General features: G+C 47.6%; 52 protein-coding genes and 2 rRNA genes (1 of these 54 cut by a window edge). 45 read left to right on the plus strand and 9 right to left on the minus strand.

The window, feature by feature from the left end:
• Positions 1-373: 373 nt before the first annotated feature.
• From NYE45_RS03080 to NYE45_RS03090, 3 genes are all read left to right on the plus strand, one after another.
• A 23S ribosomal RNA gene (locus NYE45_RS03080) occupies positions 374-3,300 on the plus strand.
• A 184-nt stretch (positions 3,301-3,484) separates the two neighbouring features.
• Positions 3,485-3,601: ribosomal RNA gene (rrf, locus tag NYE45_RS03085) — 5S ribosomal RNA — on the plus strand.
• A 243-nt stretch (positions 3,602-3,844) separates the two neighbouring features.
• Positions 3,845-4,198: a FlxA-like family protein gene (locus NYE45_RS03090; protein WP_340015530.1), complete on the plus strand. Its 354-nt coding sequence runs from the start codon at positions 3,845-3,847 to the stop codon at positions 4,196-4,198.
• 135 nt (positions 4,199-4,333) lie between these two features.
• Here the strand turns inward: NYE45_RS03090 and NYE45_RS03095 are convergent, their stop codons facing one another.
• Positions 4,334-5,689, minus strand: coding sequence for an MATE family efflux transporter (locus tag NYE45_RS03095; RefSeq protein ID WP_340015531.1), 1,356 nt, complete (start codon positions 5,687-5,689; stop codon positions 4,334-4,336).
• A gap of 162 nt (positions 5,690-5,851) precedes the next feature.
• Between NYE45_RS03095 and NYE45_RS03100 the strand changes: the two genes are divergently transcribed.
• The 11 genes from NYE45_RS03100 to NYE45_RS03150 all read left to right on the plus strand — a co-directional run bounded on the left by NYE45_RS03100 (position 5,852) and on the right by NYE45_RS03150 (position 15,234).
• On the plus strand, positions 5,852-6,586 hold the full coding sequence (locus NYE45_RS03100) for a class I SAM-dependent methyltransferase (RefSeq protein ID WP_340015532.1): 735 nt from the start codon (positions 5,852-5,854) through the stop codon (positions 6,584-6,586).
• Between the two features lie 177 nt (positions 6,587-6,763).
• The gene (locus NYE45_RS03105; RefSeq protein ID WP_340015533.1) at positions 6,764-7,342 is read left to right on the plus strand and encodes an RNA polymerase sigma factor; all 579 of its coding nucleotides are present in this window, start codon (positions 6,764-6,766) and stop codon (positions 7,340-7,342) included.
• Positions 7,339-8,610, plus strand: a complete 1,272-nt coding sequence (locus NYE45_RS03110; protein ID WP_340015534.1) for a hypothetical protein — start codon at positions 7,339-7,341, stop codon at positions 8,608-8,610. The genes NYE45_RS03105 and NYE45_RS03110 overlap by 4 nt, the downstream gene beginning before the upstream one ends.
• A gap of 59 nt (positions 8,611-8,669) precedes the next feature.
• Positions 8,670-9,128, plus strand: coding sequence for a DUF523 domain-containing protein (locus tag NYE45_RS03115; RefSeq protein ID WP_340015535.1), 459 nt, complete (start codon positions 8,670-8,672; stop codon positions 9,126-9,128).
• A 99-nt stretch (positions 9,129-9,227) separates the two neighbouring features.
• On the plus strand, positions 9,228-9,872 hold the full coding sequence (locus NYE45_RS03120; RefSeq protein WP_340015536.1) for a dimethylsulfonioproprionate lyase family protein: 645 nt from the start codon (positions 9,228-9,230) through the stop codon (positions 9,870-9,872).
• A gap of 241 nt (positions 9,873-10,113) precedes the next feature.
• Positions 10,114-10,791 (plus strand): NAD(P)H-dependent oxidoreductase, encoded by a 678-nt coding sequence (locus NYE45_RS03125; protein WP_339168382.1) that lies wholly within the window; start codon positions 10,114-10,116, stop codon positions 10,789-10,791.
• 180 nt (positions 10,792-10,971) lie between these two features.
• Positions 10,972-11,394, plus strand: a complete 423-nt coding sequence (locus tag NYE45_RS03130) for a MarR family transcriptional regulator (protein WP_340015537.1) — start codon at positions 10,972-10,974, stop codon at positions 11,392-11,394.
• A gap of 166 nt (positions 11,395-11,560) precedes the next feature.
• Positions 11,561-12,142: an NAD(P)H-dependent oxidoreductase gene (locus NYE45_RS03135; RefSeq protein ID WP_340015538.1), complete on the plus strand. Its 582-nt coding sequence runs from the start codon at positions 11,561-11,563 to the stop codon at positions 12,140-12,142.
• Positions 12,143-12,254: 112 nt separating this feature from the next.
• Positions 12,255-12,566, plus strand: coding sequence for a helix-turn-helix transcriptional regulator (locus tag NYE45_RS03140; protein WP_062837657.1), 312 nt, complete (start codon positions 12,255-12,257; stop codon positions 12,564-12,566).
• Between the two features lie 156 nt (positions 12,567-12,722).
• Positions 12,723-13,757, plus strand: coding sequence for an LLM class flavin-dependent oxidoreductase (locus NYE45_RS03145; RefSeq protein WP_076334273.1), 1,035 nt, complete (start codon positions 12,723-12,725; stop codon positions 13,755-13,757).
• Between the two features lie 316 nt (positions 13,758-14,073).
• A complete protein-coding gene (locus NYE45_RS03150) occupies positions 14,074-15,234 on the plus strand; it encodes an AI-2E family transporter (RefSeq protein WP_062837656.1) in 1,161 nt (386 codons plus the stop codon).
• Between the two features lie 154 nt (positions 15,235-15,388).
• On the opposite strand, the gene NYE45_RS03155 is transcribed toward NYE45_RS03150, so the two are convergent.
• The gene (locus tag NYE45_RS03155) at positions 15,389-15,760 is read right to left on the minus strand and encodes a metalloregulator ArsR/SmtB family transcription factor (protein WP_036614212.1); all 372 of its coding nucleotides are present in this window, start codon (positions 15,758-15,760) and stop codon (positions 15,389-15,391) included.
• A 309-nt stretch (positions 15,761-16,069) separates the two neighbouring features.
• Here NYE45_RS03155 and NYE45_RS03160 point away from each other — a divergent pair, with 309 nt between their 5' ends.
• The 7 genes from NYE45_RS03160 to NYE45_RS03190 all read left to right on the plus strand — a co-directional run bounded on the left by NYE45_RS03160 (position 16,070) and on the right by NYE45_RS03190 (position 24,243).
• The gene (locus NYE45_RS03160) at positions 16,070-18,418 is read left to right on the plus strand and encodes a heavy metal translocating P-type ATPase (protein WP_340015540.1); all 2,349 of its coding nucleotides are present in this window, start codon (positions 16,070-16,072) and stop codon (positions 18,416-18,418) included.
• 103 nt (positions 18,419-18,521) lie between these two features.
• Positions 18,522-18,878: an SdpI family protein gene (locus NYE45_RS03165; protein ID WP_062837654.1), complete on the plus strand. Its 357-nt coding sequence runs from the start codon at positions 18,522-18,524 to the stop codon at positions 18,876-18,878.
• 191 nt (positions 18,879-19,069) lie between these two features.
• Positions 19,070-19,522 carry a MerR family transcriptional regulator gene (locus tag NYE45_RS03170; protein WP_289391064.1) on the plus strand — a complete coding sequence of 151 codons (453 nt, stop codon included), beginning with the start codon at positions 19,070-19,072 and terminating at the stop codon, positions 19,520-19,522.
• Positions 19,523-19,752: 230 nt separating this feature from the next.
• Positions 19,753-20,973 (plus strand): MFS transporter, encoded by a 1,221-nt coding sequence (locus NYE45_RS03175; RefSeq protein ID WP_036614180.1) that lies wholly within the window; start codon positions 19,753-19,755, stop codon positions 20,971-20,973.
• 18 nt (positions 20,974-20,991) lie between these two features.
• Positions 20,992-21,414 carry a universal stress protein gene (locus NYE45_RS03180; protein WP_340015541.1) on the plus strand — a complete coding sequence of 141 codons (423 nt, stop codon included), beginning with the start codon at positions 20,992-20,994 and terminating at the stop codon, positions 21,412-21,414.
• 223 nt (positions 21,415-21,637) lie between these two features.
• Positions 21,638-23,062: an aldehyde dehydrogenase family protein gene (locus tag NYE45_RS03185; RefSeq protein ID WP_340015542.1), complete on the plus strand. Its 1,425-nt coding sequence runs from the start codon at positions 21,638-21,640 to the stop codon at positions 23,060-23,062.
• Positions 23,063-23,430: 368 nt separating this feature from the next.
• Positions 23,431-24,243: a TipAS antibiotic-recognition domain-containing protein gene (locus tag NYE45_RS03190; RefSeq protein WP_340015544.1), complete on the plus strand. Its 813-nt coding sequence runs from the start codon at positions 23,431-23,433 to the stop codon at positions 24,241-24,243.
• A gap of 110 nt (positions 24,244-24,353) precedes the next feature.
• On the opposite strand, the gene NYE45_RS03195 is transcribed toward NYE45_RS03190, so the two are convergent.
• The gene (locus NYE45_RS03195) at positions 24,354-24,833 is read right to left on the minus strand and encodes a GAF domain-containing protein (protein ID WP_062837648.1); all 480 of its coding nucleotides are present in this window, start codon (positions 24,831-24,833) and stop codon (positions 24,354-24,356) included.
• Positions 24,834-25,018: 185 nt separating this feature from the next.
• Here NYE45_RS03195 and NYE45_RS03200 point away from each other — a divergent pair, with 185 nt between their 5' ends.
• The 3 genes from NYE45_RS03200 to NYE45_RS03210 all read left to right on the plus strand — a co-directional run bounded on the left by NYE45_RS03200 (position 25,019) and on the right by NYE45_RS03210 (position 27,627).
• Positions 25,019-25,315 carry a hypothetical protein gene (locus NYE45_RS03200; RefSeq protein ID WP_036614170.1) on the plus strand — a complete coding sequence of 99 codons (297 nt, stop codon included), beginning with the start codon at positions 25,019-25,021 and terminating at the stop codon, positions 25,313-25,315.
• Between the two features lie 198 nt (positions 25,316-25,513).
• Positions 25,514-26,086, plus strand: coding sequence for a GNAT family protein (locus NYE45_RS03205; RefSeq protein ID WP_076334264.1), 573 nt, complete (start codon positions 25,514-25,516; stop codon positions 26,084-26,086).
• A gap of 35 nt (positions 26,087-26,121) precedes the next feature.
• Positions 26,122-27,627: an MDR family MFS transporter gene (locus tag NYE45_RS03210; protein WP_340017295.1), complete on the plus strand. Its 1,506-nt coding sequence runs from the start codon at positions 26,122-26,124 to the stop codon at positions 27,625-27,627.
• Between the two features lie 82 nt (positions 27,628-27,709).
• Here the strand turns inward: NYE45_RS03210 and NYE45_RS03215 are convergent, their stop codons facing one another.
• Positions 27,710-28,171, minus strand: coding sequence for a MarR family transcriptional regulator (locus NYE45_RS03215; protein ID WP_076334262.1), 462 nt, complete (start codon positions 28,169-28,171; stop codon positions 27,710-27,712).
• A 348-nt stretch (positions 28,172-28,519) separates the two neighbouring features.
• On the opposite strand from NYE45_RS03215, the gene NYE45_RS03220 reads away from it, so the two are divergent.
• From NYE45_RS03220 to NYE45_RS03250, 7 genes are all read left to right on the plus strand, one after another.
• On the plus strand, positions 28,520-29,851 hold the full coding sequence (locus tag NYE45_RS03220) for an MFS transporter (protein WP_340015545.1): 1,332 nt from the start codon (positions 28,520-28,522) through the stop codon (positions 29,849-29,851).
• Between the two features lie 207 nt (positions 29,852-30,058).
• Complete coding sequence (locus NYE45_RS03225; RefSeq protein WP_340015546.1) at positions 30,059-31,408, plus strand: hypothetical protein; 1,350 nt, start codon at positions 30,059-30,061, stop codon at positions 31,406-31,408.
• 49 nt (positions 31,409-31,457) lie between these two features.
• On the plus strand, positions 31,458-32,888 hold the full coding sequence (locus tag NYE45_RS03230; RefSeq protein ID WP_340015547.1) for a hypothetical protein: 1,431 nt from the start codon (positions 31,458-31,460) through the stop codon (positions 32,886-32,888).
• Between the two features lie 201 nt (positions 32,889-33,089).
• Complete coding sequence (locus NYE45_RS03235; RefSeq protein ID WP_340015548.1) at positions 33,090-33,296, plus strand: type II toxin-antitoxin system death-on-curing family toxin; 207 nt, start codon at positions 33,090-33,092, stop codon at positions 33,294-33,296.
• 159 nt (positions 33,297-33,455) lie between these two features.
• Positions 33,456-34,187 (plus strand): ABC transporter ATP-binding protein, encoded by a 732-nt coding sequence (locus NYE45_RS03240; protein ID WP_340015549.1) that lies wholly within the window; start codon positions 33,456-33,458, stop codon positions 34,185-34,187.
• A 21-nt stretch (positions 34,188-34,208) separates the two neighbouring features.
• Positions 34,209-35,456 (plus strand): ABC transporter permease, encoded by a 1,248-nt coding sequence (locus NYE45_RS03245; RefSeq protein WP_340015550.1) that lies wholly within the window; start codon positions 34,209-34,211, stop codon positions 35,454-35,456.
• A 113-nt stretch (positions 35,457-35,569) separates the two neighbouring features.
• Positions 35,570-35,944 (plus strand): hypothetical protein, encoded by a 375-nt coding sequence (locus NYE45_RS03250; protein WP_340015551.1) that lies wholly within the window; start codon positions 35,570-35,572, stop codon positions 35,942-35,944.
• A 147-nt stretch (positions 35,945-36,091) separates the two neighbouring features.
• Here NYE45_RS03250 and NYE45_RS03255 read toward each other — a convergent pair whose 3' ends face one another.
• The gene (locus NYE45_RS03255) at positions 36,092-37,360 is read right to left on the minus strand and encodes an NAD(P)/FAD-dependent oxidoreductase (protein WP_340015552.1); all 1,269 of its coding nucleotides are present in this window, start codon (positions 37,358-37,360) and stop codon (positions 36,092-36,094) included.
• Between the two features lie 195 nt (positions 37,361-37,555).
• Between NYE45_RS03255 and NYE45_RS03260 the strand changes: the two genes are divergently transcribed.
• The 3 genes from NYE45_RS03260 to nadE all read left to right on the plus strand — a co-directional run bounded on the left by NYE45_RS03260 (position 37,556) and on the right by nadE (position 40,854).
• Positions 37,556-39,250, plus strand: a complete 1,695-nt coding sequence (locus NYE45_RS03260; protein WP_340015554.1) for an ATP-binding protein — start codon at positions 37,556-37,558, stop codon at positions 39,248-39,250.
• Between the two features lie 221 nt (positions 39,251-39,471).
• Positions 39,472-39,906 carry a BrxA/BrxB family bacilliredoxin gene (locus tag NYE45_RS03265; protein ID WP_062837635.1) on the plus strand — a complete coding sequence of 145 codons (435 nt, stop codon included), beginning with the start codon at positions 39,472-39,474 and terminating at the stop codon, positions 39,904-39,906.
• Between the two features lie 138 nt (positions 39,907-40,044).
• On the plus strand, positions 40,045-40,854 hold the full coding sequence (gene nadE, locus NYE45_RS03270; protein WP_062837634.1) for an ammonia-dependent NAD(+) synthetase: 810 nt from the start codon (positions 40,045-40,047) through the stop codon (positions 40,852-40,854).
• A gap of 122 nt (positions 40,855-40,976) precedes the next feature.
• On the opposite strand, the gene NYE45_RS03275 is transcribed toward nadE, so the two are convergent.
• On the minus strand, positions 40,977-41,792 hold the full coding sequence (locus NYE45_RS03275) for an alpha/beta fold hydrolase (protein WP_340015555.1): 816 nt from the start codon (positions 41,790-41,792) through the stop codon (positions 40,977-40,979).
• A 185-nt stretch (positions 41,793-41,977) separates the two neighbouring features.
• Here NYE45_RS03275 and acpS point away from each other — a divergent pair, with 185 nt between their 5' ends.
• Both acpS and mutY read left to right on the plus strand, forming a co-directional pair.
• Positions 41,978-42,376, plus strand: coding sequence for a holo-ACP synthase (gene acpS / locus NYE45_RS03280; protein ID WP_340015556.1), 399 nt, complete (start codon positions 41,978-41,980; stop codon positions 42,374-42,376).
• A gap of 29 nt (positions 42,377-42,405) precedes the next feature.
• On the plus strand, positions 42,406-43,770 hold the full coding sequence (mutY, locus tag NYE45_RS03285; RefSeq protein WP_340015557.1) for an A/G-specific adenine glycosylase: 1,365 nt from the start codon (positions 42,406-42,408) through the stop codon (positions 43,768-43,770).
• Between the two features lie 260 nt (positions 43,771-44,030).
• On the opposite strand, the gene NYE45_RS03290 is transcribed toward mutY, so the two are convergent.
• A complete protein-coding gene (locus tag NYE45_RS03290) occupies positions 44,031-44,642 on the minus strand; it encodes a superoxide dismutase (protein ID WP_036614138.1) in 612 nt (203 codons plus the stop codon).
• A 417-nt stretch (positions 44,643-45,059) separates the two neighbouring features.
• Between NYE45_RS03290 and NYE45_RS03295 the strand changes: the two genes are divergently transcribed.
• From NYE45_RS03295 to NYE45_RS03335, 9 genes are all read left to right on the plus strand, one after another.
• The gene (locus tag NYE45_RS03295; protein ID WP_017690782.1) at positions 45,060-45,485 is read left to right on the plus strand and encodes a GNAT family N-acetyltransferase; all 426 of its coding nucleotides are present in this window, start codon (positions 45,060-45,062) and stop codon (positions 45,483-45,485) included.
• A gap of 293 nt (positions 45,486-45,778) precedes the next feature.
• Entirely contained in the window at positions 45,779-46,384 is a 606-nt protein-coding gene (gene lepB, locus NYE45_RS03300) for a signal peptidase I (protein WP_340015558.1), read from the plus strand.
• Positions 46,385-46,554: 170 nt separating this feature from the next.
• Complete coding sequence (gene queG / locus NYE45_RS03305) at positions 46,555-48,441, plus strand: tRNA epoxyqueuosine(34) reductase QueG (protein WP_340015561.1); 1,887 nt, start codon at positions 46,555-46,557, stop codon at positions 48,439-48,441.
• 15 nt (positions 48,442-48,456) lie between these two features.
• Positions 48,457-49,488, plus strand: a complete 1,032-nt coding sequence (locus NYE45_RS03310) for an HD domain-containing phosphohydrolase (protein ID WP_076333863.1) — start codon at positions 48,457-48,459, stop codon at positions 49,486-49,488.
• A gap of 165 nt (positions 49,489-49,653) precedes the next feature.
• Complete coding sequence (locus NYE45_RS03315) at positions 49,654-49,917, plus strand: YneF family protein (RefSeq protein WP_062837628.1); 264 nt, start codon at positions 49,654-49,656, stop codon at positions 49,915-49,917.
• A 57-nt stretch (positions 49,918-49,974) separates the two neighbouring features.
• Positions 49,975-50,568, plus strand: coding sequence for a GTP cyclohydrolase I FolE (gene folE / locus NYE45_RS03320; RefSeq protein ID WP_062837627.1), 594 nt, complete (start codon positions 49,975-49,977; stop codon positions 50,566-50,568).
• 191 nt (positions 50,569-50,759) lie between these two features.
• Positions 50,760-51,614: a lipoate--protein ligase family protein gene (locus NYE45_RS03325; protein WP_340015562.1), complete on the plus strand. Its 855-nt coding sequence runs from the start codon at positions 50,760-50,762 to the stop codon at positions 51,612-51,614.
• 70 nt (positions 51,615-51,684) lie between these two features.
• Positions 51,685-51,909 carry a hypothetical protein gene (locus tag NYE45_RS03330; protein WP_340015563.1) on the plus strand — a complete coding sequence of 75 codons (225 nt, stop codon included), beginning with the start codon at positions 51,685-51,687 and terminating at the stop codon, positions 51,907-51,909.
• Between the two features lie 206 nt (positions 51,910-52,115).
• The gene (locus NYE45_RS03335; RefSeq protein ID WP_340015565.1) at positions 52,116-55,733 is read left to right on the plus strand and encodes an S-layer homology domain-containing protein; all 3,618 of its coding nucleotides are present in this window, start codon (positions 52,116-52,118) and stop codon (positions 55,731-55,733) included.
• An 88-nt stretch (positions 55,734-55,821) separates the two neighbouring features.
• On the opposite strand, the gene NYE45_RS03340 is transcribed toward NYE45_RS03335, so the two are convergent.
• Positions 55,822-57,102 (minus strand): Fe-Mn family superoxide dismutase, encoded by a 1,281-nt coding sequence (locus tag NYE45_RS03340; protein WP_340015566.1) that lies wholly within the window; start codon positions 57,100-57,102, stop codon positions 55,822-55,824.
• Positions 57,103-57,305: 203 nt separating this feature from the next.
• Positions 57,306-57,671, minus strand: partial view of an alpha/beta hydrolase gene (locus NYE45_RS03345; RefSeq protein WP_062837624.1) — the 3' end only. Its footprint extends 660 nt past the window's final position; 366 of the gene's 1,026 nt are visible here — the last part of the coding sequence; its start codon lies off the right edge, out of view — the gene reads right to left on this strand; it ends in the stop codon at positions 57,306-57,308.

The raw sequence follows: 57,671 nt of genomic DNA on the forward strand, positions 1-57,671 counted from the left end.
CATTTTGGTCCACCACTTCGGTGTGGATGAAATGAAGAGCACAACACTCACTCGTTGCTCAGTTTTGAGAGCTCAAACTCTCAAACTTCTCGTTAGTTCGACCGACACATTCGTGAACGGCCCGAACGAAACGATTTGTTCTTTGAAAACTAGATATCGAAACGAAACAAACGCGAATTAGAACATTCCTTTAAGGGATGAATGCTTGTTCGGTTCAAGTAACCGATCAACAATCATCCTAGCTGAACTTGTGTTAAACAAGTCAAGTGTATAAAGGTAGTTAAATTGCTTTTGTGATGGTATTGGATGGGAGCGACTTTTGGCTTTGCGCAAGCAAACCAAGGGAAGCGAGCAGTCAAAACCGGAACAAAATGGTTAAGCTACTAAGAGCACACGGAGGATGCCTAGGCGCTAGGAGCCGATGAAGGACGTGGCGAACAACGAAACTGCCTCGGGGAGCTGTAAGCAAGCTTTGATCCGGGGGTGTCCGAATGGGGAAACCCAGCTGGGGTAATTTCCAGTTACACCTAACTGAATACATAGGTTAGTGTGAGGCATACCAGGGGAACTGAAACATCTAAGTACCCTGAGGAAGAGAAAACAATAGTGATTCCGTCAGTAGCGGCGAGCGAACGCGGAGAAGCCCAAACCAGAGAGCTTGCTCTTTGGGGTTGTGGGACGTCTCACATGGAGTTACAAAGGAACCGGTTAAGCGAAGAGGTCTGGAAAGGCCCGCCAAAGAAGGTAAAAGCCCTGTAGTTGAAAGTCTGTTCCCTCCGAGACGGATCCCGAGTAGTGCGGGGCACGTGAAACCCCGTATGAATCCGGCAGGACCATCTGCCAAGGCTAAATACTTCCTAGCGACCGATAGTGAAGCAGTACCGTGAGGGAAAGGTGAAAAGCACCCCGGAAGGGGAGTGAAATAGAACCTGAAACCGTGTGCTTACAAAAAGTCAGAGCCCGTTTTAGGGGTGATGGCGTGCCTTTTGTAGAATGAACCGGCGAGTTACGTTCCCGTGCAAGGTTAAGGTGAAGAGCCGGAGCCGCAGCGAAAGCGAGTCTGAATAGGGCGACATAGTACGTGGACGTAGACCCGAAACCGGGTGATCTACCCCTGTCCAGGGTGAAGGTGCGGTAACACGCACTGGAGGCCCGAACCCACGCATGTTGAAAAATGCGGGGATGAGGTGGGGGTAGCGGAGAAATTCCAATCGAACTCGGAGATAGCTGGTTCTCCCCGAAATAGCTTTAGGGCTAGCCTCGGAAAACAGAGTCGTGGAGGTAGAGCACTGATTGGGTGCGGGGCCCGCAAGGGTTACCAAGCTCAGTCAAACTCCGAATGCCATAGACTTACTTCCGGGAGTCAGACAGTGAGTGCTAAGATCCATTGTCAAAAGGGAAACAGCCCAGACCATCAGCTAAGGTCCCCAAGTGTGTGTTAAGTGGGAAAGGATGTGGAGTTGCACAGACAACCAGGATGTTGGCTTAGAAGCAGCCACCATTGAAAGAGTGCGTAATAGCTCACTGGTCGAGTGACTCTGCGCCGAAAATGTAACGGGGCTAAACACACCACCGAAGCTATGGCTTGATGCTTTGCATCAGGGGTAGGGGAGCGTTGTATAAGGGTTGAAGGTGTACCGTAAGGAGCGCTGGACATTATACAAGTGAGAATGCCGGTATGAGTAACGAAAAGATCAGTGAGAATCTGATCCGCCGAAAGCCTAAGGGTTCCTGAGGAAGGCTCGTCCGCTCAGGGTAAGTCGGGACCTAAGGCGAGGCCGAAAGGCGTAGTCGAAGGACAACAGGTCGAAATTCCTGTACCACCGTAAGCCGTTATGAGCAATGGGGGGACGCAGTAGGGTAGTGACGCAGACTGATGGATGTCTGTCCAAGCAGTAAGGCTGATGTGTAGGCAAATCCGCACATCATTAAGGCTGAGCTGTGATGGGGAGTGAAAATTACAGTAGCGAAGGTCATGATCTCACACTGCCAAGAAAAGCCTCTAGCCAGGTGATGGTGCCCGTACCGCAAACCGACACAGGTAGGCGAGAAGAGTATTCTAAGGCGCGCGGAAGAACTCTCGTTAAGGAACTCGGCAAAATGACCCCGTAACTTCGGGAGAAGGGGTGCCCCGGTAGTGTGAATAGCACGAGGGGGCCGCAGTGAAAAGGCCCAAGCGACTGTTTAGCAAAAACACAGGTCTGTGCGAAGCCGTAAGGCGAAGTATACGGGCTGACGCCTGCCCGGTGCTGGAAGGTTAAGGGGAGTGGTTAGGAGCAATCCGAAGCTGTGAACCGAAGCCCCAGTAAACGGCGGCCGTAACTATAACGGTCCTAAGGTAGCGAAATTCCTTGTCAGGTAAATTCTGACCCGCACGAATGGCGTAACGACTTGGGCGCTGTCTCAACGAGAGATCCGGTGAAATTTTAATACCTGTGAAGATGCAGGTTACCCGCGACAAGACGGAAAGACCCCATGGAGCTTTACTGCAGCTTGATATTGAATTTGGGTACGATCTGTACAGGATAGGTGGGAGCCTTTGAAGTGGGAGCGCAAGCTTCCATGGAGGCAACGTTGGGATACCACCCTGATCGTATCTAGGTTCTAACCTGGTACCGTAATCCGGTGCGGGGACAGTGTCAGGTGGGCAGTTTGACTGGGGCGGTCGCCTCCTAAAGAGTAACGGAGGCGCCCAAAGGTTCCCTCAGAATGGTTGGAAATCATTCGAAGAGTGCAAAGGCATAAGGGAGCTTGACTGCGAGACCTACAAGTCGAGCAGGGACGAAAGTCGGGCTTAGTGATCCGGTGGTACCGCATGGAAGGGCCATCGCTCAACGGATAAAAGCTACCCTGGGGATAACAGGCTTATCTCCCCCAAGAGTCCACATCGACGGGGAGGTTTGGCACCTCGATGTCGGCTCATCGCATCCTGGGGCTGAAGTAGGTCCCAAGGGTTGGGCTGTTCGCCCATTAAAGCGGTACGCGAGCTGGGTTCAGAACGTCGTGAGACAGTTCGGTCCCTATCTGTCGTGGGCGTAGGAAATTTGAGAGGAGCTGTCCTTAGTACGAGAGGACCGGGATGGACGTACCGCTGGTGTACCAGTTGTTCCGCCAGGAGCACCGCTGGGTAGCTATGTACGGACGGGATAAACGCTGAAAGCATCTAAGCGTGAAGCCCCCCTCAAGATGAGATTTCCCAGTATGTAAGACCCCTTGAAGACGACGAGGTAGATAGGCTGGGGGTGGAAGTGCAGCAATGCATGGAGCTGACCAGTACTAATCGGTCGAGGGCTTATCCAATTAGCAAGTTGTAAATCGCGTGTTTCGTTTCGAATCTAGTTTTCAGAGAACAACACTCTGAAATGAAAATTGGTACATCACACAACGTGTGTATGATTTTCAGTTCCATATACGCTGAACCATTCATCCACACAGCCGTGTCGGACCGAATGGAACGCGAACGCATTTGTTACACAAATGCTCGTTTGGTGGCGATGGCGGAGGGGTTCCACACGTACCCATCCCGAACACGACCGTTAAGCCCTCTAGCGCCGATGGTACTTGGACCGCAGGGTCCTGGGAGAGTAGGACGCCGCCAAGCAATATAAAGGCACACTTGATGATATCGAGTGTGCCTTTTTGTATTATTCATTGCTAACTTTATTGATCGACGGGATCAAAATGTTCACTTATTTGATAAGATTATGGGTTATTACAGGTCTTATGTATTTTCATATGTTCATCTTTCGTTTCTTAGCTCGTTCAGCAACCTTTCAGTTGAATTTAACTTACAACTCAGTGGATTAGGGTATAGTGAAGCCAAGTAAAGAGGAGGAGAACCATAATGAATATATCTTCTGCAACCAGCTCCACTACATCTTACATATCGACATCTTCGAATTCGGACAATTCAAGTAGCTTGGAGAAACAAAAGACGAAGCTTGAGGCTCAATTGGAGAAAGTGCAATCCAGCAAGGACGATGAGAAGACCAAAGAGACCAAGACCAAACAGCTTGAACAACAGATCAAGCAGATTGAGGCACAGATTGCGCAGCAAAGCTCTCAAGGAGCCGGTACAACCGTTGCTAAGGAGGCGCCACCTGCCCAACCTTCATCCAATGGAAAGGGTGTAGCTACCCCTAAGGAAATTGCGAACGCAACAACAGACAGCAATGGTCGATTTGATATACGCATCTAATTACATCTAATTTAGGATAAAACAAAAGCCCTGGTGATCTATATTGATCGTGCAGGGCTTTGTGTATTTGTTTGTAAGATTAATTTATGAGGTCTAACTACATTCTATCTGTTGCCGTTATATTATCTGTAATTGTTATTCAGACTGCAACGCGTTTATTCGATCCGTAAGGGATCGTTTTCTATAGTACACGGCTATGGTTGCGAGAACCAGCATTTCGGACAGCGGTACGGCAAGCCACACACCCGTGACACCAAAGAAGGAAGGGAGAACTGCAATCAACGCAATCATGATAATCATCTCACGTGCAGCTGTAATCCAGATGGCCATTTTGGCATTACCTACAGATTGGAAATAGGTGCTCATAACAAAGTTAACACCCATAAACACGTAGGCAAATGTAAATATCCGTAATCCGTAGACGGCATTATCTGTTACGCCGCTACTGAAGTTTCCAAAGATTTGCACGAAATAGGGTGCACCAATTTGAACAACAAGCAGTAACAGTAGACCACATGCCAAAGCCGTTTTGGTGGCTAAACGTATCGTTTGTTGTACCCGGTTCATCTGTTTCGCACCGTGATAATAGCTGATCAGAGGTTGAGCAGCAGATGCCAGACCCAGGAATGCTAACAGTACTACACCATGAATATAGTTCAACACGGTAAAGGATGCTACGCCATCCGTGCCCGCAATGCGGTCCATGGAGATATTGTGAGAGACAGAGAAGACCGACATACCGAGTTCAGCCAGAAAGCTGGGGAAACCAATGAGCAGCAGGGAAGCCAGCAGTTTGTTGTTCCATTTGAACCATGTGAACGTGAGATTATTTGTTTTTTTGAAAAAGTGAGTGAACAGGACAAGCAGCGCCAGAGATGCCGACACGATTGTACCTAGGGCAACACCGCGTACCCCCCACTCGAGTACATAAAGTGTTATATAATTGATGATGATATTGGCTACAGCAAATGTAATCTGAGCATACATGGATGTGTTGGGATTCCCATCGTTCCGTACAAAAACAGAGAGCGCATTCTCAATGGTGAAGACAAACCCGAACAACAACATGATATTCATATAGTCCGAAGCAAACGGGAAGGTCTCGGCGTTGGCACCGAGGGAGTATACCAGCTGGTCTTTGAACGTAAATGCAGTATATCCAATAGCCATCGTAACAAGCATAATGAGCATAATGGATTTGGTGAAAATTTGTTTGGCTGATGTGATATCTTTTCTACCCATAGCGTTGGAGTACAGGGTTGCCCCGCCCATACCAATCCACAGCGACATCGCAACAAAAAGCGTGTAGACAGGTGAGGCAATGCCGATCCCGGCCATCGCGGTAGAACCCAGTTTGTGTCCAACCATAATGCCGTCGATAATAAAATTAAAAGCAACTACCAGCATCCCTAATACAGAAGGCACGAGGTAACTTATAAAAGCTTTACCTACAGATTGCCCTTCCAATGGATGCGTCCAATTCGTATTCATAATGACCTCCGTTAGTAAACTGAATGTTCATTCTGTATTTAATAATACTGAACGTTCGTTCTGTATGATAACATGGCTTGAATTCGCTTGGCAACTTTTACGTTTAAATATCGTTTATGTGGTAGAGTAGGTGGATATTTATATGGCGGGAGGAATCTCTTGATGAAACAAAATAAATACGATGAGACTGAGTTCTTTAATAACTATAGTAAGATGGCTCGTTCCGTTCAGGGGTTGGATGCAGCGGGGGAGTGGCATGAATTGCAGACCTTGCTGCCTGATTTGAAGGACAAGCGTGTGTTGGATTTGGGATGCGGTTTTGGTTGGCACTGCCGATATGCGCGAGAGCAACAAGCGAGTTCAGTTATTGGTGTGGATCTGTCGGAAAATATGCTCCAACGTGCTCGTGAAATGACGGACGATCCACAGATCCAGTACGAGCAGCTGGCAATTGAAGATATTGATTTTGCACCTGGACAATTTGATGTTGTGATCAGTTCGCTGGCTTTGCATTATATTGAACGGTTAGACGCGGTGTACGCCAAAATCAATGAATGTCTTGTCACAGGGGGCACGTTTGTCCTTTCCTCTGAACATCCCATCTTCACCGCTCGCGCTGCGCAGGATTGGCATTACGGACCCACAGGTGAGATTCTTCACTGGCCCGTGGATGATTACCATGATGAAGGGAAGCGTGTGGCGAACTTTCTGAATCAGGATGTGGTTAAATATCATCGTACACTGGCAACACATATGAATGAACTCATTAAGGCCGGGTTTGCCATTCAAAAGGTAGCTGAATCCAAGCCATCGCTGGAAATGATCGAACAGGTTCCAGGCATGAGAGACGAGAACCGGAGACCGATGTTTCTGATGATTGCTGCGGTTAAAGTGTAATGTAGAAAAGTGATTCGATAGACGAGATGTCTAACTGAGTAAATGCTTGAAGAAATCAGTGTGTTCAGCGATGTTGAACATGCTGTTTTTTATTTTGCTACAATAATAAGAAATAATGTCCAAAATAGGGAACCAATTCACAGTAGACTCAGTCATATTAAGTGAGGTGAACAACAGTTGGATTATCAATTTCTGGCACAGGCTCAGACGATCGACAATTACACACTTAGCAGCATGATGGATGACTACGGAAATGACGTGTGGAATTACGCTTATTTTCTAACCAAAAGTGCCGAACAGGCAGATGACTTGTCACAGGAGGTATTTATCCGAGCGTACTCGGGGATCGCCCATTATCGGGGAGAGTGCTCACTGAAGACGTGGCTACTGACGATTACTAGGAACACCACTTTTACATATCGAAAATCAAGATTCTTTCGTAGCAGCTTATGGGGAGAAACACTACCCATTGAGACAGAGCGGGAGCTTTCAGGCCAGAGCGTAATGGTTCCATCTCAGTCTGCACATCCTTCGGCCGAGATGGAAGTGATGCGCAAGGAGCATGTCCATGAAATCTGGGATATTGTTCTGGCGTTGCCAAAGAAGTTCCGGGAGATTCTTTTGCTGAATCTGAAATATGAGCTTACGACGAGTGAGATTGCTGAGATGTTGAAAATCAGCTTAGGCACAGTAAAATCCAGACTATCCCGAGGTAAGGATAAGGTACGGAAACAATGGGAGGAGCGAAGCGAATGAAAAAGAAGGATGAGCAGTGGGAAAAGGAAATCAAGAAGGGGCCGTTTGCGTCGTCTCCTTTTACAGAGGATCACAAGCGAAAGGTGCTTCAACAGGTGGAGTGGATGAAGAAGTCGGAAGTGGGAAGCAAGGGAGATAGGTCAGAAGGCAGTTCCAGGTTGTCTAGACCGCAAGTAGGTAACGTTTCAAACAAGCGTCGCCCTAGAAGAGGACCTCTTATTGCAGGCGCGGGTGCATTGGTTATTGCTGCTGGATTGTTCCTATGGATCTGGGATGATGGACAACTGGTGAAACCCGTGATCGAGCAGGTCTATCCGACGGCAGCGTTACAGTTATCCGATGATTTGAGCATGAATCTGTTAACCGACAAGATGAAAAAAAATGTGGTGACTACCATGCGAGACGATTTGGGTAAACAGCTGAAGATTACGAAAGTGGAAGACTTGCCTGTGTCCGGCAGAATATATGTAGAGGCTGGAAAAGAAAGTGAGAAGGAGTATGCGCAGATATGGCTTGATGCAACAACAGGAAATCTGCGTGAGATACAGATGAGAGGTGAGATGCAGCCGAACGAACTGGAGCACCGTTATATGCGCCAAGTCCCATCGCTTTTGCAAAGTATAGGCAGCACTCCAACACTTAAACCTGTATCAGTTCAACGTTATGTAAGCATGAAGCAGGGGGAATTGGAGCCGATATCACATACGACATTATGGTTAAAAAATGAGACTGGCTATGGGGAGATTGTATGGCAACAGGACAAGGCTGTCTCAATCACAGGCGACCTGAGACTTGATCAAGTATCACAGGTGGCGCTGGCGGATGCCAAAAAAGCAATTGAGGCTCTGTCTGGTAAAGCCAATCTTGATCTGGTAAGAGCAAGCCGAAGCAAAGATGATGAACTCGGCAAGGATACAGTCTTTTTTTCTTTTAAAGATAACTACTTTGTACAGATGACCGAAGGAAAAGAGGGCTTGGGCTATACCGTAGGGGATGCTAATTATTATGAGCAACAAGAAATAGGCAATATCGAAGAGATGGAGGCTTATCATGAGAAATTATATAATATTGATGAGTCTCTTCTTAGAGAAAAAGTGGGACCAATAGTAAAAAAGATCTTTAACATTGATTTTAACGACTATAAACTTCACAGAAATGCTGAGCAATTGGGAATCGTAACATTTGAACTGGAATCGAGCACGGATGTTTTTCAGGTTGAATACAGGGAAGATGGACGGATCAGGATGATTACCAGAGGCGAGTTATAGGGCTTGATCTGATATGTTACAATTTACTTCATAGATGGAATGGGCATAAGGAGATAATGATGAAATATTTGGTGAGTTCATGTCTGGCGGGGGTAGCCTGCCGTTACAATGGAACAGCGAGCTTGGATGAGAAGATTCAGGAACTTGTGGAGCAGGAGCAGGCGAAGATGGTGTGTCCGGAGTTGCTCGGTGGATTCTCCACACCCCGTGAACCAGCTGAGATTATCGGTGGCACGGGCAAAGATGTGCTGGCAGGCACTGCGAAAGTAATCGAGAAAAGTGGCAAGGACGTCACAGAGATGTATATCAAGGGAGCCTATCAGACATTGGAATGGGCCCAAAAATTGAATGTGTCGTGTATTGTGTTGAAGGAGTTCAGTCCGTCCTGTGGCACGAAAACCATTTACGATGGAAACTTCGTCAATCACAAGGTACAGGGTGAAGGTGTTACTACCGCACTGCTTCAGCAAGAAGGATATTCTGTCATTTCGGAAGAAGAATTCATGGAACAATTATAGGCGTGATTAGTATATCTTCACGATTATTTTATCGCCGAATTCATGGGGAACAGACAGAAAAAATTAGAGTTGTTGTGTGTTTGGAGGTTGAATATTACCATGGAACAAATGAACAGGCTGATTGACACATTCTTAAACCAATTATACAGACGTCTCGAATGTTGTGACACTAGTGATTCCGACATACTCGACGAGATAAGCAGGATTTTGCAGGTGTGGCCTGAGGTGCCGAGTTCTGGAAAACTTCCTAGCCCATCAGAATCCAGTGTTACCAAATATCTGGATGCTGCTTTGAAGCTTGGTGACACAGGCGCCGAATCAAGCCTGATTGCAGCGATCAGACCTTTGGCACCTTTCCTTGACTGGACCTTCGGTTATCCACCACATCCGCTGTATCCTAACCTAGAATCACAGGTAACTTTTACGCAATTTATCGGACCGGAGGATCTGGGAACGGCTGATCACTTGCTTATGGGCCTTACCTTATTAGCTCCAAAAACGTATTATCCACCACATGTGCATCCTGCAAATGAATTATACATCCCCCTTGGTGGTACAGGAATGTGGACCAAAGGTAGCGAAGAGCCCTTACCAAGAGAACCTGGGTCTGTTATTCTGCATCCAAGTGGGGTCATCCACACAACTGAATCGAGGGAAGACCCAGTCTTAGCCCTCTACATCTGGCGAGGCGACCTTATAACGTCATCAAAATTCATAACAAACCAAGAAAAGTTAACTGAATAATAGGATACTCGTTGCAAGTAAGTGGTGTTGATATCATTCATGGATATTCACAGAAGGGGATGCCCAATGTGGCTATTTATGTTGTCAGAATACAATACTTACTTTTATAAACTAAGAAACAATATTGTGCGTACTTTTCATTTTGGGATATAGATTCTAAACTAATACTTAAGCAAATCAAAAACGAGACACTAACGATTGAACATACAACAATACTATAAAGAGAAGGACGTGGAGCTTCATGGAAGATACAACACAGGCAAAGAAAAAGGAAGACATCTTGAAGGCATATCATTTCCGACATGCAACAAAGGTATTTGATAATACCCGCAAAATTTCAGATGAGGATTTCCAATTTATATTGGAAACAGGCAGATTATCTCCAAGTTCCATTGGTCTTGAACCGTGGAAGTTTCTGATTGTACAAAATCCGGACCTGCGTAAGCGTCTGTCCGAAGTCTCTTCCGGCGCTCAAAAGCAATTGGCGACAGCAAGCCATTTTGTTGTTATTTTGGCCCGGTCAGATGCTAGTTATAATTCTCCCTATGCGGAGTACATGCTGAAGGAAACAAAGGGAATGCCGGATGATGTATTTAAGTTAACAAGCGAGGCTTATGGAAAGTTTCAAAATAACCAGAGAATTCTGGATAATCCACGATCATTATTTGACTGGGCATCCAAACAGACGTATATTGCACTCGGCAACATGATGACGGCGGCAGCTCAGATCGAGATTGATTCCTGCCCGATTGAAGGTTTCAGCCGTGAGAATGTCCATGGGCTGTTGGAAGAAGAGGGCTTGCTGGAGAATGGCGCATGGGACGTCTCGGTGATGGCAGCCTTCGGTTATCGTGCTGAGGAGCCCACGCGTGAGAAATCCCGACAATCTATTGAAAAAATTACTCAGTGGATTAACTGAATTCAGCAAGAATTCAACATGAATCCAAAAATGATGATCTAAGATCTACATTATAGAACAGCATTAAAGCAGGAGCGAAGCAGCCCGAAAATTTCCACATGTTAAAAGGATGGAAAGGGCTGTTTTTCTTTCTGTTTAAAAAAACTTGAAAATACATAGATGTCTATGTATAATAAGATCATGCCAAAATACAACGCAATTGCATTAATTGCAAGAATCAGGGATCATGTCAACAAACGAATTGTTCACGAATTGGAACAGCATGAAGTAACAGGCATTGTACCTTCTCATGGGGATGTATTGATGTTCTTGTACCGGGAAGAGACGCTGTCGATCAAGATGCTGGCGGAACGTGTTCAACGCACGCAACCAACAGTAACGGTACTGGTCAACAAGCTGGAGAAGCTCGGATATGTTGAACGCAGCAAGAGTGCCGAAGATAGCCGGGTGACAATGATTCGCCTTACCGAACAGGGGAAGCAACTCAAACCGATATTCGATCAGGTGTCAGAGCAGATTAATGACATCATCTATAGTGGTCTGTCCGATGAACAGTCGGAGCAATTGGAGAGCTTGTTGTCCACCATTGTCCGAAGATTATAGTGAATGAACTCTTCTGCCTGCAACCCTTCCTGATTTGAATGGGGTGGAGGCAGAGGAGCCCAAATATTTTTTTGTCCATATACATAGACATCTATGTATACGAGACGTATCAATGTAAAAAAATCTTCATAATTTAACTCAAACCAAACCTGGAGGGATTAACACTATGAAACATCTTATCGTATATGCTCACCCACACACAGACAGCTTCAATAACGCAATCCTTAATACTGCTGTAGAAGCTCTCGAAGCCCAAGGTCATGAAGTGGTCGTTCGTGACTTGTACAAGCTTGGATTTCAACCTGTACTGACTGAAGCCGATACAGCTTCCATGCGTGCAGGACAGACACCACAGGATATTGCTACAGAGCAACAGTTTGTTACGGATGCAGAAGCCATTACATTCATCTATCCGATCTGGTGGACAGGTCTTCCTGCCATTATGAAAGGATATGTTGACCGTGTATTCGCCTATGGTTTTGCTTATGCGGCGGGTGAAGCGGGAATCGAGAAATTGCTGACAGGCAAAAAAGGACTCATCATCAACACACACGGTACTCCAAATGAAATTTACGATCAGATTGGTATGACTGCTGGGTTGAAAGTAACCTCAGACGTAGGTATCTTCAACTTTGTAGGCATTGAAGCCGTAGATCATCTGCTCTTCGGTAGTATTGGTTACCTGGATGCACCAGCATATCAAGCGATGTTGGATCAGGTTAAACAGACGGTAACGACCAAATTCTAATATAGTTGTGGAATCCCTATAGGATTCCATATGATACCAGACCGACTCGATTATGAGTCGGTTTGTTTGTTCATGTGTTTGCAAAATGGATGAAAGGGGGTATAATTTACCCATGGAACCTATACTAATATTCAAAGCATTATCTAACGAGACACGTAGACAAATCCTGTTGTGGCTCAAAAACCCGGAGCAACACTTTCCACCTCTTGAACTATCTCAGCATCCGGATGGTGGCAAGAACGGAATCTGTGTCGGCACGATTCAAATGAAGGCTGGACTGGCTCAGTCGGTTATATCCAGTTATCTGCTGACCATGCTCAAAGCAGGGTTGCTGCTCTCAGAGCGAAGAGGACAATGGACGTATTATCGGCGCAACGAAGAGACAATCCGTCAGTTTGCCGAGTACGTGCAGAACGAGTTATAAGCCGGATGCCGGAACGGAAGCTAGGATGCACATGCAGGCAAGGATTCCGTCCGGATGTAAACGGCTAGTTCAGTATCACATCGTGTCCAATTACGGTATAATAAATCTATATATCTGGATATACAAAAATATAATCATCAAGGAGATTAAACAATAATGACTACAGAAAATACGGCTCCATCCCATAAAGAACATATTCATGACGTTAAGCTATCCATCCTGGATCTGGCTCCCGTCGTTGTGGGTGCAACACCCGCTGATGCTTTGCGCAACAGTTTGGATCTGGCCCAACATGCAGAGCGGTGGGGATATCACCGTTACTGGGTAGCTGAACATCACAACATGCCAGGTATTGCTTCTTCGGCAACTTCGGTCGTTATTGGATATCTGGCTGGTGGAACTAAGACGATTCGTCTAGGTTCAGGAGGCATCATGTTGCCCAACCATGCACCGCTTGTCATCGCTGAGCAGTTCGGTACATTAGAGTCCCTGTATCCTGGCAGAATCGATCTGGGACTGGGTCGTGCACCCGGCAGTGACCGCCGTACATCGCTGGCACTGCGTAAAGATCTGAATAGCGGGGAAGATTTCCCGGAGCTGCTGGCAGAACTCAGAGCATACTTTGATGCTTCAGCGACATCTTATCACGCGCCTGTTCGCGCAGTACCAGGAGAAGGACTGAACATTCCGATTTACCTGCTGGGGTCCAGTGATTTCAGTGCACGTCTGGCAGGGCAGCTGGGATTGCCGTTTGCTTTTGCCAGCCACTTCTCACCCGATTACACCCGGATTGCACTGGAAACGTATCGAAACAACTTCCAACCATCTGATAGCTTGAAGGAGCCGCATGTGATTGTGGGTGTTAACGCTGTTGTTGCGGATACAGACGAGGAAGCCGCATGGCTGGGTACAACGATGCAACAGCAGTTCCTGAACATTATTCGCGGCACAACGGGATTGGTACAGCCTCCGGCAGAGATGGAAGGCAAATGGACGGACCGCGAGAAGGCGGGTGTTGAGCAGACGCTGAAAGCAGCTGTTAACGGTTCACCAGAAACGGTACGTGGACAGCTGGAGTCCTTCATTCGGCAGACGCAGGCAGATGAGCTGATTATTACGTCGATGATCTATGATCATAAGGCACGTCTGCATTCCTATGAGTTAATCGCACAATTGGCGGGAAAAGCTTAATCTTCCTTTTCAGCGTAAAAGCTGGCTTGATGGTAATGCTATAGCTACAAATTTACGGTTCGTCTCCCAGTGAGGCGAGCCGTTTTTGAATAGGGAAAATTTGCAAATGATTCGTGTGGGGCAGAAGACTCATTTTGGGGTAAAATGACTTTACCGGTTTAATTTGAAACGGTTAAACAGTACCATACGTATAAATCCAGAGTGTTATACATATGTTGGCTTGTACAAGGTACTTTATTTTTTACAGGCAAGGGGCATTTATCTAGATTTATAGTTTAATTTTGATTAAGGTTACATGAGAGAGGACGACACGCCTATGGAGCAACCTGAGCAACCCCGCGTTTGGCCTGAGCGGTTCAAGCGATTTTTTCTTAACAACAAGTTTGTCCTATTTCTGCTAATTCTGCTGTTGGTGGGACTGAACGTGATGGTTCTGACCAAAGTATCCTTTGTTCTTCATCCGCTCGCAGTACTCATCAAGACGATTGTGCTACCTATTATTCTGTCAGGCATACTCTACTACCTGTTGAATCCGATTGTGGATGTGATGGAAAGGTGGAAAATCAAGCGAGGCTGGTCCATTCTGATCCTGTATCTTGCGATTGGAGGCATTCTGACCGTCGTCGTGCTGGCAGTCATTCCAGTACTTCGTAATCAGATTATGGGGCTGATCGCGAATTTCCCAACGTACAGTGAGACGGTAAGACAGCAATTTGAGGAATTGACGGGGAGTCAGCTGTTCGGTCAGGTCCAGGAAACGCTCAACATGAACTGGCAGGATCTGTGGAGAACAGCTTCCCAGAAGGCCGCAGAAATTCTTGATTCAACCTGGAGCACATTGGGTGGGTTCCTTGGAGCTTTCACTGAAATCGTACTCTCGATTGTGACAGTTCCATTCATTCTGTTCTATCTACTCAAAGACGGCAAGAAGCTGCCGTCGAAAATACTGTCTTTCCTGCCGATCAAGAGCCGTACAGGTGCAATGCATGTGCTGGAAGACATCAATCACCAGATCAGTTCATTCATTCGTGGACAGATTATCGTCAGCTTCTGCATCGGTATTCTGCTCTACATCGGTTATATGATCATTGGTCTGGATTATGCCCTGATTCTTGCAATTATCGCATCGTTTACGAGTGTTGTTCCGTATCTGGGACCAGCAATTGCGATTACACCCGCGTTGATCGTGGCTTTGGTCACTTCGCCGGTGATGCTGCTGAAGATGGTTGCCGTATGGACAATCGTGCAGTTAATTGAAGGTAAATTTATCTCGCCACAGATCATGGGTAAAACGCTGAAGATTCATCCGATCACGATTATCTTTGTCATTCTGACTTCGGGTAATCTGTTTGGAGTCGTGGGCATTCTGCTCGCTGTTCCAGGATACGCGGTGCTGAAAGTATGTGTATCGCATATCTTCAACTGGTTCAAGGACAGATCGGGCCTGTATGATCCGAACAAGAACAATCTTTTGTAATGGAGTCGCAAGCACCAATTGAACGGTAATCAGAAGGGGTAGTTACTTTATATCCATCCTGTATAAAACGGTACCCTTACCAAGAAGAACCCCCGCCCATCGGCATATAGCCGAGAGGCGGGGGTTCTTCTTCATGAACAAGCTTGGCTGCTGCCTAGCTGTGTTTAATATGCTGGAGCGTTTGCAGGAAAATCTGCTCAATATGAGCATCATCCAGAGAGTAGTACACCGTCTTGCCTTCCTTACGCCGCTTGACGATCCGCATGTTGCGGAGTGAACGCAGCTGGTGTGAAATGGCCGACTGACCCATATCCAGCAGAACCGTCAGGTCATGAACACATAATTCCTTCTGTAACAGCGCATCAATAATACGTAGACGTGTTGGGTCACTGAATGCTTTGAACCAATCCGCCATCTCGGAAGAGGTCTCCCGATCTATGAGTGAAGTGCGAATCGTCTGCACGTCGGCTTCAGTACCCGAGCAGGCCGCATCACATTCGCTTGGTGCTTTAACCGGTTGTTCCATTTCCTATCACCGCCTATGTTAACTCAACATTTGCATAATTCGATTTAACCATTTGTAAGTACATTGTTGATTGGAATTCACTGGTTCGGATTTATGCAAAAGTTTAACTATAGCTCTATTATATCCAAAAAACGTCTAAAGCGAAATGATTACTATTAGCATAATCTGTATGAAAAATCAACAACGATTGTTGACACTCATGTTTAGGCGCGCATATAATAGGGGTAACCAAACATATGAATGAGTGCTCATATATTGAATACTATTGAAATATAACATCGTTTTTGTACTGCAAAGGGGAGAATTCACATGGGAACCGGACAGGAACAGGTGAAAAGGGAACTGCTGCTTGATGGACTGGATTGTGCGAACTGCGCATTAAAGATCGAGAATGGCGTCAAAAAAATTAAGGGCATTAACGAATGCTCTGTCAATTTTGTTACCAAAACATTATCACTACACACCACTTCTGATATGGATGAGCAGGTAGTGGAAGAAGCCAAGCGCAAAGTCCTTCGGCTGGAGCCGCACATTCGTATCTCGGAAAAAGGAAAACCCGTGAACGGACATGTGCACACCCATACAGGGAGTGCAGCTGGTGCGCATAACCACAGTCATGATCATGCCGGACATCATCATGGACATTCCCATTCACATGGTAAACACTCGCATACTCATGACCAACATCAACATGGTCACTCACATGATCATACACATGACCACGGAAGTCATGCTGGGCACGATGACAGCCATACCCATGATCATGATGCACATGCAGGTCATTCGCATGAACATGGTGCAGGACAGACGAAAGTATTGCTCGCTCGTCTTGCTGCTGGTTCTGTGTTGCTCGCAGCCGCGATCTGGTCGCCGCTGGAGGGCTGGGCACAGATCACTCTATATGCGCTCGCTTATCTGATTGCCGGGGGAGATATCGTGCTCCAGGCGTCCAAAAACATTTTCCGCGGTCAGGTGTTCGATGAATACTTCCTGATGTCCGTGGCTACCTTAGGTGCCTTTGCTATTGGTGAGTATCCGGAAGGGGTAGCGGTCATGCTCTTCTATCAGCTCGGGGAGCTGTTTCAGGGCATGGCGGTTAATCGGTCACGGAAGTCCATTCAGGCGCTCATGGACATTCGCCCGGATTACGCGAATATCCTGACGGGTTCCGGTGACGAAACCCGGCGTGTATCTCCGGAAGAAGTACGCATTGGTGATCGAATTGTGGTGAAAGCAGGCGAGCGAGTACCGCTGGACGGTATCGTAAGAATGGGGCATTCCATGGTGGATACTTCTGCTCTGACAGGTGAATCGGTACCTCGTGAGCTGGAGCCCGGGAGTGATGTACTGAGTGGATTTGTGAACAAGAACGGCATGTTGACCATTGAAGTAACCAAAACGTTTGGCGAATCAACAGTATCCAAAATTTTGGATCTGGTGCAGAATGCGAGTAGCCGGAAGGCGAAAACAGAGCATTTTATTAGTAAATTCGCCCGTTATTATACACCGGTTGTTGTTATCCTTGCAGCCTTGATTGCATTTGTTCCGCCGTTGATACTTAGTGGTGCAACATTTGCTGATTGGATTTATCGAGCATTGGTCTTCCTGGTTATCTCATGCCCTTGTGCGCTGGTGGTCTCTATTCCACTTGGATTCTTTGGTGGCATCGGAGCGGCTTCACGTAACGGTATTCTCGTCAAAGGCAGTAACTACCTTGAAGCGTTGAACGATGTGAAAGTCGTTGTTTTTGATAAAACGGGTACACTAACCAAAGGTGTATTCAAAGTAACAGCCATTCGTCCCGTAGGCGGACGCTCGGAAGAAGAATTGATGAAGCTGGCAGCCATTGCCGAAGCGAATTCCAATCATCCGATTGCCGAATCCATACGTGCAGCTTGGGCCAAAGATATTCCCACGCAGGGTGTGGAAGGCTATGATGAAGTTGCAGGACACGGGATCAAGGTGAGCGTCGATGGTCAGGAAGTGCTGGCAGGCAACGCTAAATTAATGGAGCAGGCGGGTATATCGTATAGCACACCAGAGACGGCAGGAACAATAGTCCACGTTGCTGAAGCAGGCACGTATGTTGGTCATCTGATCATTGCCGATGAAGTGAAGGACGATGCAGCTGCTGCCATTCAAGCGTTGAAGAAGCTCGGCATCCGCAAAACGGTCATGCTGACAGGCGATGCGAAAGCCGTGGGTGAAGCGGTAGGACGCGAGCTGGGTGTGGATGAAGTCTATGCTGAATTGCTGCCACAGGACAAAGTCGAACGTCTGGAGCAACTGGAAGCTGCCAAATCTCCGAAGGAAAAAATGGTGTTTGTCGGTGATGGTATCAACGATACACCTGTGCTGGCACGCGCTGACGTGGGCGTAGCGATGGGTGGACTCGGTTCAGATGCCGCCATTGAAGCGGCTGATGTGGTCATCATGACCGATGAACCGTCGAAACTGGCGAGCGCAATCCGCATTGCAAAGCGTACACGAATGATCGTGTGGCAGAATATTGCGTTTGCGCTAGGTGTTAAGGCCATCTTCCTGCTACTGGGTGTGTTCGGTATTGCCACCATGTGGGAGGCGGTATTCTCTGATGTGGGTGTCACGGTGCTGGCTGTCCTGAACGCCATGCGTGTACTTCGTGTGAAGAATATCTAAGTTTACGAAACGATTCAGGCGGCTCTTCGTATATACGTAGAGCCGTTTTTATATTTTTTATGGCATGTGGTTTAGGAAGTTATATAGTGAAGGGGAGAACGTTTTGACAGGAGCAGTAGTTGGGATCATCATTGGAGTGTGTTATTTCATTCTGGGGTTAATGGTGTTCAAAAAACCACCGAAAATGATTAACGGAATATATGGTTACCGGACCCCGCGTGCAATGAGTAATCCCGAGCTATGGGACGAAGCGCAAAAGTATAGCGCCAATCTGATGATGCAGTTCGGTGTGATTATTACGATATTCGGCATTATCGGTTTCTGGCTTACAGATGTACGAGCGTTGGTTCTGAGTCTGGTTGCTACAGGATTCTATACGTTTAGACTGTTTACCAGAGTGGAAGGCCGTCTGAAGCAAATGCAGCGTGCACAACAGCAACAGAATGAGCAGAACGCTTAAGGTAAGAGTAGTGAACAGGTTTAGAGGAGAGGACTCGCGTGTGAAGCGGGTCTTTTTTTGTTGATGATAGCGAATGAAGTCGATGTTCAACTCGCCAAGACTTTATATTTAAAATCTAACGTTGACGTTAACGTTAATATTATATATAATTATGTACATAACATCATAGACGTATGAAAGAGGTGAGGGAAATGAGTTTATATAAAATCGATGACGTAGCCAAGGAATGTGGTTTGACCAAGCGAACCATTCGGTATTATGAAGAGATTGGTGTCATGCCTTCACCTCAGCGGACAGATGGTGGGACGCGGTTGTACACTCGGGAGGATATCGATTATCTGAAGAAGGTGGTTCGCGCCAAAGAGGTACTTGGATTCTCCCTTCAGGAGCTACATACCTATGTGGCAACGGCAGATGCATTGAACGAACAACGTTTTGACTACCAGCAGACAACTGAAGTGAGAGAACGGATCGAGAAGCTCACCACGATGGAAACAACGCTGGATGGTCAGCTGCAACTGATTGAGCAGAAACTTCAGAGCATACATGCCGTACAGACTGAACTGGAAGAGCTGCGTGAACGTGTTCGGAGCGGTATTCAGAAATTACAGGCGCATGATCCGCAGGGTGATGAAGACGGCTAACTGAGTTAGCATCTATTGTTTAATAAACAAAACTGTATACACATAATCGCTACATGGAGTGAGTACCATATTACCTGTGGCGATCCTGTACAAGCACCGGATGTTCCGGTGTCATTTGTGCCGTTTTGTTACCTCTATTCATGAAAATGAGCGCAATGTTTTCATCGTTTTCACGGACATTTTCAAATATAAAGCTTAACCACATAAATTATTCACAGGAGGAATTACGTATGAAAAGAGAGCCATCATTACCAGACGAATTGCCGTCATCACGTGGAGGTCTGCTATCCCAGCCACGAGCGGTATGGGCGGTTGCCTTTGCATGTATCATATCCTTTATGGGTCTGGGTCTGGTTGACCCGATTCTACCCGCAATTGCAGATCAGCTGCATGCTTCGAAAAGCCAGGTGTCACTGCTATTTACCAGTTATAACGCTGTAACCGGGGTAGCGATGCTGATTACAGGTGTCGTATCCAGCCGGATTGGTGTGAAGTGGACGCTGCTCAGCGGTATATTGCTGATTATTATTTTCTCGTTCCTCGGCGGTACCTCAGACACGGTAGGTGCACTGGTTGGTTATCGTGGCGGTTGGGGGCTTGGTAATGCTTTGTTTATCGCAACGGCGTTATCTGCCATTGTGGGACTGTCCACATCGGGGACAGCCAAAGCAATTATTTTGTACGAAGCAGCGCTTGGTCTCGGGATTGCGGTTGGTCCGCTGCTTGGTGGTGAGCTGGGTTCCATCTCTTGGCGTGGCCCGTTCTATGGGGTGGCTGTCCTGATGGCGATTGCCTTTATCAGCATTACATTTATGTTGCCCAAAATGGCTAAACCGAAAACACGCAGTTCTTTGTCTGATCCATTCAAAGCATTAAGTTATCCTTCACTGAAAACATTGGCGATTACCGCCTTCCTGTATAACTTTGGTTTCTTTACCTTGATGGCTTATTCACCATATGTGATGAATCTGGATGAACATGGCTTGGGTTATGTATTCTTTGGCTGGGGATTGATGCTGGCGATTACGTCGGTATTCGTCGCACCAAGATTGCAACGCCGATTCGGATCGGTTCCGTCCATGAGTGTCATGCTTACATTGTTCGCGATTGATCTGGTTGTTATGGCAGTAGGTACGGTGATGGGTTCACCAACTACCGTTATTGTGGCGGTTATTGTGGCAGGGATCTTCCTTGGGATTAACAACACGTTAATTACAACGGCTGTGATGGAAGCTGCACCTGTGGAGCGTTCTGTTGCTTCTGCTGCATATAGCTTCGTCCGTTTCCTGGGTGGCGCACTTGCTCCATGGCTTGCAGGTAAATTGTCCGAGTGGTTCCTGCCGGAAACGCCGTTTTATTTTGGCGCATTAATGGTTCTGGTTGGAGTCGTGGTACTGCTGGTGCGCCGTCATCATCTGCGGGATATCGATTCCGCCATTACATCTCACTAATTCACAGGAGGAATTGCAATGCTGAAACGTATATTGGTTGCTGTTGATGGTTCGGATCATGCGCATAAGGCTTTGGAGCAAGCACTGATCCTGGCTGAAAATATGAAACAACCCGCAAGTCTGTTGATCGTGCATGTTAATCCTGCCATTTCTATGAATGAACCTGCATTGGGTGTTGATCTGGAAGCTCGGATTGCCGAAGAAGGGCAACATATTATAGAGCCGGTGACCAGTCAGTTGTCCGGACGGGACATTGCGTATGAAACGCTGCTAATTGCGGGTGATCCCGTTAATGAGATCTGCCGTGTGGCGCGTGAACGAGATTGTGGAATGATTGTGATGGGGACAGGCGGGAAAGGCATGCTGGCAGAGATGATCGTGGGCAGTGTCAGTCATGGTGTGTTAAAACATGCAGAATGCCCCGTCCTGACGGTTAAATAAGTTGTGAAACCTTTGTAATGCAACGGTTCAAAAACGCCACATTGACTCATCAGGTACGTTACAAGATATGAATGCTGCATTCCGTAGTGGGTTGATGGCGTCAAAGTAGTGTATAAATAGATTATATAAATTAAACTGAACTTTAACATGAGAACGCAGAGGACAGAATTAACCTGAAGAAGCGAAGGTTCAATAGGTTCGAAAAGAATGGAGGATGCAGCATATGAAAAAACAACATCTGTTTATCGGTGGCAAACCGACCGAATCCGTAGATTATAAATCACTTCAAGCACCATACTCCGGGGAAACGCTGGCAGAAGTCTCGTCCGCTTCAGCCGAGGAAGCGGAGGCTGCTGTTGCAGCTGCGGTTCAGGCTGGGAAGGCAATGCGCCAGATGCCTGCACATCAGCGTGCAGATATTCTGTACAAGTTGTCCTCCATGCTTGAAGAACGCAAAGAAGAAGCAGCGCGAATCATTGCGCTTGAAGCAGCGAAGCCGATTACCGCAGCACTGGCCGAGGTTGATCGTACGGTGGAAACGTATCGTTTTGCCGCCGAAGAAGCCAAGCGACTGACCGGAGAGACGGTTCCGATGGATGCAGCCAAAGGTGGAGAAGGGCGCATCGGGTATACGATGCGGCAACCTCTAGGCGTCATTGGCGCAATCACGCCGTTTAATTTTCCCATGAACCTGGTAGCTCACAAGGTAGGTCCAGCGCTGGCAGCGGGCAATACGATTGTTCTCAAACCTGCGGAGCAGACGCCGCTGTCTTCCTATTACATCGCTAATCTGCTTCAGGAAGCCGGATTGCCGGATGGTGCACTGAACGTGGTGAGCGGTGATGGTAAAACGATTGGTGATGTGCTTGTTGGGCACCCCTATGTTGCTCACATTACGTTTACAGGCAGTCCAGCGGTAGGGACGAGTATTCGTAGCAAAGCAGGATTGAAACGCGTGACACTGGAGCTTGGGTCGAATGCAGCGGTGATCGTGGATAAGGACGCAGATCTGGACAAAGTGGTTCCTCGATGTGTGACGGGAGCTTTCACGTATCAGGGACAGGTATGTATCTCGCTACAGCGAATTTACGTACATCGTGATATCTCGGAAGAATTCATCTGGCGTTTTGCGGAAGCGGCGAAACAAGTGGTGGTCGGAGACCCGCTCGAGCCGGATACGGTAGTCTCTGCGCTGATTACGTCTAAAGATGTGGAGCGCACGCTTGATTGGATTGAAGAAGCCAAACAGGCCGGGGCTGAAGTAGCAGCAGGCGGTCAAGCTGAAGGAGGCGTTCTGCGTCCAACCGTGCTGGTTAACGTTCCCCGTGATGCCAAGGTATCCTGTCAGGAAGTGTTTGCTCCCATCGTGGTGATTAATACCGTGGATTCAGTTGAAGAGGGCATTGAACATGTCAACGATTCGATCTATGGACTTCAGGCTGGTGTATTTACGAACGATATTCATACCGCCCTCCATGCTGTCGATCAGATCGAGGCAGGCGGAGTTATGATTAATGACATTCCAACGTTCCGCGTCGATCACATGCCTTATGGTGGTGTGAAACAGAGCGGTATTGGACGTGAAGGTGTAAAATATGCCGTAGAGGAAATGACCGAATTGAAGTTTGTCATGTTTAATAAAGGTTGATTGTCTTCCATTCTTTTACTCAATATACCGTATGCCAATGAAAACATAACCACACACGCCTGTGCCAGAATAATGGCACAGGTTTTTTTATATGAAGATCATGGAAAAAGTTTCAAAAATACATATGGATTCTTCGCTGACTGCGGGTTCACATCTGATGAGACGGGTATAACATAGTTAACATACCGCAACATAACTGACCAAACGCCGCTCATATCACCGAAGCATGATGTACCCATCCAGAGCACGAGCGGAATGAAGCGGTACAGCATTGCCGAAAGTCTTATATTCTCTCATTATTCAAATAAAATGCAGTATGAATTAAGCCTGAACTCTGGAGTTGCAGGACAGGCAGGAGGTGTATTCAAATGGCATATTCCATGGTTGACGTATCCGGAATGTCAGGCGTGAGTCTGAACGAACTGAGCCAGTATGCGGAGACAGGTCTCCTGAATCCGGCCTTTGGTGGTTTGGATGAGGATACCTATTATGAAAAGCAGGAACTGTTGAGACTCCAGCAAATTCTCTTCTGTAAGGAAGTAGGCATGGAGGAAAATGAGATTGGATCGATGCTCCGCGATAATCCTCAGGACGTCATTCGCATCATGCAGCAGCATCGCATTGAGATTCTGGAGAAGGCACTCCGTCTGCATGGATTGATTCAGACACTGGACAAAACGATTTCTCATTTGCAAGGTGAACAGGAACTTGATGAACATGAGTTATATATCGGTTTTGTAAATAAGGGACGTCACCAGCTGCTGAATGAAGCGAGTTCTAACCATGCAGTCAATAATGATATGAACCAAGTGCAGACAGAGGACGTTCAGAGGTCCGACATCCAATCTTCCCATTCGTCCGCATTGTCTGATAACCAGGAACTGAAGTCAAAGGAAGATTATCTCGATTCCCAGGCAAAAATTGATCTGGTTCATCTGGACTTGCAACAGGCCATTGAGGATGGATTGGAACCGGGGAGTGCGAAAGTACAACGGATTATTGGCAGGCATCTTGAATGGATTAAGGGATATTATACACCCACCGCTGAGATCTATCGGGATCTGGCCAATCTGTACGTCGAGCATCGAGATTTCCGCAAGATGTACGATGGTTATCACCCGAGGCTGGCTGAATTCCTGCGCGACGGGATGATGATTAAAGCGGAACAGGATTTATCCTAGATGCATAAAGTAACATGGGCGAGCAAGAACATGGGTGTGAAACTATAATGGATAACAAAGAGCGCAGACCTCTGAGAGGACTGCGCTCTTTGTTATTACGGGTTGTTCGCTTACAACTGCTCTGTGAGCAGGCTTACGGCTTTCTCCAGGAAGACGCGGTCTTCGTCGTCAAAACGGTTTTTGATCGGGCTGTCGATATCCAGCACCCCGTAAAGTTCGCCGTTTTTGATAATCGGTACGACAATCTCACTGTTCGATGCTGCATCACAGGCAATGTGGCCTGGGAAAGCATGAACATCGTCAACGACCATGGTACGTTTTTCCGCAGCAGATGTACCGCATACGCCACGTCCCAATGGAATTCGGATACAGGCAGGCAGTCCTTGGAATGGCCCGAGGACCAGTTCTTTTCCATCATACAGATAGAAGCCGACCCAATTGGTGTCGGTCATAAATACATTGAGCAGCGCAGCAGCGTTCGCCAGATTGGCAATCGCACTAGGTTCATCGCGGATCAGAGCACTTAACTGTCCCAGGACGGCGGTGTGCTGCTCACTTCGTGTTCCTTCATAGGAAACAGCTTGAAACATGGTAAATCACCCTCCCGAGCAAAATGGTACTTATTTTCAAGATAGTGCAGAGGATGCGGTTAGTCAAGCGGAGGATTTCGGAAAGGGTAGGGAATACCTGAAGAATCCTCCTGTTTCTCAGCTTCTTGCGTGGGGTAATTACTTAGCAACCACGGAGGGCTATAACCCGGGAAGGAGCTTGGCTTATGCATGCAGAGGTACAGAATCTTTTTGTACGGATACATCTACTATATTTCGCGCAAAATCAGGATTTGAACGTTAGCGAGGCGCTGCCCTTATTGGAAGAACGGGGCTATCGCGTTGGAGAGCGGGAGATCAAGCAGGAGCTTGAACACCTGACTCAGGAAAACTTCCTGACCGCCCACGGGGACCAATGGAGCCTAACCGGGACTGGCATTGAAGAATTCAAGGAAATCACGGCTGTGTTTGGCCGGGTTAGCGATGAATTATTGGGGAAGGGCAAGAAAACGTCCAAAGCTTAAAATTCATTTGGACAAGCCATGATTCCATAATTTACTCAAACTTGAATTGATCCATACGTACAACAAGACCGGGAGCGAACGTGGCCCGGTTTTTTGACGTGTATCCATGACTGAATAGTTGCCATTCGGCGCAGGTTATGATTAGATGACTAGTGAATCTTATGGTCTACAGAGATGGATCGGATCGGAGTGTCTTATATGTATAAATGCAAAGGGAGAATTCCTGAAATGGAGACTGCGCGGCTTCGTCTGCGTAAAATGCGTCGCCGTGATGCGGCTCAGATGTTCGCATGCTGGTCGGATCGCGAGGTAACCCGTTATATGAATCTTGCACCCATGATTGGGACAAGCGAAGCGGCGGACATGATTGGACTGCTTAACCACATGGCAGGGGAAGAGGATGCGATCCGCTGGGGGATCGAACTCAAAGAAACAGGTAAGCTCATCGGCAGCTGTGGATTCAACACATGGCAGCTTGAAGGCGCATTCCGGGGTGAGATCGGTTACGAGCTGGGACGCGATTACTGGCGCCACGGTTATATGACGGAGGCTTTCTCCGCATTGCTGCCCTTCGGATATGAGACCATGGGACTTAATCGGATTGAAGCGCTGGTTGATCCGCGTAATCTGGCGTCCGGCGAGTTCCTGACGAACCGCGGTTTCACGCGGGAAGGGCTCCTGCGTCAGGTGCAGCATACATCCACCGGTTATAAGGATATGGTGATGTACTCGATGCTGTATGATGAGTTTCTTCGTAAGAAAGGTAAATAAAAGAGAGAAGGGTTTGTGTGAATGCAACCGGAGGTTTGAAGCGCAGTTTCATCTTGACGGGGCTGTTGCTCGCGACATTTCTGTCAGCGATAGAAGGTACCGTGATTGGCCCGGCGGGACCAACCATTGTCAGTGAACTCGGGAGTGTACAGCTGCTTAGCTGGATTTTCACTGCATACCTGCTGACGATGGCTGTGAGTACGCCCATTTTCGGCAAAATTAGTGACCTGTATGGACGAAAGCCTGTATTTCTAATTGGCTGTGCCTTATTTTTACTGGGTTCACTCCTGTGCTGCCTATCGCAGAACATGGAACAATTGATTATTTTTCGTGCCATTCAAGGGATCGGTGCGGGTGCGGTAGTTCCTGTTACGTTTACGATTATCGGAGACATCTACGCCATTGAAGAACGTGGCAAAATTCAGGGCTGGATCAGCTCCGTGTGGGGTATTTCCTCTCTGGCGGGTCCGCTGCTTGGCGGTTATTTTGTAGATAATCTGGGCTGGCAGTGGATCTTTGGTTTTAATGTGCCATTTGGTCTGCTCGCGATGTGGTTTGTATTTCGTTATCTGAAGGAAGATATCTCTCCGCGTACAGCCAAAATTGACTATGTCGGTGCGCTGACCTTCACGGTGGGCATTACCGCATTGTTATTTGTTCTGTCAGCGGGTGGGCAGTATTATGCCTGGAGTTCTCCGTTGATTGTAGGACTGAGTGTGATTGCCGCTCTGTTTATCATTTTATTTTTCGTGGTGGAAAAAAGAGCTCAGGCTCCAATGGTTCCTCTACATCTGTTCCGAATTCGGGACATCCGTGTGGCGAATATCGCAGGACTGCTAACCAGTACTCTGATGATCGGCCTGACCAGTTATTTGCCGCTCTGGGTGCAGGGGGTTCGGGGAGGTAATGCGACGGAATCCGGACTGCTGCTCGCGCCGATGTCGGTGGGCTGGCTCATTGGTAGTGTGTTGGCAGGCCGCCTGTTAATGAAAATTGGATCTCGTATGACCGCATTGATTGGATTAACGGGAATTGCGATCGGATCTGGTGGACTCTTCTTGGTTGGGGGGACATCCCCGCAGGCTGTGCTCTTCATATTGACCTTTATTTATGGTCTCGGATTCGGGTTTGCATTTACAATCTTCACTATTATTGCGCAGTCTTCCGTAGGGTATAAGGAGCGTGGCTCCTCTACGGCACTGCATACGTTCATGCGTACGTTGGGACAGACAATTGGTGCAGCGGCTTTTGGTACCTGGTTGAACTACCGGATCTCCACGTTATCCAGTGAGCAGAATCTGGCAGAGGCCGGAATTTCGGAGAATGATCTGAATGAACTGCTCGCACCACATACGGATGCTGCTCTATCGGATGACAAATGGGCGCTGCTGCGTAACGTGCTGGAAGGAAGTTTGCATTCCCTGTTTGTCATTATGTTTGTCATTGCATTGGTCTCGTGGGTAACGACGCTGGCTCTACGCAAACGTTTAATTGTACCCGAAGATGCAGATGCTCCACCGCAACCACAAGCATCAAAGTAAAGAGAAGATATATACGAAAAACCGGATTCGCCGATGTCTGGCAAATCCGGTTATTTTTGTTGGCACTTGCGCAATGAATGTTCTAGCTGCTTGCTGATAAACGATCTGCAGAATGTGCAAGCCTTCCCAAAAGTTCGGACAGCAGTTCCTTGTCTTCCTCGCTCAGTCCACTGACAGCACGGTCGATCTTCACCGCATAGCCAGGATAGATTTCATCCATGGTGCGCTGACCTTCTTCGGTCAATTCCACAAAGATGATACGTCTGTCTTGCGGACAGTGCTTACGGAGTAAGAGTCCTTTTTGCTCCAGCTTATCAATCACATAGGTCACATTTCCGCTTTGCAGCAGAAGCTGTGCACCAACCTGTTGAATCGGCTGAGCCCCTTTCATATATAACACTTCGAGTACCCCATATGCGGTGGGGTTGAAGCCATGCACTTTGCTTCCGGATACAGCGTGTTCATTCACGCTCTTGAATGTCTGGGCCAAGGTGCGGTACAGATGAAGTGAACGTTCGGCTCCAATTTCTTGTAATTCCAGCATGCTGATCCCGCCTTTTCAGATTAGTTTTATAAGTTGAAATGATGAAGAGTGGTCCTCTTCGTTATGCTGTTCATGTAAAAGATATTTCAACTTATAGGAGTTGGTTAGTTATGTTTGACGATTCAGGTTGTCGCCATGCTCTTATTGTAAACCTCTGTTTCCACGAAAAACATGCGATATGTCACAAGATCTGCATTTTTAGCATTTAAAATTTGATCATTCATCTTGCAGGAAAATCATCCTTCAGATGTCACCTCTTCTCCGCCTCTGGCAGGAGGTTGAGTCAAGCCATGCTCTTTTATAATGAATTCATATTATGAATTCGGAAGGCACTGGAGGAGAAGCAGAATGACAAGTGAGTTAACATTTGAAGCACAACGACCGCTGAAGAATAACCGATCTTTTGTAACATTGATGGTGGCACAGGCCATCTCCAATCTGGGGGACTGGCTGCATCTGCTGGCGATCCTGACACTCGTAGGCATCCGCTGGAATGCAACGCCGTGGGAGATTACGTTTGTCATGTTATCCGCAGCATTACCCATGTTGGTGACGGGGCCGTTTGCTGGAGCGCTCGCGGATCGGGTGAACCGCAAGTGGCTGATGATTGCTGCTGATGGCGCGCGAATCGTCATCGTGGGTGCGTTGATTTTTGCCGACCAGATCTGGCACGTCTACATACTGCTTGTCCTCAAATCTCTGTTTGATGTCATCTTTTCTCCTGCCAAAAACGGAAAACTAAAGGAAATTGTACCGCATGAACAGCTTGCGCAAGCGGTATCCATCAGCTCAGTGATTGAACAGTTGTCCAAAATTATCGGCCCAGCGCTTGGTGGACTGTTGGTAGCTGCTTTTGGCATTACCTGGTGTTTTGTTCTCGATTCAGCGTCATTTCTAATCTCCGGCATCATTTTATTGTGGATTCCTGGAACTCGGGTGATCCAAACCGCAATTCATAACGTAACAGAAGTAGAGGAAGAGACAGCTGGGGATGTTCACAACCGCCCAAAAAACTCTTTTTGGAAAGAAACACTGGAGGGCATCCGCATGCTCGCATCTCTTCCTCATGTAGGGACGTCTCTAATCTTGCTTGCTTCAGCCATACTTTTTCTGCAATTTGCCGATTCACAGACTGTAGTGTTATTTAGACAGCTTCCCGGCATTTCAAGTGATCTGCTGGGATGGTGCGTGGCGGCCAGTGGTGTAGGAACATTAATTGCAGCGATGAGTGTGCGGAAGTGGAGGCAAGCAGGGCATGTTTTGAAAATGGGTCTGGGAACCTCGCTCACGGGTCTGGTCATTGGTACAGCCGGAATCATTGTCGTGGCCTGGCCGTCTGCTGGACTTAGTGCGCACCTGCTGCTTATAACCTTGTTTGCCCTGGCGGGAATCGGAATCGGGTTTGCAGTGGTACCCTTCCAGATCCTGTTGCAGGAACAGACACCTGAGGCGATGACAGGCAGGGTGTTTGGAACGGTAGGCAGCGTGATGACAGCCAGTAATATTATGGGTCCGGTAGTCGGTGGATTCATGGTCACCTCGTTCGGTGTCGTACCGGCTTTTGTCTGTTCAGGCATTTTGCTGACCTTGCTTGGGTTGATTTATTTGATGATACGCAACGGGAAAAAAGTCGATATGAATGGCTCCATTGCGCCGAAGACCATGACTGCGGGCAAATAAAAACATGCCGAACCTGCTTAGGTTAGAACAGTTGAAATGAAGGGTTGAATTTACTTCAAATTTTAAGTTTTTGATTAAAAAGCGTTTGAGTAAACGCCTTCACGTGTAATGAGGAACAGGCAGAAATCCCTGTATTCTAATTATTCATAGGGGAAAACTCATATGCCTTGTCCCACCAACGCATTAGCGGAAAGGGGGTGAAGCAACTTGAATGTAAAGTTACCAAAATCCATCGTACGTCTTGGAAGCATACCACTGGCCATACTTGCCGGGACTTTGATGCTGGGGTTTGGATCGTCACATGTGTATGCGGATGATGCTCAGGTATCTTCTGAAAAACCGTCCAGCGGATTGTCGCTAAACTTGTTTTCACGCGATTCGGATGGCGGGTTGAACCTGACTCCATCGGTATCGGTATCCACACCACTACTGGATGTTGAAGTTCCGTCGATCAAAGCGAATGAATCCACAGGAAAGCTGAGTGTATCTGAGCTGAACGTAGATACACCGCTTGGATCGGCCGGAACATCAGAGATTGGGATTGATGCGAAGAAGGGAACCGTCGAACTGCCGTCTGTAAAGGCGGATACACCGGTGATCAAAGCCGATGTATCAAGCAGTCAGGTGAACTTGAATGAAGGTACAGCTTCCTTGCCTGGCGTTACCGCAGAGGTACCCGAGGTGATCAAGGCAGAGACGTCTGCTGTAAAAACAGACCTTCGGCAGGGTAAGGTTGAATTGCCTTCCGTGAAGGTGGATGTACCTGAAGTTACTTCGGTCAATATCTCTTCATCCCGTGTGGATCTGAGTCAGGGAAATGTCCAGTTGCCTTCTGTGAAAGCAGAAGTTCCAGTTGTAGACGTATCCGCTGAACTCAATCCTGATCAGGAAAAGGTGGAGATTCCAAGTGTGAAGCCGGAACGGCCTGTAGTGACTCCGGAACAGCCGACGGTCGTCAAAACACCGAATGGTGAAACTTCCAATACGAGTGCACTCGCAGATCCTGTTTCATCTCAGAACAACGAGGAAGGACAGTACGCAGTACAGGTTACGGGCAAAGTGATTGAAGTCACCCCGGAACCAGAAGTACGTCCAGAACAACCTGTTGTTCCGCAGGCATTGCCTGTGAAAGGAGCCGATCTGACTTCGGATTCCGATGTCAATGCGGGATTGCCAGATAACGAGCTATTCCTCGTAGATCAGCCATCTGCTGAACCATCTGTCACTGAACAAGTGCAGAGTAACCAGGAAGTCAATCTGAAACAAGATGCTGCTGATGCAGCATCTCCATTGCAGCCTCGCACAGAACGACCCAATAGTTGGTCTGTTGCAGCAACTTCTCCCGGAGCAGCTAATGCTTCCGCAGGGACAAGCTCCGGTTCGTCCGGTGTAACTGGAGGTGGAGCAACGGCTCCAGCCGCTGCACTTCCAGGAGCAACAACGGGGCTGGTTACGCCAGATTACGATTTTGCTTTCCGAGTGGAACGGCTCGATGGTTTCAGTCAATGGTCACAGGCACCGCCGGGGCGGCCGCCGCAATATACCTCTTTCTCTTAGGCAACAATGGCGTTAATTCAACCAAAATTGAGAAGGAGTGTATATAATCATGAAAAAAGTGAATCGTTGGGTAAAATTGTCGGTATTGTCGGGTACGTTGGTGGCTGGATTGCTGGGAGCTTCGCAGGCAACTTACGCAGATAGCTATAGCAATAACAGCAGTGGCAATCTGGATCTGAATGCAGGTTTGCGTCTGGAGTTGGGATCTCTTCTGTCAGGACACCGTGACACAGGTGACGGGCACAATGGTAGCTACGGAGGTTCATCCAGTGCAAGTGGAGCATTGAATTTGGATCTTGGACTCAATGCCGGCTTATCCTCAGAGAGCACGAACCGATACAATGATCGTTCTTCCGATCACACTGCTGAGCGTAGCAGTTCTGGCAAGCTGGGCCTTGGCCTGAATGCCAATGTGTCGGGAGAAGGTACAACGATGAGCGATTATTCACGAGGCGGCGATCATCGGAACGTGAACAGCAGCTATGCGAGCGAAAGTCGTGGAGCACTGGATCTGGGTCTGAACGCAAAAGCTGAAGGAGAGAGTGCAACATGGACTCAATCCGAACGCAACAACAGCGTGAAAGATAGTGAGCGTAACGTAAACAGTAGCACTGCGAGCGAAAGCCGTGGAGCACTGGACCTGGGTCTGAACGCGAAAGCGGAAGGAGAGAGTGCAACGTGGACTCAATCCGAACGCAACAACAACGTGAAAGACAGCGAGCGTAACGTAAACAGCAGCTATGCGAGCGAAAGCCGCGGAGCACTGGATCTGGGTCTGAACGCGAAAGTCGAAGGAGAGAGTGCAACATGGACTCAAACTGAAAGCAACAACAGCGTGAAAGACAGCGAGCATAACGTAAACAGCAGCTACGCAACTGAAAGTCGTGGAGCACTGGATCTGGGTCTGAACGCGAAAGCCGAAGGAGAGAGTGCGACATGGACTCAATCCGAACGCAACAACGGCTTGAAAGACGGTGAGCGTAACGTAAACAGCAGCTATGCGAGCGAAAGCCGCGGAGAACTGGATCTGGGTCTGAACGCGAAAGCCGAAGGAGAGAGTGCAACATGGACTCAAACTGAAAGAAACAACAGCGTGAAAGACAGCGAGCATAACGTAAACAGCAGCTACGCAACTGAAAGTCGTGGAGCACTGGATCTGGGTCTGAACGCGAAAGCAGAAGGAGAGAGTGCAACATGGACTCAATCTGAAAGCAACAACAGCGTGAAAGATAGTGAGCGTAACGTAAACAGTAGCACTGCGAGCGAAAGTCGTGGAGCGCTGGATCTGGGTCTGAACGCGAAAGCAGAAGGAGAGAGTGCAACATGGACTCAATCTGAACGCAGCAATAGTGTGAACGACCGTGAGCGTAAGGTGAGCAACAGCTACGCAAACGAAAGTCGTGGCGCTTTGGATCTCGATCTGAACGTAGACGCAGATGCAGAGAGTGAAACTACATCTGTGGTGGAGACAAATCGGTAATATGAGATTTTCATTGTAATATGAAGAAGCAGGGGCTCCGGAACCCCTGCTTCTTTTTTTGCATTTTACAATTCGAAATAATATGCAAATGGATAAAAAAATTAGTATAATTGTTATAACAGTTGAAGAGCACAATCATCAGCTTTTGGTAACGAAGCTTACCCATATATATATGAAAAATCTGCTGCGATCTTTCAATCTTTGGGCCAAAACCATTCTTTTCATAATGCTAATAAAAGAACGGCTTTTACCGCATTAGTAATCTTCCTGCGTTATAACAATGTGTATCTTAAAATGGATCAAACTTTTGCTGAGGACTTTACTGTTGATATGGTGAACCATAAGTATACATTTGAACAACTAGTCTCAATTATTCGTACATACTGTGGTACCGAAAACGAAGAATAATAAACAAAGCAATAAATCATACATTACTATGATTTATTGCTTTGTTTATTTGCCATCTATATATAAATGCTCGAAATGATCAAACACACAGCCCGCAACTCGATTACAATAAAACTAAAGAATGAAATAAACGCCTGATCAGAACAGGGAGTGAATGATATGGGATCGGAATATAAAAGCACGGAAATACAGAAGTCCATATTAGAAGTACATATTACAGAGGCAGGATACGAGCCAGGACAATCGACCATACGCAATATTCGAATGAACGTATCGCGAGGAGAGCTGGTAGGTATTATCGGACCCAATGGTGCGGGCAAAAGTACCACGATCAAAACGCTGCTTGGTCTGTTGGAACATGCGAACTATGAAGTGGCGATTGGGGGAGAGGGTCGCTATGCCTACATTCCGGAGCAACCGGTTTTTTACGAATACATGACGCTGTGGGAACATCTTGATCTGGCCGCAGCGGCGTATGAAATGGAGGAAGAAGCTTTTGCTACCAGAGCGGAGGAGCTGTTGGTTCGTTTCGGTATGGACCACGTTCGGAATGATCTTCCAGCCAGTTTTTCGAAGGGGATGCGCCAGAAAATGATGCTGATGATCGGGTTTCTGTCTTCGCCGGATATCTATATCGTGGACGAGCCGTTCATCGGACTGGACCCTCGCGCAACCAAGGATTTTCTAAAATTACTGGATGATGAACGTCGCCGCGGTGCGGGTGTGCTCATGTCTACGCATGTACTGGATACCGCTGAACGAATCTGTGACCGGTTTATTCTGATTGCTTCGGGCAGATCTGCTGCCGAGGGAACATTGGATGAAATCCGTGAAGTGGCAGGATTGCCGGAAGGTTCTTTGTTTGACTGTTTCGATGTACTGACGTCTTAGATAGAGAGAGGGTGAGAGAGAATGGAAACTTCCCAGCGTTATAGCCCACTTCGTTTATACAGGCGAAGACGCAAAGAACATTTCAGGGAACAGATGAAAAATCTCAGACTCGTCGTGGATTGGATGGTGTGGGTATACCTGCTTGTTCCGGGCCTGCTCTATCTGATTGGATGGTACACGAGTCTGTGGACCAAACCGCTGCCTGCATGGGCGACAGAATTACCGCTTCCCGTGTTAACCGGGTTGATTGACGTCGTTATGCTTACTGGGGGTGTGTTGATATTTGTGGAGGAAGCGGATGTATTGTTTTTGAAATCAAGGCCGTTGTGGATGCGCACGTTAATGAGGCAAGGGCTCTACCGGTCCTGTCTGCAACATCTGGGCAAGATGATCTTGGTTACAGCACTGACTGCCCCTCTGTGGTCCCGTGTCTATGAGATGTCTAATCTTCAGATTGCACTTATGGCTGTCTGGTTTGGTGCAGCAGCTTCATTCCAAGCCATCACACTACATATGACGAAGGTTCGACTTACAGGCTGGCGACGCTGGATTCAGATGATTCCTCTCGTCATCGGTATAGGTTATATGACCATTCATGCGACATCATGGATGCATGGACAGACGTGGAAAATCAGTTTTGGAATCGTAATTATCATGCTTCTTCTAATTACAGTTGGACAGATGAGGCTATTGATGAAGGGAACATTTGAAGGGGATGTGCGGGAGGATCTGCGGAGCAGGCTGCAGCTTACAGCTCTAATGTTAAGCCGGGCAGTGAGCAAGCCGAAAGCCCCACGAACACGGTCCATCATCTTCCGCAAACCGCGTAAACTATTACGCAATCGTTCCATCGCGAATCGGACAGCGGAGACTGCATTCAAGGCATTTTTCCGGAACTCGGCCACGATGAAATTGTATCTGCAGCTTGGCGGACTATCCATCGCAGCAGTTGCCTTGCCACCTTTTCCGATCAATGTCATTGTGTGTGCGTTGTTAATCATCATGTTGACGGTGATGTTTTATCGTTCCTGGGATGTTTTTGCCACGTCCGACTATGTTCAGCTTATAACATATGACTCGGAGGCGCTGCATCTTGCAGGTTCAATGATGGTTCGGATGTTGTTCATCCCGATTGGTATTCTTATGGGATTCACGCTGGGATTGGCCTGGCTCGGCTGGATCGTCGGTATTCTAACAGCTGCAGGTGCGGTGGCTTTTGGACTCTGCGTATTATCTATTGCCGGATGGGTTCGGCTGACCCGGGCCTAAAGGAATTCCTTTCTAATTCGGAGCATATCGTGCGCTATATCTGCCCATGCTATAGAAGAAGAATCTCATCTATGGATGATGAGAGATTAGCTGTAGCAAGGAGGAAAGAGACGATGATGGATAATAGCGAACTACAGGTGCATTTCTCAGACGGTTCAGCATTGAATGCCGCAAGGGCAACCTTGGAGGAATTGGGATATAAGCCATATCAGTCCGGCCCGCTGGAATTGTACATCCCCACAGATCGCCAAGATCCCCAGTCTGCCGTGGAGATTGTACAATCTCATGGAGGAAGTGCCGTATTTGCCTCGCAAATGGAAGAACTGGATCAGTTTCAGAATATATCGATTCCCGCTCATCTCGTGAATGAGGATTGGAACGATGGTTATGCGAGCGGGAGCCAGGCTGAGCAAGGTGCACATAACTATAGCGAGGACCCAACATACGATGATTCGGCTGATGGATTCTCAGGCAGTGTCAAAGCATAGAATGCAAAAATCACAAGCTAATAGCGGTTCGATCCACCTTTACTAAAATGGAACAATGCTGAAAACCCCGATACTCCACAGATAGTGGATATCGGGGTTTTTGACATCTGAAGCAAATCATCATGTGTATGAAGTGTGTAATACCTATTATGATGTAGCGTGTTTATATTCTGCTGCATGCATACCAGCCGTATATCCCGTAGAGAAAGCAGCGGTGATATTATACCCTCCGGTGTAGCCGTGAATATCCAAAACTTCACCGCAAAAGAATAGTCCAGGCAACAGCTTGGATTCCATTGTTTTTGGGTATATCTCCTTTAAGTGGATTCCTCCCCCAGTAACGAAGGCTTCTTTGAGCGATCTTGTTCCGTCTGCACGGAAGGTAAAAGCCTTCATTAGCCCGCACAAATTGCTTAACATGCCTTTGGGGAAATGGTGGAACGTGAGATCATCGCTGATCTCCGCGCGTTTCATCATTAATGGAATCATGCGTTCCGGAACCCATGTTTTCAGTATGTTTTTGACAGCCTTGCGGGATTCTTGTTCCAATACCTGTTGGACCTGTGTTTCCAATGCACCTAGGGACAGCTCCGGGAACAGATCAATGCTCATAATAACCTGTGGGTTTCCAGACTTCATCTGAACCTTGCGGATAAACTGGCTGCAACGCAGTGCAACTGGCCCAGACACCCCAAAATGCGTGAAGATCATATCCCCGCGATGGGAGATGACGGTTTTGCCTTTGGCATCTATAACAGATAGACCGATATCTCTCAAAGATAAACCTTGCAGTTCCTTGGATTGAATCCAACTCTCCCCAGACACAATAGGCACTTCAGTTGGATATAACTCTGTAATCGTATGACCGGCAGCTTCAGCCCAGGGATAACCATCTCCGGTTGATCCAGTTTGAGGCACGGATTTGCCGCCAGTAGCGATAATGACAGAGCGTCCAAGGATGGTTTTACCTGAGAGCAATTTAACACCCTGTACCTGCTGACCGTTCTGAATGAGTTCCTTGACCGGTTCTTTGGTGCGAATCTCAACGCCGAGGGAGACGATTTTGCCTACCAATGCATCAACGACTGTTTTCGCTTTATCGGTTACGGGGAACATTCTGCCGTTGTCTTCTTCTTTCAGGGCAATTCCGAGATTCTCGAAGAAACGCATGATCCCCTGGTTGTCCAGATTCTGAAACGAACTATATAAAAAGCGGCCATTACCCGGAATATGCCGGATGAGTTCATCCGTTTCCTTGGCATTAGTTACATTGCACCGACCTCCGCCAGAGATGCCGAGTTTACGACCCAGTTGATCTCCTTTATCCAGCAGAAGCACGGACGCTCCATGCTCGGCAGCTGCAACGCAAGCCATCAGGCCCGCAGATCCACCACCAATTACAATGACATCATACATACGTTATTACCCTCTTTTTTCATTGATTTTGTCTGTTTTACGTAAAACGTGTCTACTCCTGCCTTTTTCTGAAATATAATGGAGTTAGGAGAAGTTCTATTATGCAGTCTTAAGGGATATATTGTAATATACTGTCGCCTATGTTTTAATCAGAAATACATGAGGGAATGTGCAGGCAGAGGAGGAGATGGCATTGTGGTTGCGTTAAAGGACATTCTTTTACAAGTACTGCTGGCAGGGTCGGCGGTATTCCTGATTCCCTTATTCCATCTGGGGCTCTCCAGGCGGGCTATTGCCAAAATGGAACATGCCGGAACAGTACAACCCAGTTTAGCTGTGACAAGTGTCGCGAGCATGCTGCTGTGTTTGCTGTTTGCGCTTTTTGCGAGTTCAGTGGCCGTACCCATATCATTAAGCATCGTACCTGTGATACTTGTTATTTTGTATTGTAAGTCCGCTATAGGCTTAACGCTGTCCATTCTACATATTCTCTTCTATTTTCTTTTTGCGCATCCCTATGATCTGTACGGATTTCTCCTTCATACGGGCATTCTTCTCTATCCTATTGTATGGTTGTCTGCCAAACGATTCAAGCATAATACACCTTCGCGCAAAATGGCGATCCTGATCTCCCTGATTGCAATGGAACTAATTGTAACTAGCCTGTTGTGGATCGCATCCCACCAGAATGACTCCACATACTCTGCAACCTACATGATACTTACAGCACTTGGATATACTGCTGGTGCCATTGTTGCGGGCAGTCTGAGTCTGCTATGGCTGGAACGGATGAAACATTATCGTGGGCTGGAGCAGCATCTCTCCGAAGTTCACCACCGATACATAACCGAAACGGAGAAACTTCATCAGATTCTGAATGCAGTCCCCCTTTCCATTGCCACTGTAGATAAAGAAGGCACGGTCATGTTCGTCAATGAGATGATGGAGCAAACAGCGAGAGAGCAGTTACCTTGTACCTCCACGCCTGATCTCATTGGACAGCCTGCCAGTCAATTTGTTGAACAAGGTCAGGCGGACAAGATGGATAAAAGCATTCGCAGAGCCGTCATTCATGGTGAGATTAGTGGATTGACCGTTCGTTACGGTGCTCACGTATTTCAGTCCCGAACCGTGCCAATCTATGCCTTTTCAACAGAGCCTGCCAGAGAAGTTACAGGGGCTATGCTGATTATTCAGGATATCACGGAGCTTGAGATGCTGCGAAGTGAGCTGGATAATGTGGACCGTCTCAGTCTGGTGGGGCAGATGGCTGCAAGCATTACGCATGAGGTGCGCAATCCAATGGCGGTTGTGCGTGGCTTTCTTCAACTCATGCAGGAAAAAAGTCCGGAATCCCTGGATCACTATTACCGGATCGTCCTGGAAGAGCTGGACCGGGCGAACAGTATCATTAATGATTTCTTGTCTCTGGCTCAGAATCGCATTGCGGAGAAAGAGGAGTCCCAGCTGCATGATATCATTCATGAACTCAGTCCATTGTTATGGGCGGATGCGAACCTGCGTGGTCAGAGCATTGAACTCATGCTCGCACATGATGTGCCGAAGCTGAATCTCAATTCAAAGGAAATCAAACAGGTGGTATTGAACCTGGCCCGTAACGGGATGGAAGCCATGAATGAGAAAGGCGTGCTCACGCTGGAGACGCGGATGGTGGACGACAAGGTGGAGCTGTGTGTACGTGACACAGGGCCGGGTATACCGAGGGTGAAGAAGGAGAAGCTGTTTGAACCCTTTTACACGACAAAAGCTAAGGGAACCGGACTCGGATTGTCCATGTGTCTAAGTATTGTGGAACGACATAATGGAACCATTACAGTGGAATCGGAGGAAGGTCAGGGGACCACCTTCAAAGTGGCATTTGAACAATAGGCATTCAGCATATTTTGCCAGACAATGAGACATAATAATATGGAAGAAGCCTTTCCGCAGGCGGTTTCTGAATCTTGCTTTCATTGCTTATGGATGTATAATAGGAATAGCACATCATTACATCCATAATTTTCGATATGAATGTAACGTTGTTTTGGAAAGCTATTCGCCTCTAATTCTAACGAGATTATAGAACAACCATTTATAAGGAGTGAAACCGAATGTCAATGTCATTTGATCAATACATGAAAGATATGGTTCAACCTATGCGGGATGAGCTAACTCGTCTGGGCATTCAGGAGTTGCGTACTCCTGAAGAAGTGGAAGCAAGTCTGCCGGATGCAAAAGGAACAGCACTGATCGTCATTAACTCAGTCTGCGGATGTGCCGCAGGTCAATGTCGCCCAGGTGTATCCCAAGCCCTTCAGAACGATATTACACCGGATCACCTGTATACTGTATTTGCTGGTCAGGATAAGGAAGCAACTGCAAAAGCACGTGAATTCTTTGCACCGTATCCTCCATCTTCACCGTCCATCGCCTTGATGAAAGACGGAGAACTCGTTCACTTTATTGAGCGTCATCAAGTGGAAGACCGTTCTGCAGAGGAAATTGCGGCTGATCTCACTAGTGCATTTGAACGTTACTGCCGTTAATTCGCTCCATAGAACGCCCCGCCCTTCGGATAACCGATGCCGGGGCGTTTCATTTTGGATAGATAAGGTTATTGAACCATTCGGACCTTTCAAGATGGACATCAAATTTCATTAATTTAGAAACGGGGTGTGTGAACGATGAGTTTGCAACAACAGATCATCGCTGAATTGAAGGTTAAACCAAGCATTAACGAAGAAGAGGAAGTTCGCAAGCGTGTTGATTTTCTGAAGACGTATGTGAAAAATGCAGGTGCCAAAGGCTTGCTGATTGCGATCAGCGGCGGTATTGATAGTGCAGTAGCTACGGCGCTTTGCAAAAAAGCGACGGACGAGCTTACACAAGAAAACAATCAAGAGTACAAAACGCTCGGTGTATTCCAACCTTATGGTGAACAAGCCGATATCGACCACAGCTACGCTGTAGCGAAAGCATACGATCTGAAGCATGTCGTGGAAACCAATATCGAAGATGCCGTTAACGAGATTGCACTCGAAGTGGAGCAAGGCTTCAAATCCTTGGGCAGCCCACGCCATATGACTCACCAAGGCAAAGGTAACGTTAAGGCAAGAACTCGTATGGTTATGCAATATGCGCTTTCGTTTGAAGAAAACCTGCTCGTTGTAGGTACGGATCACGCATCCGAAGCCATCACGGGTTTCTATACCAAATGGGGCGATGGCGCTGTGGATATCACGCCACTGAGTACCCTGAACAAACGTCAGGTACGCCAACTGGCGGCATATCTGAACGTGCCACAAGCTATTTTGGACAAGGCACCATCTGCAGGGCTATGGGAAGGTCAGACGGACGAAGATGAGCTGGGGATTTCGTATGAAGCGAACAGCGACTATCTCGAAGGCAAGCAGATCGACCCGGCTGCACAAGAGCGTCTTGAAGCATTCTATACGCGCACACATCACAAACGCAATGCCATTCCTGGTATCTAATACGGGTAGATGAGCATGAACGTTATATTGGAAATACGAAAAGAGTCACTGCTCAGGCAGTGACTCTTTTTTGTGTGAATTGAGAAAAACAAAAATCCAGATGCTACTATATTAAAGATGAGTTAGTTACTCCAGTCGTTGATCTGTTGCAGGGTTTGGGTGATGGCTTGCTCCAGTTGCGGAGTGGTTTCTTTAAATGGATGTACGGTATTAAAGGTGTGATTCCCTTCTGGTATCTGGTGCCATGGAATATCAGGGCGGGCTTGAACTAATGTGGCAGAACCGTCCCGCAGACGCTGGGGATCTTCTGTTCCCTGAATGAGTGCGACGTGCAACGTTGAAGAAGCCAAACGGTCAATGATCGCGTAACGTTCATGATGCTTGTCCAGGTCCTCCAGAATAGACACGTCCAGTGGCATCTGCTGGCCTGTACGTCCGTTAACGACATGGCTGCGGCCATGCGTACGCATTTCTTCTTTTTGCTCCGCTGAGAAGAGATCCAGATTGGTTACGCCATTCCAGGAGATTACACCTGCCACCTGCTCGGGATGATCCAGTGCATAAACGAGACTTACACCCGCACCGCGGCTATGTCCAACCAGGTATACAGGAAGTCCAGCGAGTTCAGGTTGTGAAGCTACATAATCAAGCACTAGGGCCAGATCAGCAAGCTCCCGGCTGTAGGTATTCACCGCGAACTTTTCAAGTTCAGAGAATTGCTCCGGATATTCGCCAATACCGTTGTGAGAGAAATTGAAGGTCAGCACATGGTGCGTCTGGCTAAGCTGTGAAGCTGCATAGGGGAACATGCCCCAGTCTTTGAAGCCTTTGTATCCGTGAGCCAGAATGATGACCCCTTGAGCGGGTTGTTGGGCAGGGAAAAAGTCCCCGCGAATGATCGCATCTACGTCAGTGGGCAATTCAAAAGTGATGGGCATTATTCAGACCTCCTAAGAGTTTCAAATGATTCCTGATTCATATTTTAGCATAAATGGGAATGCGGATAGGTACTCGCTTCTGGGCGCCCCTCCTGCTACAATAGAATACGTGTTCGGAGAGTTACGGATCATGTGATTGAATGGAGATCTTTTACAGTATAAAAGATTAAGCGGGTGAAGCGTTGATGATATATGGCATAGGCAATGATGTGCTGGAGATTGGACGTATGCGCAAGCTGCTGTCGGGTCGCCATGCGGAAGCTTTTATAAAACGAATTTTAACGCCAGCAGAGCGGGAGATCGCGGCTCAACGGGGGAAGCGGATGACGGAGTTTGTATCCGGACGATTTGCAGCGAAAGAAGCGGTGTCTAAGGCATTTGGCTGTGGTATTGGTGGTGTCATGGGTTTTACTGACATTGAGGTGCTGCCTGATGGGACAGGACGTCCCGTGGCCTCGCTGTCCAGTCAAGCCTGGGAACGTCTGCAGCTGCCATATGATAAGCAATATGACATTCATTTGAGCATTACGCATCAGACGGAATTGGCAGCGGCCTTTGCAATCGTGGAGCAGATGGAAAAGTAGTTAGCTTGGCAATAGGAGAGGACGGAAATATGGGTTTACAGGAACAGAAACAACATTTCAGCTTGAATTTGCTGGATTGGTATATGATCAACCGACGGGATTTGCCGTGGCGTCGCCACAACAATCCGTACTTTACTTGGGTATCGGAGATTATGCTTCAACAGACTCGGGTCGATACGGTGATTCCGTATTTCAATCGTTTTATCGGAAATTTCCCGACCGTGCAGGCGTTGGCGGAAGCGCCTGAAGAGGATGTTTTGAAAAATTGGGAGGGACTCGGTTATTACTCCCGTGCTCGAAATCTTCAGGCGGCTGCGAGACAAGTCATGGAGCTACATGGAGGCGAGATGCCGCAGGACAAGCAGGCCGTCTTTGCGTTAAAAGGGGTAGGCCCGTATACTGCCGGGGCCATTCTCAGCATTGCCTTCAACCAGCCGCAGCCTGCGGTAGATGGCAATGTCATGCGGGTCCTGTCCCGATACTTCCTCATCGATGAGGACATTATGAAGGGCAGCACCCGGGTGTTGATGGAAGAGCTCGCAGGAGAGCTCATTCCGGAAGGGCGGGCGCGTGATTTCAATCAGGCGCTGATGGAACTTGGCGCGCTGGTGTGCACACCCAAAGCGCCGCACTGCCTGACTTGCCCGGTCATGGAGCAATGTTCCGGCCGCATCGCCGGAAGAGAGCTTACACTGCCGGTCAAGACCAAGGCGAAGCCGCCGCGCCCTGAGCAGCGGCTGGTCGCGATTGTTGAGGGCCGCGGTGCTCATCGCGGCCAAGTGCTTGTGCGCCAGCGCCCAGACACGGGCCTACTGGCCCGCATGTGGGAGCTGCCGCATGTGCTCGCGGCGCCCGCCGCAGCGAGCAAGAAGGCGGCGCCGCTGGCGGATGAGCCGGCCATGGCCTTGCTGGCCGGCAGTCTGTGGGCGGAAGGCTTCGCTGCCCGCCCGGAAGGGCTGGCTACCCATGCGGAGCATGTGTTCAGCCACATTGTCTGGAGCCTGCAGGTGTACAAGTGTACCGAGCAGGACCAGAGCAGTGAGCTTCCGCTGATCGCAGCGGAAGCCAGAGCCGCCTACGATGCACAGGCGGCAGCAAGGGAGGGCGCAGCCTCATCATCAGCTGTGTCACCTAAGCCGGCCACAACGCATTCGTCGGAGCCAGCCACTCCTCTTGCACAAAACATCTCAACATCGCTTAACGATGGAGAGATGTTGGCACCATCTGACGTTAGTGATCCGGCGATGAGCACGCTGACACTCACAGGTAAAGGCGATGGCTTGACCTATCGCTGGATCGGTCCGGAAGATATGGACAAGATGGCATTCCCGAATATTTTTCTGAAGCTGATCAGCAGTTATTTTGCCGGTGCGTATGATCAAGTAAATGATTAAATGGGGGAGCTAACGAACCTGAGTGACGTTATCATTGCCAAATCAACCCAAAAGTGCGCATCAAAGCCCGTATTTGGGGAAATAGCTACTCTGAGATTCGTTAGGTTCGCGATACGATGAAATATGGAGCAATAGCGTGTCCTGGGTTCGTTAGAAACAAAACACCCATTAACTATAGCGATAGCAAAAAGAGAGCCTGATCACGGTCACGATGACCGAATCAGGCTCTCTTTTATGTTAACTGTTGCATGTTAACAATCTTATTTTGCAGAAGCGTAACGTTTGTTCACTTCATCCCAGTTGATTACATTCCAGAAAGCAGCGATGTAGTCAGGGCGTTTGTTTTGGTAGTTCAGGTAGTAAGCGTGCTCCCATACATCCAGACCCAGAACCGGAGTCAGACCTTCGAAGAGAGGGCTGTCTTGGTTAGGTGTGCTAGTGATGGACAACTTGCCATCTTTACCAACTACGAGCCAAGCCCAGCCGGAACCGAAACGAGTTGTAGCTGCTTTAGCGAAATCTTCTTTGAATTTGTCAAAGCCACCCAGTTCGCTATCGATAGCTGCTGCGATATCGCCTGTAGGAGCGCCGCCGCCGTTAGGTCCGATGATTTCCCAGAACAGGCTGTGGTTAGCATGTCCACCACCATTGTTGCGAACCGCTGTGCGGATGCCTTCAGGTACGCTGTCAAGGTTAGCAATCAGATCTTCCAAGCTTTTTTCTTGCAGTTCAGGAGCGCTTTCCAGAGCTGCGTTCAAGTTGGTTACATAAGTATTGTGATGGCGATCGTGGTGGATTTCCATCGTTTTTGCATCGATATGTGGTTCCAGTGCGTCGTTAGCGTAAGGAAGTGCTGGTAATTGAAAAGTCATAATGAAATACCTCCTGAGATTTTAAGTTTTTTGAACAGGTACATATGTAATAATACCCTTGCCACTAATATTAAACCGCATTCGGGCTAATTAAGCAACATTTTTGTTTATTAAGTCCCCCGAGGCGTTGATCTAATGATGGGCCAGAGATAACAAACATATTTTACCCTTTATGAATATTTTTATGTGAAATTAATAGAAATAAAAGCAAAAATATGACGTTTGGTGATGTAAACGGTTACAATTAAGCGCTTTCAAAAGAAAATGCGTGTTTTATGGAGTAAAGTATGGTTTAATTGACGAAGAAGCGGTATTTTCTCGTTTTTTGTCATTATATGAACATTGGGTTTTTGGTAAAAGGGAAATCCTTTTTGTAAAAAAACCTCATCTAAGCTAACGAAAAGGGAGATTTAAGACATGCACGTTCGTTCCTTTCAGTTGAGTGATGCAAGCCAGATGACGGAGCTTCTCCAGGTTGCACTATCGGAAGAGTGTTATGAGAACACGATGGGCCCGTTTGCCCGTCAATTGTCATGGGATTCTGACCTGATCATGGTTGCGGAAGAAGAGGGAGACCTCGTCGGCGCTTTGATCGGTACGATTGATCACAATCAGGGTTGCATCTATCGTATTGCGGTCCATCCAGACTATCGTCGCCGCGGAGTCGGCAAAACTCTTGTCGAAGCCATGGAACAACGGTTCCAGCAGCGTAAAGTCAGCCAAGTATGGGTGGCGGGTGATGAGCACAACAAAGTAGCCATGCCTCTATATGAAGCAATGGGTTACGGTGCCAATCAGATTATGAGCGCTTTCCAGACTCTTAGTATTTTGTCCAAAGCTTAGTTTGCATGTTTAAAAAGAAATAAAAAAAGATTTTCATTTCATATTAGGCATATCTCTTAACGTGTAAGAACGTGAGGGATGTGCCTTTCTATTTATATGAGCGTTCTTCACGTAATATTCGCTGTCTCCGAATTGGATTAGATTACTGCGGCTAACCCGGCTGTATTCACGATATTCAAGGTATTGGTGCTCATAACCAATTGTTTCACTCTCCCAAATGGAGTAGACTGAAAGGGAGTATGAACATCCATTCTAGACGTTTAATTCAACTAATTGATAAACGAGGTGTCCCTTTGAATTCCAATAATCTTTCAATGGAACATGTGACTTCCGAGGAACGTAACGAACCGCCAAAGCCTGAACAACCGGGGAAATCCTGGGTAGCCGAGCTGTGGGACTGGGTCAAAACGATAGTTGTTGCTTTTGTGATCATGATGCTACTGAACCTGTTTGTGTTCAACCTGTCGATGGTTAAGGGACAGTCCATGCAGCCGACACTGGTTGAGCGAGATCGCCTGTTCGTTAACAAAATTGTATATCATCTGGGTACACCTTCCCGATCCGATGTGATTGTACTTCGTGATCCAAGTGAAGGCGTGGAGAAGAAGGATTTTCTGGTGAAACGGATCGTTGGACTTCCGGGAGATACAATTGAAGTTAAAGATCACCATCTATATGTGAACGGCGAGCAGCAAGCGGAAACGTATACTGATATTGAAGTGCAAGACCCGGATTTTGGCCCAATTACACTAGAGCCGGATCATTTCTTCGTGATGGGGGATAATCGTCATGAAGGCAAAAGTAAGGATAGCCGAGTATTTGGCAGTATTACATCTGATGAAATTGTAGGCAAGGCTGAATTTATTTTCTGGCCATTCTCTGAATTGAAGAAATTGTAAAATGATTACAGGACAACAACTTCAGCGCATATTTTGCGTTAAACCTTATAGACTCGTTCCGTTTGAATTCAAGTATGCAAGGCATATATAGAAATTAACGCCTGTCCTCTTACGTGAGGCGGGCGTTCACTATTTACGGAATAAGTGTCGGAAGAAGAGAGGAAAGAGAAATGACGAGCGTACAGACCGGGGCAGCACATGCAGCCTCCGTATGGGAAAAGTTAAAGCAGGAGATCAAGGCAGCTGGCCCCGGACTGGGCATTGATGATATCGGATTTGCTTCGGCAGAGCCCTTCGTAACGCTAAAATCCATACTGGAACAGCATCGGGCTAAAGGGTACGAGTCCGGATTCGAAGAGCCTGATCTTGAGAAAAGGGTTCGTCCCGAGTTGAAGGATGGCGAGCCTGCTTCACTCATAGCGATAGCTGTGGCCTATCCATCCAAGATGGTGAATCCGCCGAAGTCGGAGCCGGGAGCCTACCGGGGGATTTTTGCCCGCTCCGCGTGGGGTCAGGATTATCATCAGGTTCTGCGTACAGCGATGGACAAGTTGGTCAATTTTATAAAGGAACGCGTACCTGAAGCCATGATCGAAAGCATGGTAGACACAGGTGCGTTGGTGGATCGTGCGGTATCCCAGCGTGCGGGGATTGGTTTTAGCGCCAAAAACTGTGCGATTATCTCACCCAAATTCGGATCATGGATTTTCCTCGGAGAACTGGTGACGAATATTCCGTTTCAGCCGGACACCCCTGTGACCGAGGACTGCGGTGAATGTACGAAATGTATCGACGCCTGTCCAACAGGAGCATTAGTGGGACCGGGACAGTTGAATTCACAGCGGTGTATTTCGTTTGTAACCCAGACGAAAGGGTTTGTGGATGAAGAATTTATGCTGAAAATTGGCAACCGTCTGTACGGTTGTGACACGTGTCAGATTGTCTGTCCGAAGAACCGGGGCAAGAACTGGGATCACCATCCCGAGTTTCATCCTGATCCGGAGATTGTGAAGCCGCTGTTGCTACCACTTCTGGACATCGGTAATCGGGAATTCAAGGAACGTTTCGGTCAGAGTTCCGCCGCCTGGCGGGGCAAGAAGCCGATTCAACGCAACGCCGTTATTGCCCTGGGCAATTTCAAAGACAAAAGTGCTGTACCCAAACTTACAGAAGTATTAAAACGTGATCCACGCCCCGAGCTGCGGGGAACCGCAGCCTGGGCGTTAAGCAGAATTGGAGGAGAAGACGCCATGAGAGCAATTGGGGAAGCTGCCGCTAACGAACAAGATGGGAACGTACTAAGCATGCTGCAGAAGGCCGAGGAGCGACTGAGTTCGTCCGAGACCTTACCCAAACAGCCACAGGCTGGGCAAGTGAATGAGAAGCAGCCAGAGGAACAGAAGAACACTGAGCATAATAATTCTTTACATGCGTTACAGCAGGATTTGAAAATGGAAGCAGCGACCGAACCGGGGAATGAGCAGTCTGCACAGCCTGCCAAACCGGAAGCCGCAGCGTGGAAGCCTTCAGCAGTTACGGGGCTTCATGGCAAGCCTGTATATTACGATGAGGTACTGACACCGATTGGTACACTCACGTTATGCGCTACCGATGAAGGACTGTGTCACATTGATTTTGGCGCCTTTCACGTACGCGAAGCCCACCTGCAACAATGGGCCCGTACTTGGATCGGCGAGTATCGATATGAGAAGAATGAAGAGAAGCTCAGCGAAGCTGCAAAGCAGTTACAGCAGTATTTTGCAGGGGAGAGAAAGACGTTCGATTTGCAGCTTGATCGGCTTGGAACACCATTCCAGCTACAAGTATGGCAAGTTCTGTCCGATATATCTTATGGAGAGGCCTCATCACACCAACAGGTTGCGGAAATCATCGGCAGGCCCAAGGCTGTTCGTGCAGTTCTGGACGCCATTAGCAAGAATCCGATTCCGATTATTATTCCCTGTCACCGCATCAGCGGTAAAGACGGCACCCTGGTGGGTTATGTAGGCGGTCTGCAAACCAAGGAGCAATTGCTCGCATTGGAGCAGCAATCGTAAGAGCGGGGGACGTTCATGAAGTATGTAAACGTGGAGAGCGTGGAAGCGGGGGAGCTTCTGGGCAAGACAGTATATTCCAGTAACGGTACGGTACTGTTATCTGCCGGAGTCCAGCTCACCGTATATATGGTCAATACGCTGAAGCGTATTGGCGTGACCATGCTATACATCCAGGATGAAGCGTACAAAGATGTGGATACAGAAGACATTCTGGATGAAACCACGAAACGGGCAATAATTAACGAAATGAGTGTTACACTCGAAGCGGTGCGTTCCGGGAAGGATTGGAGTCCCAGAAAGGTCGCCCTCAGTATAGATAAGTTGCTGAACGATGTACTGAACGGGCGTGAACTGCTGGTGCAGCTCACCGATATTCGTACGAAAGACAATGCGCAGTACGTTCATGCGATGAATGTGTGTTTGCTGTCTTCGGTCATCGGAATGAATATGGGACTCAACTACAATCAACTGAAGGATCTTGCTGTGGGAGCACTGTTACATGATATTGGCAAAGTGGGGGAACCTCCCGGCAGTAGTTCTGCCGCCAATTCTTCGCTGCATCACACGTGGCGTGGATTCGAAGTGATTAAGAACAAACGGGAGTTCAGTCTGTTGGTCGCTCATACAGCGCTGCAACATCATGAGCATGTGGACGGTACAGGTATGCCCAGGGGTATCAAGGGAAATGATATCCATCTGTTTGCAAGAATCGTTAGTGCGGCTAACATCTATGATAATCTCATTAATGGGTTATCGAGAGACAGCCTGCTGCCACATGAAGCTTGTGAAGAGATGATGGCGCTGTCTGGTACCAAGCTGGATCGGGACATTCTGATAGAGTTCAACAAGAGTGTATCCGTGTATCCCAATGGCACAGCTGTACGACTGTCTACCAAAGAGACTGGAGTCATTGTGCGTCAGCATCGGGGATTGCCAGGCCGACCTGTAATCAGGGTGGCGCGTGGCAGTACGCGTTATTCTCTGGATGTGGTTGAAATTGATCTGGCTCTGCATACAACCGTTTTCATTGAAGCCGTCATGAGTTAGCCTGCAGGCGGTTAAACTGGAAAATCCGTTTGCTCAAGGCGTGCGGAAATGCTATGATACTTTCAGGAAATCCGGTCTGTGTCAGGTTTGCAACGTGTGTGTTGAACATCATGGAGTGACACGGATTATCAGGCTTTTTAGAATGCATACAGAGGTGTCTAAGAGATGGATATTGTAATACCGATTATTACATTGGTTGTTGGTCTGGTCGGGGGATTTTTCATCGGGGTGTTCTACTTGCGTAAACAACTTGAGAAAATGCAAAGCAATCCGGACATGCTTCAGAAAATGGCGAAGCAAATGGGCTACAACCTGAATGGCAAGCAAATGCAGCGTGCCCAGCAGATGATGAAGAACCAGCAGCCAGGAGCGAAAATGCCTCAGCCGCAACAACATCCTGCGCGTAAAAGTTCGGGCCGCCGAAAATAATAGCAGTGAAGTGAATTACTGCTTACCTTATTGTGGTTCGAAAGGAGGCGTTCGGCAGTGGCTGGCGTTAAAGATTATATGAATTCAAAAGTATCCGACAATCGGGAGAAGATCGAGTATCATGTAGAGCAGATCCTGAAGTTGATCGGAGAAGATAGTACACGTGAAGGGCTGCTTGAAACGCCTGCACGTGTGACCCGAATGTATGAAGAAATTTTTGGTGGATATGAAGTAGACCCACGCGATGTGCTCGGTGTCACGTTTGACGAGAATCATGAAGAGCTGGTTATCGTTAAGGATATTGTCTACTACAGTCAATGTGAGCACCATATGGCGCCGTTCTTCGGCAAAGTGCACATTGGGTATGTACCAAGCGGCAAGATCGTCGGTCTGAGCAAAATGGCTCGTCTGGTCGAAGCGGTAACGCGTCGCCTGCAGGTTCAGGAACGTATTACTTCACAGATCGCTGATATTCTGACAGAGGCCGTTGAGCCTCACGGAGTTATGGTCGTCGTGGAAGGCGAGCACTTGTGCATGTGTTCCCGCGGCGTGAAGAAGCCGGGAAGCAAGACGGTAACGTCTGCTGTACGTGGTTCTTTCCGTGAGAATCCGGCACAACGTGCGGAGTTCTTGTCTTTGGTGAAAGATTAAAATCAGGTATGTCCACTCGTTGGACAAGCCGGATGAGCAGGTTCCTTTGGTTTTGGAAGCAGCAGTTTCTAAGCCATTGGATGTGATATAAATAAGCCGTGTTCCCTGGGGAACCGGCTTATTTATATATGGCATTTTCACTCCTATATACTGAATACATACGAATTCGTTAAGCCGGAGGTAATGGAACGATGAGTGCACCTTCCCATTCAGATCAACCGGTTCAGCCGGAAAAGGGACCACAAGCAGATCAACATGCTACATGGCGTCTGCAAATCTGGGAGACACCGCTCATGCAACAAGGCAGTGGTGTGCTCGAAGCTTTTGCATGGGAAGAAGTCATGTGCAGGCGGGTTGGAGCAGGGCATCTACCTGTTGCACATATTTGGAGACACCCAGATGCCTTTGTAGCGGGTCTGCGTGACCGCAGGTTGCCACAAGCTGTAGAAGCGATGGAACAGATCAGAAGCCAAGGTACAGCGGTCTGTGTTCGTCCTTCTGGTGGAGCGGCCGTACCCCTGAATCCAGGGGTGGTCAATGTGTCGCTGATCCTGCCTAATCCCGGACATGCCATCAATATTCATGATGATTTCCGGGAGATGGCTTCAATTATTGCCGAATCGCTAACGCCGTGGTCGAATCAGGCGCAGACAGGCGAAGTTCAGGGTGCATTTTGCCCGGGGGATTATGATGTCAGTGTAGGTGGCCTAAAATTCTGTGGTATTGCCCAGCGCAGGCAGGCCAAGGCGTATATCATTACTGCTTTTATCATCGTGGAAGGTCTGGGGGATCAATTGGCAGCAGATGTGCGTCAATTTTATCAGCATGCGGCAGGTGGGGCGAGTGAAGGGTATCCCGATGTTCAGCCTGGCACGATGGCTAGTCTGAAAGAGTTGGCAGGTGTCCCTTCTGCTGCGGCATATACTGCGGCTTTGGTTCGAACACTGCGTGATCGCTACCCGCAGGCGGAGACCAGCAGGGTGCTTAGCGTTGGCTCTGAAGAAGTACGACTGACAGCTGAGCAGATGAAGCTGCGCTACGATTAGCATTTTTTACTAGGGCTTGGAATTGGTTAATAGAGATGATATGATGTGATTTCGGAAGGAGAGTGTTAGGATGGACACATTGAGATATACGTATTTATATGAGGTTGTATCAACAGGCGAAAAATCCGAGTTCAGCCAAATGGCAACAAGCAAGGAAGAGGCTGCTGCACTGATCATTGCACGTATAGCTGATCTGGAGTTTACAGATGAGTCTGATATCAAGCTGGGCGATCTGATCTCCATTAGCAAACAGGTTGGCGACAACTATGTGGCGTGCGAGGGCTGTGCTTCTTAAGTGAGCATGTAGAAATAGGATAGGAAGTCTCTCAAAATACAAGCAAGTCTCTTTTTACAGGAGGCTTGCTTTTTTGTATACAAATTTTTTTGAGGGGATGCGAAAAATAGCCTTTTTACATGGAAAATGTCGAGTAATGTTCAGAATCGGTTCAGAGCTGACAGTTATAATCTCTTCATAAACAGAAAGAGAAGGGACAGATTATAATGGGGAAGAGGATTCAAAAAAGGCGTAGCATTCTGAGACAGACCATCATGTTCTTACTGGCTGTTGTATTGGTATCCGGTACAGTGCCGGGCATAATCGGACAGGGAAGTGTCCAGGCCAGAAGTTGTTTAGAAGAGACAGCACCGGACTCCAACGGAGTTACGTGGTACCTGATTGGGAATGCCCATGAGTTGAGTTGCATAGGGGACAACCTGAATGGAAATTACAAGCTGACAAAAGATATAACTGCGATAGACATGGTCAATTTTATAAGTAATTCAGCAACATTAGGCTGGGTACCTATTGGTGATGAGGGGAACTATTTTACAGGTGTTTTGGATGGAGCAGGTCATAGCATTGATGGGCTAACTGCTTCGGATGAAGGTTTGGAATACATGGGATTGTTCGCCCGATTGGATGGGGCAGTCATTAAAAACCTGAATTTGACCGGGGTATCTTTTACTGCTCAACGATATGTAGGTGCTCTGGCGGGTCGTTCTGAAGGCTCCCAGATTGAACATGTAAACGTAAGCGGTCAAGTTCAAGGGGATTCCAGAGTCGGTGGATTAGTAGGTCGTTCAGAGGAAACGCAGTACACGAACAACAAAGCTAATGTAACGGTTGCTGCTTTGAATGATGAAGGACAAGATTATGGAGGATTTATTGGCAGAAGTACAGAAGATGTGTTAATCGGAAATACTGCTATGGGAAATGTAGTAGCCAAAGACAGTTCCGAATCCATCGGTGGATTTATTGGGCAATTAAACGATAGCGTGACTTCGCGTAATTCAGCAACAGGTAATGTAGAGGGGAACCTCAGTATTGGTGGATTTATTGGAGAAATGGAGTATAGTTTAGATCATTCTATAGATAACAATTACGCTACAGGATCTGTATTTACAAACGGTGAAGGACATTGGGATGACAATTCCTATGGTGCGGTATTCATTGGCGGTTTTATTGGTAACCTAAATGTAGAAACAGAAGAAGATGTACCCGCTACTCTATTTATAAAAAACAACTATTACTCCGGATCAATATATGCTGGAGCTGCAGATCCAACAACAGTGGGTTCATTTATCGGTTCACCTGTGTTCGATAGTTCTATTATCTTTCAAAATAATTATTGGGATATAGATAAGGTTCCAAATTTTGTTGATAATCAGAGTCAGTATGCTTCAGGCGAAACAACGCAATCTATGCATTCGGAATGGAATTATGCCACGTGGGACTTCACTAACATTTGGGATTTCCAACTTGGAGTTAATAATGGATATCCATTGTTACGTCCGTACATTACGGGTGAACCACCTGTGTCCACTACGGACATTACGTTTGAGCCCGGGTATCCCAAGCAGGGCGCCCGTACACCGACAACATCAAAAATCACGGTGAAGCTTAATCAGCCAGGAAGAGTCTATTTTGCCGATCAACCGTTCGATTTGACCGTTCCGCAATTGACAAGCGAAATGGCTAGATCACAAGCAATCAATAAACAAGCTTTTGTTGATATTGCTATGGGGGAAGAAAAATCATTTATCGTGAAAAACTTGACTCCGGGTACAGATTATAATGTATATGTTGTAGCCGAGGATACGAATGGTCAATTGATGCCTCAACCGGGACAGATGATTTTTAAAACACTCTTAGCTTCACCAGTTTCACCGAGTAATGTTACGGCTACAGCTGGCGATGGATACGCCAAAGTCACATGGTCTTCTAATCCGAATGTAACATTTTCCGTGTATATGTATGAGGGAACAACAGCGCCAGAAGACCCCGATGCATGGATTGATATTACTAATTTCACGACTAATGAGCAGCTTGTTACAGAGCTGACGAACGGTATATCTTATGTCTTTGCTGTCAAAGCACATTATATCGAGGATGGTAGTGTATCCGAATTCATTCCTTCCAATGTGGTGACACCACAAGCAGCTGGGACGCCATTGCTACCGGATGCACCTGAAACTATTGTTGCACAAGCTGGAGATGGAAAAGCTACTGTTTATTGGGCTGGAGTAATCAATGTAAATCAATTTGTACTCTATAAATATCAAGGAACCCAAGCACCCCAAGATAAGCATGATTGGATCAAGGTGAAAAGTGGTATTGAAGCCGCATCGTATACCGTTGATGGGTTAACGAATGGCCTTCCTTATGTATTTGCAATAAGATCATCGAATGAGAATGGGCTATCCGATTATAAGGTGTCCGGTCCTGTAACACCTAAAGGATCAGGAAATGAAGGTGGCGGAACACCTACGCCAGGACCAACACCGAACCCGACACCAACGCCTTCTCCATCAACATCAGTACCCGCAGTAACTCCTCCGGCACCACAGAAGGAAGTTATTAAGGTGAACGTAGAGAATGGAGATCAAGCTGCTACCGTTGCATCGTTGGAGATTAGTCGTACTCGGGGAACGGATGGTACAGTAAAAGACGAACTTCAGCTCAATCAGAGTAAAGCACAGTCAATCATTGATCAGTTGAAGCAGACGGGTTCCAGCACAGCAGTTATTCTTATTCCGGATGCAAAGGACGAAGTACTGCAATGGGATCTGAATCTCTCTTCAGGAGCGTCTGCGCTGTTGGCTGAGCAAGGTGTGAACCTGGTTATTTCTAACCCTAACGTTCGTATCACGATTCCAGCCAGTTCTTTAAAAGATCGTACAGATGATATCTACTTCCGCCTCGTACCCGTCAAAAAAGAGGCTGAACGTGCAGATATTCAAACGAGAGCACAATCTAATGAGTCGATTATACAATTCGCAGGTACAAAGGATATCCAGATTCTCGGCCGTCCAATGACTATCGAAACCAATTTGCAGAGTCGTCCTGTAACGCTCGTATTGCCGGTTGTAGCTAACCAGCTTGCAGGTGTGAATTCTGAAGAGCTGGGTGTGTATATTGAGCACAGTGACGGGACCAAGGAGCTTGTACACGGCAAACTGGTTACACTGAATAGTGATAATCAACAGGGAGTCGAGATTGAAGTAGACCATTTCAGTACGTTCTCCATTGTGAAAGTGAAAGACTGGACAGACAACACCTTGAAAGCACAGCCTTATATTCAAGGGTACGCTGATGGTAGTTTCAGACCCGAACGCTCCGTAACTCGTGCGGAGATGGCTACGCTGATTACTCGTATTCTGGGCACGTCAATAACGGAAGGGAATCACACATTTAAAGACGTGAAATCTACTCACTGGGCACAATCGGCTATTGCGGCCGCTGCCCAATCCGGTTATGTTAAAGGCTACACAGACGGCAGCTTTAAGCCAGATCAAGCAATGACTCGTGCCGAATTAGCCAGCGTGTTACAGCACTTGCTGAACACCGAACACACAGCCGATGCAACGAATACATTTAACGATGTGAACAATCATTGGGCTCAGCAAGCGATAGCTCGATTGAACGCGGCAGGAGTAGTTACAGGGTATGAGGATGGTACTTTCCGTCCAGCTCAGCCTGTAACTCGCGCTGAAGCCGTCACGATGCTCAACAAACTGCTCGGTCTTGATCCTGCAACGAATGCAGTAAGACAGTGGTCGGATGTGCCTGATACACATTGGGCTTATAAAGCAATTGAAGCGGCATCGATTAGTCAGTAATACTGATATATTAATATCAACCCAAAAGAGATATCTTTCAGTCATTCGGCTGGAGATATCTCTTTTTTCTATCCATCAAACCCAAAGCTTAATAAGGCGGCCACAACAGCTTGCGTGCTGTTTCGTACCGCTCGGCTACAGCCGGCCAGTAGACCACATTCCACCAGTCTTCAATATACTTTTTGCGTTCGTTCTGATGCTTCAGATAGTAGGCGTGTTCCCACACATCCAGTGGCAGGAGAGGAACGATGTCGGACTGGGACAGGTTCTGGTGTTTTTCCGCCTGTAAAATCTCCAAACGGTGTGCTCTCGGGCTCCAGACCAGCATCGCCCAGCCACTGCCTTCCACTTTGTTCGCGGCTTCCGTGAATTGATTCTTAAACGCTTCATAACTGCCGAAATCCCGCTTAATCTGCTCTGCGAGCATGCCGGAAGGTTTGCCGCCGCCAGCAGGGTTCATAATCGTCCAGAAGATCGTATGCAGGTAGTGGCCTGCCCCGTTAAAGGCGAGTTCACGTTCCCAGTGCTTGATGAGTTCAAAGTTATTCTTTTTTCGTGATTCCGCCAGTTTCTTCTCTGCTACATTTAGTCCGTCCACGTAGGATTGATGGTGTTTGTCATGATGGATACGCATCGTCAGCTCATCAATATGTGGCTCCAGCGCATTGTACGCATAGGGGAGGGGCGGGAGTGTGTGCCCACCAATGGGTACTGGCTTTTCTTTGACCTGAGGTGAGGTAGAGCCAGGCTGGCTCGCAGCACTTCCGCTGGGTGAAGGCTGAAGTGCTGCGGATTGGATCTGAGCTGAAGCAACAGGTGCATTTCCATTTCCCTCTGGGGAAGTTGGAGCTTCTGAAGCTTGGCGATGGATGCTTCCAGACCCTGACGTATGCAACGCGTTTTCTAGATAAAGTGACGGTTCCGAATCCGTTTCTCGCAAGATGCCAGGTTGACCGAGCGTATCCAATACACCCAGAAAGTACTCTGATTCGCGGATAAAATGCAGAATGAGTACTTTGGCAAGCGGAACAGCTTGCACAGCAGCACTTTGCTCCAGAAGAACATACAGCTGTTTGATGAACTCCCTCGATTGCTGACGAGCTGCCGCCACAAGTTGATCGATACAACGAATGATGTAGGGAGCGGGTGGATGGGTTGCGGGTAATAGTTGTTTTAAAATCTGATTCGCTACTCGCTCGCTGTTTGCAAAGATAGCCTCCCATTCCTCCAATACCTTGACGTATGCGGGCTCCAGATCAGGAACCAGTGCACGAATAACGAGCGTATGTTCTTTCTCCTGCTCCTTCCAGAAACGAATTTCCTCCAATATCCGCAGAGGCAGCAGGTGACCATATTCATACCAGTTCATATACGCGAGACCTCCTCCAGATGAAATTCAAACATGCAAAATAGTTCATACAGGTAACCTAATCCGACCAATGATCTATGCGTTCAGACCGTCTGTTCATGCGTCAGAAGAGTATATTCCGCGAACCTGTTGTCCTATGAATGCAAAAAAAAGAGCCCCTGAGGGCTCTGGAATCAACGAAAAGTTCGAGGATTGAAATTTGGTTATTGTCCACTATTCGTGTTTTGCACATCGTCACTGCTTGTCTTCGTTACATGACTCAGGAAAGTTGAGACACGGCGCAGGTATTCTTTCGGATGCTCCCGGAAAATAAGTTCATGATGCGCGTCCTGGACAATCCATACATCCGAGTACGGATTAGTTTGGTTGGCGGCGAGTTGCTCTGCAATCGGGTAAGGCGCCTTCTCGTCTTCCGTACCATGAATGAAGAAAATTGGGAACGGATAGTCCTCTTTTTTCACTTCCTGATAAGGGATCTGTTGCAATCCGGTACCATTCAGAACAGGGAACAACAGCTTCATGATCTCCAGTGTAGGCTGACGCGGAAGATCGATCTGGTTGTGAATGTT

Origin of the sequence: Paenibacillus sp. FSL K6-1318 (genome assembly GCF_037976905.1) — a bacterium.
In the GTDB taxonomy this organism is placed as follows: Bacteria; Bacillota; Bacilli; order Paenibacillales; family Paenibacillaceae; genus Paenibacillus; species Paenibacillus amylolyticus_A.

Coding starts and splice junctions, on each gene's coding strand:
- NYE45_RS03090 (WP_340015530.1), top strand. CDS start 3,845: ATGAATATATCTTCTGCAACCAGCTCCACTACATCTTACATATCGACA.
- NYE45_RS03095 (WP_340015531.1), bottom strand. CDS start 5,689: ATGAATACGAATTGGACGCATCCATTGGAAGGGCAATCTGTAGGTAAA.
- NYE45_RS03100 (WP_340015532.1), top strand. CDS start 5,852: ATGAAACAAAATAAATACGATGAGACTGAGTTCTTTAATAACTATAGT.
- NYE45_RS03110 (WP_340015534.1), top strand. CDS start 7,339: ATGAAAAAGAAGGATGAGCAGTGGGAAAAGGAAATCAAGAAGGGGCCG.
- NYE45_RS03115 (WP_340015535.1), top strand. CDS start 8,670: ATGAAATATTTGGTGAGTTCATGTCTGGCGGGGGTAGCCTGCCGTTAC.
- NYE45_RS03120 (WP_340015536.1), top strand. CDS start 9,228: ATGGAACAAATGAACAGGCTGATTGACACATTCTTAAACCAATTATAC.
- NYE45_RS03125 (WP_339168382.1), top strand. CDS start 10,114: ATGGAAGATACAACACAGGCAAAGAAAAAGGAAGACATCTTGAAGGCA.
- NYE45_RS03130 (WP_340015537.1), top strand. CDS start 10,972: ATGCCAAAATACAACGCAATTGCATTAATTGCAAGAATCAGGGATCAT.
- NYE45_RS03135 (WP_340015538.1), top strand. CDS start 11,561: ATGAAACATCTTATCGTATATGCTCACCCACACACAGACAGCTTCAAT.
- NYE45_RS03140 (WP_062837657.1), top strand. CDS start 12,255: ATGGAACCTATACTAATATTCAAAGCATTATCTAACGAGACACGTAGA.
- NYE45_RS03145 (WP_076334273.1), top strand. CDS start 12,723: ATGACTACAGAAAATACGGCTCCATCCCATAAAGAACATATTCATGAC.
- NYE45_RS03150 (WP_062837656.1), top strand. CDS start 14,074: ATGGAGCAACCTGAGCAACCCCGCGTTTGGCCTGAGCGGTTCAAGCGA.
- NYE45_RS03155 (WP_036614212.1), bottom strand. CDS start 15,760: ATGGAACAACCGGTTAAAGCACCAAGCGAATGTGATGCGGCCTGCTCG.
- NYE45_RS03160 (WP_340015540.1), top strand. CDS start 16,070: ATGGGAACCGGACAGGAACAGGTGAAAAGGGAACTGCTGCTTGATGGA.
- NYE45_RS03170 (WP_289391064.1), top strand. CDS start 19,070: ATGAGTTTATATAAAATCGATGACGTAGCCAAGGAATGTGGTTTGACC.
- NYE45_RS03175 (WP_036614180.1), top strand. CDS start 19,753: ATGAAAAGAGAGCCATCATTACCAGACGAATTGCCGTCATCACGTGGA.
- NYE45_RS03180 (WP_340015541.1), top strand. CDS start 20,992: ATGCTGAAACGTATATTGGTTGCTGTTGATGGTTCGGATCATGCGCAT.
- NYE45_RS03185 (WP_340015542.1), top strand. CDS start 21,638: ATGAAAAAACAACATCTGTTTATCGGTGGCAAACCGACCGAATCCGTA.
- NYE45_RS03190 (WP_340015544.1), top strand. CDS start 23,431: ATGGCATATTCCATGGTTGACGTATCCGGAATGTCAGGCGTGAGTCTG.
- NYE45_RS03195 (WP_062837648.1), bottom strand. CDS start 24,833: ATGTTTCAAGCTGTTTCCTATGAAGGAACACGAAGTGAGCAGCACACC.
- NYE45_RS03200 (WP_036614170.1), top strand. CDS start 25,019: ATGCATGCAGAGGTACAGAATCTTTTTGTACGGATACATCTACTATAT.
- NYE45_RS03205 (WP_076334264.1), top strand. CDS start 25,514: ATGTATAAATGCAAAGGGAGAATTCCTGAAATGGAGACTGCGCGGCTT.
- NYE45_RS03215 (WP_076334262.1), bottom strand. CDS start 28,171: ATGCTGGAATTACAAGAAATTGGAGCCGAACGTTCACTTCATCTGTAC.
- NYE45_RS03220 (WP_340015545.1), top strand. CDS start 28,520: ATGACAAGTGAGTTAACATTTGAAGCACAACGACCGCTGAAGAATAAC.
- NYE45_RS03230 (WP_340015547.1), top strand. CDS start 31,458: ATGAAAAAAGTGAATCGTTGGGTAAAATTGTCGGTATTGTCGGGTACG.
- NYE45_RS03240 (WP_340015549.1), top strand. CDS start 33,456: ATGGGATCGGAATATAAAAGCACGGAAATACAGAAGTCCATATTAGAA.
- NYE45_RS03245 (WP_340015550.1), top strand. CDS start 34,209: ATGGAAACTTCCCAGCGTTATAGCCCACTTCGTTTATACAGGCGAAGA.
- NYE45_RS03250 (WP_340015551.1), top strand. CDS start 35,570: ATGATGGATAATAGCGAACTACAGGTGCATTTCTCAGACGGTTCAGCA.
- NYE45_RS03255 (WP_340015552.1), bottom strand. CDS start 37,360: ATGTATGATGTCATTGTAATTGGTGGTGGATCTGCGGGCCTGATGGCT.
- NYE45_RS03265 (WP_062837635.1), top strand. CDS start 39,472: ATGTCAATGTCATTTGATCAATACATGAAAGATATGGTTCAACCTATG.
- nadE (WP_062837634.1), top strand. CDS start 40,045: ATGAGTTTGCAACAACAGATCATCGCTGAATTGAAGGTTAAACCAAGC.
- NYE45_RS03275 (WP_340015555.1), bottom strand. CDS start 41,792: ATGCCCATCACTTTTGAATTGCCCACTGACGTAGATGCGATCATTCGC.
- acpS (WP_340015556.1), top strand. CDS start 41,978: ATGATATATGGCATAGGCAATGATGTGCTGGAGATTGGACGTATGCGC.
- mutY (WP_340015557.1), top strand. CDS start 42,406: ATGGGTTTACAGGAACAGAAACAACATTTCAGCTTGAATTTGCTGGAT.
- NYE45_RS03290 (WP_036614138.1), bottom strand. CDS start 44,642: ATGACTTTTCAATTACCAGCACTTCCTTACGCTAACGACGCACTGGAA.
- NYE45_RS03295 (WP_017690782.1), top strand. CDS start 45,060: ATGCACGTTCGTTCCTTTCAGTTGAGTGATGCAAGCCAGATGACGGAG.
- queG (WP_340015561.1), top strand. CDS start 46,555: ATGACGAGCGTACAGACCGGGGCAGCACATGCAGCCTCCGTATGGGAA.
- NYE45_RS03310 (WP_076333863.1), top strand. CDS start 48,457: ATGAAGTATGTAAACGTGGAGAGCGTGGAAGCGGGGGAGCTTCTGGGC.
- NYE45_RS03315 (WP_062837628.1), top strand. CDS start 49,654: ATGGATATTGTAATACCGATTATTACATTGGTTGTTGGTCTGGTCGGG.
- NYE45_RS03325 (WP_340015562.1), top strand. CDS start 50,760: ATGAGTGCACCTTCCCATTCAGATCAACCGGTTCAGCCGGAAAAGGGA.
- NYE45_RS03330 (WP_340015563.1), top strand. CDS start 51,685: ATGGACACATTGAGATATACGTATTTATATGAGGTTGTATCAACAGGC.
- NYE45_RS03335 (WP_340015565.1), top strand. CDS start 52,116: ATGGGGAAGAGGATTCAAAAAAGGCGTAGCATTCTGAGACAGACCATC.
- NYE45_RS03340 (WP_340015566.1), bottom strand. CDS start 57,102: ATGAACTGGTATGAATATGGTCACCTGCTGCCTCTGCGGATATTGGAG.